We start from the raw sequence: 57671 nt of genomic DNA, 5'->3' as shown, positions 1-57671 counted from the left end.
TTATTTGTTATCTCTTGATTCATTAAGTTCATTCTTGTCACTTTTTTCTTGTTCATTTAAAACAGGTTTTCGTCTTACTTCACATCCCAATGATTTGAAAAAATTTATTGCCAATTGTGTTCCAATCTCTTTTCTTTCTTTTTCATCCATTGCAAATAAATCTCTTTCAACTCCGTTTTCTACAATTACTGCTTTAAGATTTAGCTCTCTTGCCATATCATCGCCCTCCTTTCTTAGAATATGTAAGTGTGCTTGTATTGGTTAATGTTTGATTCTCTAGTTTGATTCAAAAATTATATGATGTATCAGGCTCTTCAATATTCATTTCTTTGAAAAGATATCTTCTCTCCTCGTATTTTATTACTTTCCTTTCTGAGATAAAGCCGCAAAACCCTCATACTATGCAGTTTTCTTGGATGTATTTGCAACTCTGTTTCTTTTGTCCATAATTCTGGACATTTTTAATTTTGAAAGATTTTGTCTGTAATATATGATATGATAAATTATTTATACTCCGATTCAAACAGCTCTGTCATTTTTAGATCTAACGCTTTTGCAATAGCTTCTAGCTGCTGCAAATTTGGTTATGTCTTTCCACAATCTATATTATTAATCGTGCTCTTACTCAGCCCTGTCAGCTCTGCCAATTTCCTTGTACTGATATTTATATCAATATGTGCTTTGTATGTGTTAATCGTTATCATATATCCTCCTGATAAGATGATATATGAATTTAGAAATTTTGTGATAGGTTTTTTATAGAAGTCAGTAGGAATGGGTTGTTAAATGAAGAAGCTCTAAAAAAAGGGATAAACTTTTCACAGGTTTTACAGGAAGCATTAATGGTTAAGTTGAATATTATGTAATATATTTAATAGGAGTGAATAAGAGTGATAATGAAATGCATATTGGTGCCGTTTATATTCGAGTAAGTACTGATAAACAAGAAGAGCTTTCCCCTGATGCACAAAGGAGACTCCTGCTTGATTATGCTAAAAAAAATAGCATCATAATACCAGCAGAGCATATTTATATTGAAAACGGCATTTCCGGACGTAAGGCAGACAAAAGGCCTCAGTTTCAGAAAATGATTTCAATCGCTAAATCCAAAGAACATCCATTTGATATCATACTGGTTTGGAAATACAGCCGTTTTGCCAGAAATCAGGAAGAAAGTATTGTATACAAATCTTTACTTAAGAAAAATAATATTGATGTAATCAGTATATCAGAACCCCTCATAGACGGTCCATTTGGTTCTTTAATCGAACGTATCATAGAATGGATGGATGAATACTACTCCATTCGCTTAAGCGGCGAGGTAATGCGTGGAATGACAGAAAAAGCCTTACGAGGAGGCTATCAGGCTATTGCTCCTTTGGGTTATGATACGATAAAAGGGGATATTCCTGTTGTAAATAAGGAGCAAGCTAAAATCATTCAGTACATCTTTGAACAATATGTTAATTATGGACTTGATAAAACTACAATAGCCAGAAATCTTAATGAGCAGGGATACAAAACATTAAGAGGCAACAATTTTGAAAAAAGAACCATAGATTATATATTAGAAAATCCTTTTTACATTGGGAAAATTCGATGGAATAAGTCAGTACATGGTAGTCGATCGCTCAAGGACGAGAATGAAATTATTACAGCCGAAGGACAGCACGAACCAATTATCCGTATCGAAACTTTTAACAAGGCTGTAGAGCGTTCTAAGGCTGAATATGCCCCAAAGCTGCGAAAAGGTATTGGCTATTCAAAGCATTGGCTTTGTGGTCTATTAAAATGCAACATATGTGGTTCAAACTTAGTCTATTATAAAGACTCTCGTAACAAAAGCGGCACAGGCAATTTTCAATGCTATAAATATGCGCATGGATTACACAAGGAATCTTCCGCAATCTCAGAATTAAAGGCCGTAGATGCCGTTTTAAAAATTATAAAGAAAATGATAGATACCCAGGAGGTTTATTTTGTATACATATCTCCTGCTGTCGCTTCGCAAACAAATAAGCTGGAAAAATATAAATCTGATTTAAGCAAACTGGCTATGAAAGAGCAACGAATAAAGGCTGCTTATGAGGATGGTATTGATACCTTGCAAGAATATAAAGATAATAAACTCAGATTGCAAAAAGAACGATCTGAACTTGAAACTAAAATAGCTCAATACAATACTTCTAAACTTGATAAAGAAATTGATTTGAAACCTATTATTTTAAAAAAATGTGAGTCCGTTTATGATATACTTATTTCTGATCTTGATAATGAAGTAAAAACTGCTTCGATTCGAAGTGTATGCAGTAAGATAATCTTTGATAAGGAGCATTTCGATTTTAAAATGTTCTTTTATATTAAAAATCCCTTGAAATAAGCGCCCTGTAGCATCCCTATCACTTATCGCAATACGGTGGACCGGACGGGGAACTTGGGGCTTCTCAGCGTTATCTGGCACAACGTTATGCTATGCCATATAGTAATGTAAGTGGATTATTAACAGATATAGGAACCGAAGAACTCGGTCATATAAGATAGACATTAATTAAAAAGTTATGGAGTCTAATATCTTCTATTTTTCTTCTATTTTTATTGACAAGTTTTAAAGCGACTATTATAATAAACAAATGTAACCAAACTATTTAATTTAAGGAGGTAATTATGCTTAAGATATTGAAAAAAACAATGGCTCTTTTACTATCAACCACTTTAGCTTTTAGTATGACATCCGTTTCATTTGCTGCTGAAAAAGCTGATATCGATCCTTACACAATTGAAGGTCATTATGTACAAGAGTTAGTCGACCTTAACTCTGAACAATTAGATACAATCTCGCTATCTAATGCACAAGATCTATTTGAAGAAGCATTTAAAGTTTCTGCATCTAACTATACAGAAGATGAAGTTCGGCTTGCCCTTGATGGACTTGCTTTTAGTTTAAAATTCCAAAATCAAATAAATGAAAAAAATGCTAGTACAGGGAATAGATATACATACCCGGCGTTAAGTTCTTCAAAAAATGGTGTTACCTATACTGGTGATATTGGTGTCTCTTGGGTAAGAGATACAACAAGCGGACATTCTCCCCTAACTCTAGGTGAAATTCTATCTGGTACATATACTTTGGAGGTCGATTATCTTACATGGGATACTGCTGTTTCAATATTAGCTGCAAGTGCTAACTATAATGCTTTTCAAGATTTAAAAGAATTATATGCAACTGGAGCTGCAGGCACTGCATTAGGTGCCTTTATTTGTAAAGCATTAAGTATTACAGGATGGCAGGCAACAGTGGCATCCGTCGCAGTCGGTGCGACTGTTGGTTTTGGCTGGAATTGGCTAAAAAGTATTGATCGCTCCAACATGTATTCCTGCTTTAATGGAATGCAGAAAGATAAAAATAAGTATATGAAAGTACAATTTATGTGGTCGAGTAATATGGTAAACAAGTTTTATTCTACTGTATCAAAATCAAAAACAATTTCCAATCCATTTTCTGGTACTTATGGTAATTGGCACAAGGGTAAAATCGGCTATTTATATAGTTATTAATTTATTACTACTGTAACACATTACAAAACTGATAGGATTAGGAAGTAATTTAACCTTGCTGCCTAATATTAGGAGTATTCTTATTATGCTAAAAAAAATATGCAAATTCATAGGTTTAATTTTGATAATAAGTTTTCATTTTCTCGGTATAGAATATCTTTCATATTCTCTTTATGTTGAGAAAAATGTATTCTTTTATCCTTGTTTTATACTGTTTTTAACCTCTTTTATGCTAATTGCTCAGGTACTGAAAAAGATTAACTGGTTTGAAGGGTGGTTAAATTATTGCATTGTTTTTGTGTCTGTTTTATTCAGTTTAGAAGTTCTGCATTTTTTACTATTTTAACATAGTATATGTTAATTTATGCAATTTCAAAATAAAACTAATCTTGATATACTCCCTCTAAATAGATATCGTAAAAATAAAACGTTACTATTTTGGAGGGGTATATTATTTTGCTCCATCGTTTATATCTGAACTATACCATTAATTTATCACTTTTTAATTTGATTGTAATTCTATCTTACACTTTGCTTCATATTGAAATTGAAAGATTTCTATCTTTTATTATCACTTATTTGAACTTTAATTAATTTCCCTAATTTTACTACGACTATGTTAGGCTCTTTAATTTCATTATGATATTTTTATTATTAAGATATGGTGTTAGAATTTAATAGTACAAATCAAAATGAAATAGCACATATATGATAAACATTAATTGTTATAACTGAAATTCTAGTTTAAAAAGGCATTGAAACTATTTTTACAGATAGTAACAATGCTTTTTTATTAGATTTTATAACCAGATAATCAATTTTATTAGCTACATTAACTCATGCGCAGCTCCATTATTACTTATGCTATTTTGCTATATAAACACCAAAAATTCTTAACATATCACCTACCTTTACGCTCGTAGCTACTTGATATCTAAGTAATCCATAATCATCTATACATCCACCTGCCACACTTTGTGGTGATGATATATTAACAATTGATACATCACTACCATGATGTGGCATAAATGAAAGAGTTCCAATCTCATATACTCCATTTCCTAAAGCCTGTGTTATCGTATAAATCCCTTCTACAACGCATACTTTTCCATATTTTGTTACGCGTACACTTGATATTTCTGGATCTAATTTACCTAACTGTGTGGTAAAATTATTATTTAGCTCAACTCCCATAGCTGCTGATAATACTGTAGATGAATCATTAGTCGTTAAATCATTTACTATTTTTACTTTGGCAACTCCATCCTGCATCTCCAACCCTGTTCCAATTTTAATATGTCCCAATGCAGTCTCTGATGCTGCTTTATCTAAATGGCCTTTCTATTTATCATATTCTAATTATTCAAAAAAGTTTTTTACCATTTTATTGTTATTGATTTACTACTTCAAAATCTTCGTCTGCTACTAAATCTTTTTTAAGTTCATCAAAAGATGTTTGCCATTTTTCCTCTTTTACAGAATCATATTCTAAATCCCCACTATCCGCATCAGTGAAGTTTTGGGAACCTTTATTTGAGCTAATAGAATCCTTTGATATATTAGAATCTTTGAAATAATTTTTTTCTAAATCTGCTACATAGTTTTGTTTTGGTAGGTTTTTTTGATAAACTGTAAATTCATAATTCCAGTAATCATCTTCAGAATCAAATTGATTTATAATGGACATAGCATCATCTTTATTACTTGCGCCTTCCAATACTTCTCTTAATTGATCCAAATACTCCCATACCTCTTCATCTGTAACAGTGTAACCATTTTGAATGGCTGCTTGATATAATGCTTCTCTTTCTTTACAATATTCTATCGCTTTAATATTTGCTTCCTCTTCATCAAGACCAGATATCATAAAGAATTTAGTTGTTTTATCTATCTCCGAATTTGTAATAACAGCATTCTTCCCTCTCGCATAAATATCATCTTCTAGTAAGTCATTCACATAAATGATATATTAAATGGGGTACACCCTTTAATGGAGAATTGCTAACCGCTTGGCACTATGTAAAGTACCCTCTTCCTTATTTATGTATACATGTCCTTGATTGTGACCGTCTGTTCATTTTCTTCATATGAATCCATTAACCCACCCACTGTTTTATTGTCCAGATTCAAGAGTACCCTCCTCTCCTACACCAAAACTATAGCTCGTCCTTTCTACCGTTACTACACGGTTTTATCTTTATTTCTGTAATAGTTAAGAATGATGCGTGAACAATTATCAATTATTTCTTGTTTTCTTTCTGGTTTAACGTAATCAGTACGAATTGTTACCTTTGGCTTTTTTTGTTTTTTTACTTCTTCCTCCACTTAATCACCCCTTACCAAAATATGTTCATAGGTTTGTACTTGTTGCTATATTACTTGTCACTTTCTGTACACATACAGGGCCTATTTTATTATTCTGACTTTCAAGGTATTAAAGATGTGACCTAAAAAATTCTTAATATTAATTTTTTAGAATTTAGCATAAATATTTTTTACGACATTATTTATTAAAACTAATAAATTTAACTTAATACAATAAACAATATTTTAAAACTAAATTTTATGCATATTGGTACAATATTTCATACTATAATATATAGCAAATACCACCCTGAAATTCAGCTGGTATTCACAGATGTAACTCGCAAGCCAAATGGTTTCGATATAATCTACGCTAAAAAATATTATATCGTAATCCTTTCGTCATTTCGAGGATTATTTTATCTTCTATAAAAAGGGTGTTAAAATGAGCAAACTTAATTTAAACGGAAATTACTGCATGTATCTTAGAAAAAGCCGAGCTGATACCGAAGCTGAAATGCATGGAGAAGGTGAAACACTCGCAAGGCATAGAACAATTCTTATGAGTACTGCTAAAATGTTACACATCAATATTACAAAGCAGTATGAAGAAGTTGTAAGCGGTGAAACAATAGCTTCACGACCAGTGATGCAACAGTTATTAATAGATATTGAAAATGGTGACTGGAACGGTGTTCTAGTTGTTGAGGTAGAACGTCTTGCCAGAGGTGATACAATTGACCAGGGAATTATGGCACAGGCTTTTAAATTTTCTAATACCAAGATAATAACTCCTTCTAAAACGTATGATCCTAATAACGAATTTGACGAAGAATATTTCGAGTTTGGACTATTTATGTCACGAAGAGAATATAAGACAATTAACAGGCGATTGCAAGCAGGTAGAATGTCTTCTATTAATGAAGGTAAGTGGGTAAGTAATAAAGCTCCCTACGGCTTCGAACGTGTAAAACTAGATAATGAAAAAGGATTCACTCTTTCTCCGATTCAATCGCAGGCTGATATAGTAAAGATGATATTTAACCTATACGCATATGGTGAAGATGGTGAAAACAGAATTGGCGTTAGTTTGATTTGCAGAAAGCTCAATCAACTAAATGTACCTACTGCAACAGGTAATAGGGAATGGCTTCCTTGTGTTATAAATGGTATACTAAGAAATCCTACTTATATCGGTAAGATTAGATGGAATTCAAGAAAAACTGTGAAACAATCAGTGAATGGCGTAGTTACAAAAACCAGACCACGAAACCAAAATAAAGATTGTACAATTGTTGACGGTCTACATCCAGCAATCATTGAAGAAGATTTATTTAATAAAGTGCAAGATCTTCTTTCTTATAATCCGCCCAGACCAGTCAATACACGAAATAAAATTGCAAATCCTTTGGCTGGTCTTGTTGTATGTGGTAATTGCAACCGTAATATGGTAAGACGTCCTTATAATAATCACACTCATGCTGATACTATTATTTGTCCATATCCTGAATGTGCAACGGTAGCGAGTAATTTATCTATGGTTGAAGATGCTATTATTGAACATATGCAACAGTTGGTTAAAGACTATGAGCTAAATGAAAGTGTTAATAATTATGATTCTTCTGAGAATAATATTTCTGTAAAGATTAATTTGCTAAATAAGCATAAAGGTGAATTTCAAAAATTGAACAAACAGAAAAATTCACTATATGATTTGCTCGAACAAGGTATTTATTCGAATGAAGAATTCACAGAGCGTTCTCAACTGATTAAAAATAGAATTAATGAAACGATCAAATTAATTGATAGTCTAGAACAAAAGATAGCTGATGAGCAGTTAAGAGAAAAAAAAGTATCTGTATTTATACCAAAGTGTAAAAATTTACTAGATTCTTATTACGATCTAAATGCAGCTTCTAAAAATTCTTTACTTAAAGAATTAATAACAAAAGTTGTATATACTAAAAATGTAAAGAATAAACGAGGAGAAGGCAATATACCTACATTTGAGCTTACTATCTATACTAACATTATTACTTAAACCATTTATGTCTATCCTATATGGTCTAACGAACTAGGTCATTTAGAAATTATTTGTGCCATTGTATATCAACTTACCAAGGATTTAACTATTGATGAGATAAAGGCAAGTGGTTTTGATAAATATTACGTTGATCATACTCTTGGATTATACCCGCAGTCAGCAGGTGGAATTCCATTTTCTGCTTGTGCGTTCCAGTCTAAAGGCGACCCGATAACCGATTTAGTGGAAGATATGGCAGCCGAACAAAAAGCAAGAACCACCTACGACAATATTTTAAGATTAATACATGACCCTGAAATTTGTGATCCTATTCGTTTCTTGCGGGCAAGAGAAGTTGTTCACTTTCAACGTTTCGGGGAAGGCTTACGTATTGTTCAAGATAACCTGGATTCTAACAACTTTTATGCATTTAATCCTGCTTTTGATACTTGTAAAAAATAGCTTAATTATTAATTTCTTATTGTTCATCCGTCAATCGAGTAATCAGACTGATATGTTACTGGCCAGCGCCTAACTAAAGACGCTGGCTATTGCTTTGTTAAAACCCTGTACCCTTGACTGGCTGCCACCTTTGATAAGAAGTTGTTATTCTCATAACAGCATATTAGAAGTTGAATTTCAACAGGCACTTGACCGCTAACATTTCTTATCAAAATCCCTAATCTGAAAATTAGGTGAAAATTTGATGTAAAATTGATGTAAAGAATTGTTGAAATATGTATTAAATGATAAAATAATAGAAATTGTTTTACATTCCATATAAAAACACGTAATTATTTTACAATGAAAGAATATTTAATAATTACAATTATCTTAAGGAGGTACTAAATGAGAAATAAACCAGACAAGCTAATGACCTTATTGTTAGAGACTGCTCAAAATATGTATGAATGCGGGGCTACTTTCAGTAAATATGAGATTCATTCTGGATCAGATTTAAAGATATTCTCTGAAAAAATAAAAGAATACGAAAAAAAAGGTGATTCAATTGTTCACGAAATAATTGTTGAATTAAATCATGCATTTATAACTCAGATTGAGCATGAAGATATATTATTACTAGCAGAAAAAATGGATGATATTGTTGATGAAATGGAAGAAGTCGTTGTTTATTATTATATGTATGGTTTGACAGAAGTAGATGAATACATGCAAGAATTCAGAAAATACATCGGATGCAGTACCGAAGAATTATTGTCTTCAATAAAGCTGCTGACTTCCAAACAGTTTACCAAAATCAAAGAACATACCGTTAATGTAAAATCGTATGAGGAAATATGTGATATGACAGAACGTAAAGCAATCCGTAAATTGTTTAAGAAATATTCTGACCCAATTAAAATTATCCAGCATAAAGACATATACGAAATGCTGGAAACTTCCATGGATGCTTGCCAAGAAGTAGCAAAAGCTCTGGACACAATTGTAATGAAAAACATATAGGGGGATAATATGATTATAACTATTTTTATTGTTCTTCTTGCATTAAGCTTTGACTTTATAAATGGTTTTCATGATACAGCAAATGCCATTGCAACCGCTGTATCAACACGAGCATTAACGTTAAAAAAAGCAATTGTCATGGCAGCATGTATGAATTTTCTTGGTGCAATTGTTTCTACAGGTGTTGCACAAACAATTGCCAAGGAAGTAGTTGATCTCGAAAATATATCAAATGGCAGCACAGTTATAATAGCAGCATTAATGTCAGCTATTATATGGAATTTATTAACATGGTATCTTGGTATACCAAGCAGTTCTTCTCATGCACTCATTGGTTCGTTAGCAGGAGCTGCAATGGCTGATGCAGGGGTTAGTGCAGTCAAATTAGAAGGTCTTGGAAAAATTGTTGCTTCATTAATTATATCACCAATCATCGCTTTGTCAGTTGGCTATATAATGTTTTCACTTTTTAAACAGCTCTTTAAAAAGGCAAACTTAGGAAAGGCAAACCTTGGCTTCCGAAGATTTCAGATTTTTACAGCAGCATTACAGGCATTTTCCCATGGTACAAATGACGCGCAAAAATCAATGGGTATCATTACAATAGCTTTAGTCAGCTATGGATTTCAAAGTGATATGACTATTCCACATTGGGTTCAGATTCTTTGTGCATTATCAATGGCTTTAGGAACATCAATAGGGGGCTGGCGTATTATAAAAACTGTTGGAACACAGATTATGAAACTAAAACCCGTTAATGCTGTTGCAGCAGACCTTTCTTCTGCTTTGGTAATTCAAGTTGCAACACATTTTGGACTTCCGGTAAGTACCACACATGTTATATCCTCCTCAATTATGGGAGTAGGTGCTTCCTCTCGCATAAAGGGTGTAAAATGGTGTACTGCTCAAAAAATGATCTATGCTTGGTTCACTACCATACCAATTACCATTATTCTATCGGCAGGTCTTTTTGCAATTTGTAATCTATTTATATAATAATACTATTACATACATACTTCAAAAAGATGTCAGCTTGATTGCCCACATCTTTTTGAAAACAAAATATATCATAACTATTTATCTTCTATACTTGAATTAGTTATATCATCAACCTTTTTGTTCACAATCTCTAATCCTTTAATTAAAAATCCAGGAACATTTGCACCCATTTGTACAATATTTTCCAATATACTTCTTAATTCATTAATAACGTAAGTTGCTAAAGTAAAATATCCAAATAAAAAAACGAAGCTCAAATCGATACCAAGCATGCTTCCCATATCATTAAATACTGCCGAAATAAAAAATGCAATGCAAATTACTATCCAATACCAGACTTTTTTAAAAATACCTTTTGCTCCCTCATTCGAACTTTCATTTTTCAAATAATACTTTGCCTTTATATAACCCGTAACATAATCCACCACATTAGCTGCTAAAAATCCTAAAAACAAAAACCAATACTTGCCAAATAGTGTAATACCAATTGTAGCAACTGCTCCATAAATCAAATTGGTGGTATTTTGTAATTCTGTTAATTTTGTCACTCTTCTACCTCCTTTTTAAGGTACGCAGTTACTAATCGCCTCTGCTAACCTTATACTCTCCCACTTCATTTCATAATGTCATTTCAATAGCTAACTTTAAGGAATTCTTGGCTTGTTCTAGCTTGTCCTTCATCACTGAATTGTCTTTTTGTAAATAGCAGATTTGCTGTTGCAATTCCTGATTAGCAGTCATTTCCTGTTCCAGCTTCACAAGTTTCTTGTCTTGCTCCCCAATGTAAATTCGCAGGGCATTTCTTTCATTAATAACCTCGTCTAATCTCGTCTTAGGTACATAGCCATTTAAGGCATTCTTATAAGCATCTGAAATTTTCTTTGACTGATCCTCATTTAAGCCCATTTTCAATAAGTCATTCTTTGTCATTTTCCTACATCCTTTCTATTACGTTTTTTTCGCTGTTTGGTCAGCGGTCTTTAAGATATCTGTAATCTATCTTCCACAGCATTAATATAACATTATGCGATATATCATTGTGTATCCACTTGCAATTATTAGAAATGCTCCAATGCTTTTCTATGAATACGGTGGATTTGTGCCCATTCAAACCCTAATTCAAGACAAATTTTATCCCATTTAAGCCCCTTTAAATAACGAAGTTTAAGTAACTCTTTTTCTGTTTCATCCTCCATAAATTCAATTCTATTAAAGATTTCCGTATATGCCTTAATTCTATCATATCTTGCCTTAAACAACGTGCTGACAAGAATATCAAGAGATGTCATATAAGAGGATAAATCATACGTTTCATTGAAATGATTCATATTGTCAATTTTTATGCACGGATTTATTCTAGCCTGCTGAAACCGTTCAATTTCATGCTCTAATCGTTTAGCGGCTGAAAACTTAGGTAAATAGGATTGAAGATACTCTTTCTTTTGTTCTAATTCTTGTTTTTGTTCTCTTTCCATTATTTTCCTCCCCATTTTATATTGCTTTGAAGTATTCAAAGTTTTAATATAACAAACTACTAAATATGGAATAATTAAGATTAATCTATTTGTTGCATCAAATAACTAATTCGTAATTCCGTATTTATATATCCATTATATTCTATATAACGTATTTTGTCAATAGAATTATACGGTTTTTCGAATTATATTCGATTTATCGTATAATATTTGTTTACAAAATACATTGTATCGTATATACTATAACTATTAGAAAGAGGTGTTAGCATGGAAAAAGCCATGATATTAGAAAAATTGATTAAAGAAAATGGTTATAGTTTAAAGGCTTTTGCACAAAAATGTAACATACCCTATACAACCCTTTATACCATCTTGAAAAATGGGGTTGGCCGAGCCAGTGTGAATACTGTAATGATTATTTGTAAAGAATTAGGAATTACAGTAGAACAACTTGATGAGATGGCACAGGGTTTACCTGTCAAGGCATATGAACCAACCTATGATGACCTTCAAAAATTAATTGCAAGAAATGGTAAGTCTCTTAGTAATGAACAGAAAATGAAACTAATTAAATTATTATCGCAACTAGACTAAAGGAATGATGTATTTTGAATTATGACTTTATAAAATTAAAGGTATTAGACGTTTACAAAACCTGTAATGTTCAATCCTTTCCGATTGATTGCTTTGAAATTTACGAACGCTATGATTTGAAAGCTCACCCTTATTCAACATTAAAAGAACCTCTAAAAAGCTACTGTTACAATATGAGTGATGACTCTTTTATATATGAGCATACTATATGCTTTAATGATGATGACTCCTACCCAATTGGCAGAATACGTTTTTCACTGATGCATGAATTAGGACATCATGTGCTGAAACATAGTACAAATCGAACAGAATCAGAGGAAATAGAAGCAAATATTTTTGCCAGTCACATACTGGCTCCTCGTCTTGTAATTCACTATGCTGATTGTAAAAATTGTAACGATGTGGCAAGCATATTCGACCTATCAATAGAAGCGGCAAGCATAGCCTTTGATGATTATCGGAAATGGAGGAGAAAATTTGCTGCACATAAACTGTCTTGTGCTGATAAACTGACCTATTATTATTTTTATGATTCAAATCAAGACCTATTTATTTGGAAGCAAACAGTATGTCCAGCTTGCGGTAAAACAGCCTACAATACACTTGACAATATTTGCTCCAAATGCAGTCATGTAACAAAGCAAATAAAAGTAATCGAAAAATTGTCCTATATGAGAACATCTAATGAAAATCTCTTGCAAGATGAGAATTTTAAAAAAGCGGAACGAAATTGGCTCTATGGTGACTGTTATTAATTTATTTGTATATATACAAAAGGATTACAGACGTTATTCAGAAGCTGTAATCCTTTTATACGTATCTAACACACGCTCTAAATGAAATTTACCAACAATGTCTGAATGTTATTATTTCCTCCAAAACACAGTCACTAAATACAAATGCACTGAAAATCTCAAAGTGTTATACAAGAATACTATTTATTTAAACCTTTTACATATTTTATTACCTGCGGTGAAGCAGTAATAAACCACGGTGCAAATTCCTGTGGAAATTGCATGATTCCTAACGCCAATAAATCTACGTCTATCCAAAGAAGCTCACTCATTTCATCTTCATTCATCTTAGTCTCCCCTTGATACTTTCCTATGAATACATGATCCAGCTCATATTCTGTAAGTCCATTCTCAAACTCAGCTCGGTAAATGAAAGAAAATATCTCTTCAATATCACAGTCTATACCCGCTTCCTCGAATAGTCTACGCTTAGCAGCTTCTTCCAGTGACTCTTTAACTCTTGGATGAGAACAGCAAGTATTTGCCCATAAACCGCCGCTATGATACTTATTTATTGCTCGTTTTTGTATTAATAGTTTATTATCATGATACAAAAACACTGAAAACGCTCGATGCAGCTGTCCCTTTTTATGTACCTCTAATTTCTCTCCATGACCTACCACTTGATCAAAAATATCCACTAATATAATTTCATTCTCCAATCTTTCACCTTCTCTCCTATGAAACAGATTCATACCCATATAAATTGAATGATCTATTTTTATAATTTTAATTCATTTCGCTATATTCATCAACATAATATTGTGTCTATATTTATAGTTTATAAAAATTTTATTTTTGTGCATGCATATTGTTCGTTTCGTGCATTAAATCAAATTCATTACAAAAATAGAGCATCGATTTAATCCTTCTTCCTAAACTTAGATTTACATCCTATTCTAGGTTTCATTCAATCAATGCTCTTTTTGAATTTCAAGCTATTCACTTATCTATATTTTCTGCGTACTTCACATCTCTAATATCAAATTTCTGCTTCTCCAACGCTTTTAAAACCTTATTAAAGTCCTTAGAATCTATGCGAAAAAATATCTCAACTAAATCCATGACATCCGTATGAAATGCCATCATATTGCGAATATCTCCGCCTGCCTTTGCAATAGTCTCCATAATCCTGGCACCTGCCCCTCTATAATCGTACGTATAGATTACAAACGAATTATGCTTATGCCCAAACATCTTTTGATATTGCTTAAATACGGCCTGCTGCGTTACAATGCCTATTAATTCTCCCAAATGATTCGTAATTGGAATGAAACGAACCTTAGAAGTAATAAATAAAGCTGCTACATCTTCAATGCGCATATCCTCGGACACCGTTTCCATTTTATCTTTCATTAATAAAGATACCGAATTCTTAAGAAATTCCTCCTTATTCTCACTGCTGTTCTTAAAATAATATTCATACGTATATTGCTTTGATAATACTCCAATAAATTGCTTTCCATCCACCACGGGTAATGACAGCAAATTATTTTCATCAATTATTTTCATTGCCCTTTCTAAGGTATCCTTGAGATTAATGCAGGTCAATTCCTTAAATGGTATCATAATCGCCTTTACACGCATAAAGCTCTACCGCCCTTTCCTATTAACTGCAAACGATATTTTGCCTATATGCCCTTATTATATCTCAAATCTCATGTTCAGGCAACTTAGTGCAATGACGCATTACCTTGCTTCTCCCATGAAGAAAAGTGCTATAATACCTGCTCCTGTATGTGCTCCAACAACCGGTCCGATATAATCAATCAGAAAAGTTTCGATACCGAATCTTTGTTTAATTAAATCTGCTACAAACTGCGCGTCCTCCAGCGAATCTCCATGTCCGATAAACACTCCATCACGCTTATTTTCCTCTAAATAGGAGCCTATTTGTTTTTCCATATTATCAACTAGCGTAGTCAAAGACTTCTTTCTTCCTCGCACTTTACTAAGTGCTATCAAATGTCCTGCATTATCCACATGCAAAATTGGCTTCACATTGACCATTGTTCCAATCACTGCTGCTGTTTTTGAAACACGCCCGCCTCTGTAAAGATGAAATAAATCCATTGGCGTAAAATCGTGGCAAACATGAAGCTTATTTTTATCTATCCATTCTGCTATTTCCTCTATTGTCTTCCCTTGTTCTTTAAACTGAACTGCTTTAAGAACAAGTAATCCTTCGCCCATAGAAGCACACAACGAATCAATCACCAGGATATTACAGTCCTTATATTCCTCTGTTAATTCATCCGCCGCCAATCTTGCGCTATTATAGCTACCGCTAAGACCTGACGAAAATGCGATATGCAATATATCAAACCCTTGCTTATAAAGCTCTAAAAAAATCTCCCTTGCCTGTGCCGGATTAACTTGAGATGTGGTCGGCATTGAACCATTTCTCATTTTATTATAAAATTCCGAAAATTCCAGACCATTTTCTTGATTATATGTAATACCTTCCAATACATAAGTCAAAGGTAATACCGTAATATTATGTTTCTTAATATAGTCATTTGGTAAATCTGAAGTTGTATCTGTTGTAATTACAAAATCGCGCATAAATACCTCCTACTCTGAATCAAAACCCTTAGCTTCTTCTAGAACAAAGCGGACAAGTCCGCATCAGCTTCCTAATCCCTCACTCATGAGAGACTTGATCGCTTTGCCGCGTCGAATGCAGTCACGCAGTGACATTTTCCACTTGCATTCGTGCGCATACGGCGGAGCATTTTTATGTAATAGGACGCAATTTCCTATTACAAAAAGCTTATTTTACAGCTTTAACCGACACCCTTTTGAGCTGTCGGTTAGATTAGGATAACTATATCATATTTTTGAAAATTTTACTATAATTGATTTTAATTAAATTATTGCTTTACTCCTTTGTCGTTATGCGGTAATCTGACTCTAACGAACCGCTTAAGAAACTGAGTCGCATTGAAAGGAATTAGAGGATATAGGTAACTTTTTCCTGCTATTGTTTTGTTAAAGACAATCGCTGCAATCGTAATAATCCAGCCCAATACAAAGCCCCAAACATTAAATATAGCAGTTAATATGAGGGTAATCATTCTCATAAATTTAAAGGCATATGCCAGCTCAAAATTTGGCTGTGAATAATTGGCGATTGCAACAAATGCCATATAAAGCATAACCTCTGAATTAAACCAGCCGGAAGAAACACTCAAATCTCCTACTACAAGCGCAGCCATAACACTCAACGGAGTACTTAGCATACTTGGCGTATTGACCGCTGCCAAATGCAGACCATCTATAGCAAGTTCTAATATCAAGAATTGGTAAATAAGCGGAACATTTACGGTTTCCTGTATCATAATAAAATGCAGCCACTGTGGAACCAATACTGAATTTTGCATTAGTAAAAGCCAAACCGGAGTTAATGCCATGCTGACAAAATTGACAATAAATTTTGTCAGTCTCAGATAGCTTCCCGTAACTGGTGGAAAGTAGTAATCATCTGCCTCTTCTATAATGTCAAAAACAGAAGAGGGAGTAATCATGGCTGATGGTGAATTATCTACCATAATAACAACATTTCCTTCCAAAATACAGGCAGCAGCAGTATCGGGTCTTTCCGAAAATTTATACTTTGGAAATGGATTATACCAACTATATTGATACAAGCATTCTGCTAAGCTTTGACTATTCATTGTAAGCGAATCCACCTCTATATCCTGAATTCTTTTTCTTAGCTTATCCAAAAATTCATGATCCACTCTACTATCCAGATAAGACAAAACGACATTGGTCTGAGAGCTCTTACCTACATACAACATTTCCATAATAAGCTCTGGGGATCTGATTCTTCGCCTGATTAATGCGGTATTACATACTAAAGTTTCAACAAAACCATCTCTGGAGCCTCGTAGTACCCTGTCCTTTTCCGGCTCTTCTACACCTCGCATTGGATAATGTCTGCAATCAATCATAAACGCCTGCTCATAACCATCAACTAAAATACAAGCTATTCCTGATAAAATTCCTCTAATAATCTGGTCATAGTCATCCAGTAGCAAAACGGAACCGTAAGGAAGAAAGCGCTTGGAAAATTCATGAGGTGTATTTGGCATATCTTCTGGTTTTATACGTATAAAAACCTCCATAAACCGTTCCATTGTATGGTCATCTAAAAAGCCATCAATATAGTAAAGACAAAGCTCTTTCCCTCCTACATAAAAGGTTCGGTGCTTTAAGTCAAAATTCTTGCCAATAAATAGTGTCTGGTTTAATCTATTTATATTTAGCTGTAATTCACTGCTAATCTTCTCATTCATACCAATACATACCTCTTTCTTGTTAATGTAATTGGTATATATTGTTCCATTTCCTTGATTATTTATGCACTTAAATTATTCTACCTATTTAGTCTCCAACATGCGAGGTGTTTGGCTAAAAAATTCAAGTTTTATAGTGCCTTAATATATATGGCTTCTTTTAATTTAGATTTCTTTATAGTAATTAAGAGGATACAATATCATTACTGATTATTCAATTAATGCTGCTCCCCACGTAAGACCTCCTCCAAAACCTGAAATAACAATTTTATCTCCAGCTTCTATTTGTTTCCTTTGATAAAGCTCATCTAAAAGAATAGGAATGCTGGCTGCAGATGTATTTCCGTATTGATCAAGGTTAACAGGAAATTTATCTTCTGATTGCTTTAACCTTTTTGCAACGGAGCTTATAATTCTTCTATTCGCCTGATGAAGGCAGAAAAATTTCACTTCGTTTCTATCAGTATTTGTTTTCTCAAGCAGCTCTTCAATACATTCAGGCACCTTCTTAACTGCAAACTTGAATACCTCTTGCCCATCCATGTAAATGAATGAATTTTCTTCTTCATTCTTTACTAATAAATTGTTCAGACTTCTTCCCTTATACGTAAGTACATTACCCTTACTTCCGTCAGAGCCTTGTACAAATGTCATTTTACCCATCTTGTCTTCACTTATCACCACTGCACCTGCTCCATCCCCAAACAGTACGCAGGTACCCCTATCCGTCCAATCAACGGTCTTTGATATCGTTTCTGCCCCAATTACTACTGCATTTTTGCACATGCCTGCCTGTATATATGCATAGGCACTGCTTAATGCATACAGAAAGCCCGTACATGCCGCACCAATATCAAAGCAAAAAGCATTCGCTGCTCCAATTTCCTGCTGCACCACACAAGCGGTACTTGGCATATTGCTGTCAGGCGTAAAGGTTGCCACAATAATTAAATCTATTTCAGTTCTATCAATTCCCGCATTCTCCAATGCTCTTTTTGCCGCTAACGAAGCTAATGTACTGGTTGTTTCTTCTTTCGCGATTCTTCTTTCCTTAATTCCGGTTCTGTCTCTTATCCATTCATCACTTGTCTCTACTATCGTTGATAAATATTCATTTGTTACTATATGTTCAGGAAGTGCACTTCCGGTTCCAATAATTCTCGCTGACATAGCTGCTCCTTTCGGTATATTTTGTACCTTTGGTAGAATATCCAATTTATAACTTTTTATCAATTACTTTGATTATCAAACTATTTCATCAAAAGTATATTGCTTTCAGCTACATTTGTCAATAGGATCAGTAAAATATACCCATATAACGGCAACCATTATTTCATTCAATATAGAATTCAAATAGCTTCTCCACTCTTCATCTCTTACAGCAATGTATCAATCGCTATTCCAAACTCGTTTTCACTGATTCCTGTGCTAACCTCGAAAGTATCACAATTAACATCAATACTTGAAGTCTGCTCCGTACTTTGTTCCTGATAAGATAATGTATCTTCTTTATCTTTACCCTTTATATCAATCGCGTTCAAAGCGTCAACAACCTCTCTTCTCATTCGATTCAAACGCTTTTTGTTTAATTCTTCTGTCAGTCTTGCTTCCTGTATTGCATGATCTGCACTTTTTGCAATTTTTCTGTTATTATCCAATTGCTCTTCCTTTGTTAGTGCTTTGCGTTTCATATTTGTCTTTTGCAGTACTTTCTTCATTTGCCTGACCGCTTCTTCGCTTCCACTTTGCTTCTTCAACGACTGCATGGAAGCTCTTACTGTTCTTTCAATCGCACTCACTTGAGATTTTGTCTTAGCATTTGCTAATTGTGCTAAGGTTCTAGAGGCATTAAAACTTCTTTTAAATGTTATAACTTTATTTTGCTGACCAGCCTTATCCCCAGCTTTTTTAACCGTTTTATTACTGCTGCTATAATTTCCTGTAAGTATTGCTTTCATATCAGACATATTCATTCTCATTCTCCCTTGCATCCTTGCAGCTATACCAAATATTTAATCTTTTAGTATAGTCATATAATAAGATATCCTTATTCTTATCTTGTCGATAGCTTAGCCTATTATGTTACAATTCTATCTATAATATTTCGGTATACATTAACTATTTATTAATAGTAAAGTTTTAAAAACAATTGTTATAAGTAACTTGAAGCAATTTCCTATCATACAGCTAAAAAACAGCCACATATGTATGCAGCTGTTCCCTTTATTAATTCTTTCCAGTACTTCCGATTCCGCCTCTGTCCTTATTACCTAACATCTCAACTATCTCAAATTCTATTTCTGGCTGATGCTCCATAATTCTAAATTGGCATATTCTGTCATTTACATCAATAACCGTATCTCTTAAAGCATAAGCAGGGAAATACCACTGATCATTGTCTCCACAATAAGTTTCATCTACAATCCCAGTTGAATTCGTTTGAATTACGCCGAAATTTTTGTAGGTTGAGCTTCGCGGAACAATATGTGCTTCATATCCCTTTGGAAGCTGCATAGCCACTCCAAGCGGTATCAGTTTGAATTCACCAGCTTTTAATGCGACGTTGCTTGCTGCTCTAAGATCAATCCAATCTCCCTTTACTATCTTCTCCACCTTGTCTATTTCATCTGAAAAATACTTTATTTTTATGTTTTCCATGACATCTCCTATTCTGTACTCTATATAGTTATTTGTTTTTTAGGACATTCCATATTTGTCCTATTTTACATTACATAGAATGTAAGACAATTTGCCCACTTTTTAAGGTTTTTTTTACATCAATCACTCTTTGATTTGAGCTTCCTTTCCAATGTAGCTGTTCATCCTTCTTATCCAGCTCAAATTTACCATCTACAACTACGTCTAGATTTTTTACCAGTTCAAAATCTTTCATTTCTTCCCATAAATATCCCGTATATAGCCAAATTGTCTTATTTGGATATTTCACCTTTATTTCCTGTGCCAACTCCTTTACCTGTTCTCTATTGTACATATGTAATGGATCTCCTCCGCTAAAGGTAATCCCAGAAATATAATCCTTATCCAATTCATCAAATATTTCCTTCTTAGCTGCCTCATCAAAAGAAAGTCCACCATTTGGAGCCCAAGTGACAGGATTATGACAGCCCTTACAGCCATGAATACATCCTGCTGTCCAAAGAACTACTCTTAAACCGTCTCCATTTAACATATCATCCTTTGTAATATTATGATAGCGCATCCCTTACCTCCACGTTTATATTTATTAAACTTTCCTTTATTCTCCATATGCAATTGAAACTAAAATCTTTACGAAATAAGAACTCTAACACAATCATGTTAGAGTTCCATGTCTCTAAATTTATTTAATATACTTACTCTACTGAATCAAATCACAACCAAATTTCTTATATCCTAATATTATAAATGCTTCCATAAATATTTTCAACACAGAATTTTGGAAGTAATAATCTCCTACATTGACTTTCTCTGTGCAATCTCCGCCATCTTAGCGTCATTAAGCCTTGTATCACCTTTAACTCTTGAATAGGATAAATATCCGTTCATTCGGTCAATCTTTGTTAAATTCTTACTCCCACATTTTGGGCAAACCTCCATCGAAAGCTCCTGATGTCCACAATCGTCACAATAGGCCAGTGAAAGATTGACCCCTTCATATAAACCCATCGCCATAGCGCGGCGAATTAAGGTCTTAATGGCATCGAAATTATAATTAATCGGATATTTCACATACTGTATCTTACCGCCATTTGACAATTCCCAAAAGCGATACTCCTTGTTCTGCTTCTCAATTGGAGTAATATCCTCAGTAACATGGCAATGAAAACCATTGCTTACATATTCCCGATCCGATACATTCTCAACGATACCGTACTTTTTACGAAATTGCTGTACCTGCAGACCACATAAATTCTCAGCCGGAGTTGCATATATGGCATATAATCTGCCATCTTCATTTTTATATTCATCAATTTTCTTATTGATATGCTCTAAAACCTCCAGTGCAAACTGTCCGTCCTCTACTAGTGATTTCTTATTATGCAACTGTTGCAGCTCATTTAATGCCGTAATACCAAAGGATGCTGTAGCAGTTTTAAGAATCGGCTTAATCTTATCATGGATTCCCAAATGACCGCCATAAAAGCCACCTTCACAATAGGCAAGCGGATTTGTAGATGCTTTCATCTCTCCCAGATAATCATACGTTCTCAAATGAAGGTTTCGAATTAGTTCCAGATAATAATCTAGTATTTGATAAAAGTCTTTGCTCTCCTGCTTTGCTTTTGCATAAATCATTGGTAAATGAAGGCTTACCACACCAATGTTAAAACGTCCAACGAATACCGGACTGTCCGAATCATCCTTAGGATTCATCCCGCCTTCCTTATACCAAGGTGATAAAAAGGCTCTGCAACCCATAGGACTAATAATTTCACCATATTTTTTATACATACTTGCAATATAACCTTCTCCTGTTAAACTTAACCAGTCAGGATACATTGTCTTGGCAGAGCATTCTACACCGGCTTCAAACACATCTGCCAATTCACCACCTTCTCCATGAAGCTTTTCGTCATAGAGAAATACGATTTTAGGAAATAACACAGGCTTCTTACAGTTTTTCTTCCCCTGTCCGTTCTTTCTTACCTTTAGCATAGTGATGCTGGCAAGCTTCGCAAATCTTTTGGTACCTGTACCAATTGAAACGGTAATAAATGGATAATCTCCCCGGCTGGATGCAACTGTATTAAACTTATATTCCCAGCCCTGAAAGCCTTGTTCAAAATCATTTAATACATCTGCCCAAGCTTCTTGCTCTGCTGCTTCCTTAGTTAAGCCTAATTTCATGTATTTTTGTGTAAACATGTCAAAAGACTTTTCCGCATATGGTTCCAGTATTAAGTCAGCGCTTGGCACAGTAAATCCGCCATATTGCTGGCTTGCGGCACTTAATACGATATCTCCGATTACGTCAAATGCAACATTTAACGTCTTTGGCTCATTGTACCAAAGATTTCCCATCTCGAATCCGCCCTCAAGCACTGACTTCACATCAAACAGGCAGCAGTTCATAGTATCACGTCTTGCAGACATATCATGCACATATAAATAGCCATCTCTGCATGCTTGTATTTCCTCTGTCGTCATAAAAAACTTCTGATACAATTCTTTATTTAATTGATTAAATATAAGACTCCTTTTGGTCGATACCAAGGCACTATCGGTATTACTATTTTCCTTGTCACCAATATACATAATAGATTGACTCTTTTTATATACTTCGTCAAGCATATGTACAAAGTCTTGCTTATAATTTCTATAATCCCGGTAGCTTTGTGCAACTGTTCGATTCACTGCCTCCAATGCACTTTCAACAATATTATGCATCTGAGCGATTTGAATCTCATCCACATTCATTTCCTTTACCTTGTCTTCGACAAATTTACAAATATAATCCAATTCCTCTTGTGTAAATTTAATCAAGGCTCGATATGCAGATTTATTCACTGCGACAACTACCTTTTGCACATTAAATTCTTCTTTTGTACCGTCTTTTTTAACTACAACCATTTTTTATCCCTCTATTCTAAAAATGTAATTCAATCTGTAATAAACACTATATTTTGTATTGTTCCGTTTTTAACATACCACATCATGTGTTTAACAAAAATATATTATCACTTCCGTAATGTTTCGTCAAGGAGTCTTTCTTACTAGTAAAGTATAAATAACAAATCATATCTGATAAATCAATCTGCTTTCGCTCTCTAAATTTCTTATAATGACATGAAAAATATTAAGGATTAATAAAGATTTTGGTACCAACAGTGCAAGCCTCCCACAAAACATCCATAACTTCATCATCAACCGCAATACAGCCCTTTGTCCAATCCTTACTGCCTCCATGCCCATGAATCATAATTTCTCCGCCAAGTGCCGTATCCCAGGGTGGACATTGACCATTTTGTATTGCTGTTTCAATTGAATTATACGTCTGCTCATCAATGATACCGTTTTCAAGACCATACTGTGCATCCTCAATGTTTGGATAAGAAACGCCAAGCGCTAAATAAAATTTGCTGTACTGATTCCTTGTACAGACATAATATTCACCTTCTGGTGTCTTTAAGTCTCCCTCCTTTTCCTTTCTTCCCTCTGCGTTTTTACCTAATCCGATTGAATACGCATTCGTAAGTTGACCATTTTCCCATAATTCAATTCGGCGATCTGCCTTATATACTACAATTTTTGTTTCCATACTTTCACTTTCCTGTTTAGCTTCCTGCGTCTGTTCTTCTTCACTGCCACTTATCGCCTCATTATATTGAGTATCTTCATTGGCTGTTTCTGTTTCTTCGCTAACCTCTGTATCTGCTTCATTTGAAGAAATATCTTCTTTCTTTATCTCCTCTTCCTGAAAATCCTGTATGCTTTCATGTTCTGATTCATCTTCCTTTTGTATAACCTGTGTCTGAACTGAATCTGATACAATTTCATTATCACTGTTTTGTTTCGAAGCACAACCCATAAGAAAAAGACAAGCTAACATAATAAAATATTTTTTATAATAACTTTTCATACTTCTTCGTTCTCCTCCGCTTAATTAATTTTACATAATACCAGTTAAATCTTACCTTATCTTCTACTGATTTGCAATGTCATCATCTTTATTTTTATAACTCTTGTCGTTAAACTTATCACTCAAAAAGGGATATTCTCCGCTTATACAGAGCCTATCCCCCCCCAATATTAAACTATTAGCTAGATTATTTTGACACTTGTCCTGTTCTAATATCCATTACAGTTTCTCGAATAATTAGCTGCGTGTCTAAATAGATTCTTTCACATGACGTATCACCATGTTCAATCTTTCCTAATAATACCTCTGTTCCTGTCTGCGCTATTTTGAGCATATTTCTCTCAATCGTTGTAAGCTTCATGTCTGAAAATCTAGATGCATCCAAATTATCAAAACCTATTAATGAAATATCCCCGGGAACAGATAATCCTGCCTCCAAAATTGCTTTCCTTGCACCATGTGCCATTTCATCATTAAAACATAAAATTGCAGTAGGCTTATATACAAGTAACTCCTTTGCAGCCAGATAACCGCTATGAAAACGGTAATTTCCAACTGCAATTGGCATACTTTTAGGATCTAAGCCACAATATTCGACTGCCTGAACCCAACCTCTGTGTCTGGCTCTAGTTGAATCCAACGTCTGCGTCGATTCAATAATAGCTATATTTCTATGACCATTATCCAGCAGATATTCCATCGCTTTTTTCATTCCCTGCGCTTCATCTGTAAGCACATTGGAAACACCATAATATACAGGTCGGTTGATTACAACCAACGGAATGTGCTTTGTAATTGCTTCTTCAATAAATATAGAATCATCCGTTCTCTGACTCAGAATTACCAAACCGTCAAAAATTGCCGGATTTAACGTGTTTGGCTCTTGCATATCAATACCCTTGACAATAACACTGTATTGACTGCCTACGGCTGAATATATTCCTGACACAACATCATGCAGAACATAGGGAGAGGTCGATTTGCTTATCGTTGACAGGAATAAGCCTAAGGTATGAGCCCTTGATAGCTTCAAATTAATCGCTGCCTGATTTGGGACATACCCAACATCCTTAGCGATCTTCATAATCAGTTCCCTTTTATCCGGTTTCACATTCTCTCCTCCATTTAAAGCTCTAGAAACCGTTGAATAGGATACTCCTGCTTTTTTTGCTATATCTTTAATTGTAACTGCCATTTTCATTCTCCTAACCTATTTGTTATATTTAGACAGCTATTTCTTTCCTACATTCGTTCCCATATGTCCTGGATATATTTTCTTGCGGCCACTGCATTTAATGGACAAGTATCCTCCAATGTTGCGTGAATAAATGGCTTATTATTCTTCATAAAATATATGATTTTTTCATAATTCATAATACCTGTTCCTGCCGCAACCGATATCAGGTCATCCTCACCTACAATAAAATCCTTGATATGAACAACTGCTATATCCTTTTCTAAAAGCTCAATTGCTTCTGTAAAAATTGCTTCTCTGTCATTATAATTTTCCATATCTAGCAAGTTAACAGGATCCAATATAATTTGCAAATTCGGGGACTGAATGGTATCAAGTACCTGACGTGCTCTTTTTGCGTCATAAACAATATGTCTGATAACTGGTTCAATAGCAACAATAACTCCCATTTTTTCTGCATATTCAACAACTGGTCTAAGATTCTTGATGAAAGTCTGTAAGGCTTCTTCACTTCTACATTCCAAAACCGGTATATAACCTGTATTGGGTGCACCTGTCTCTGTTCCTACTACTCCGCAGCCAAGTATAGATGCAAACCGAATATTGGCCATATACGTGTCCATATTTTCTTTCAACTGTTTATCATCCGGCGTCGCCAAATTCAGATAACACCCTAATACTGCTATATCAATGCTATATTTTGCAAATAATTTCTTTAAATACATTGCAAAACCAGGTGTTAACGCAGCATTTTCTACTGAATACTCATTTATAACTTTCTTTAACGCCAAATGTCCACATGAAAAGCCTTGCTTATTAACATTTGCAAGCCTCTCTTCCAAGGGCAAATCTATGGTATCATGTAATCGGATTCCTAACTGCATATACTTTCCTCCTAATTTTGTTCTAATTCATTAATATGCTCTAATATAAATTGCTCCCCATTTTGACCTTTCAAACTTACATTCTGAATGATTAACCTGTCTATATTATTTGCATAAACACCCATTCTGCTGCAAGGTTCTATTCCATCCAGCATAGCCGGTACATCCTCTTTGCATTCCTCTGCAAATTCAAATGAAACATTCGACATTTCAATCTGTTCTATTTTCTTTTCCGGAAGTCCATAAAAATACGCTGCCGCTACATGGCAATTTTTACATACTATATTTTTAAATGAAAGTTTCTTTATTTGTGGTGTTCTCTCGTCTACCTTGTGCATCTGCTTTGACCAAACATATTCCATATGGCCGTCCGGATCACAAAAATAAAAACAATTTAATACAAATGGAGTCATGACATGCTCCATTATAATATTCTCAAAGTGAATCTCATCGACAATTGCGTCCTCACCACGACCTCTTCTTGTCTTAATTCTAAGTCCCCGATCTGTATGAAGGAATCTGCAATCTGTGACCTTCAAGTGATTGACTCCTCCTGCCATTTCACTTCCGATTGTCACTGCCCCATGTCCATTCTGCATCAGGCATTGCTTAATACGTATATTACTTGATGGTGTCTTGTATTTCGCACCCATATAAATTTTGCCTGACTTAATTGCGATACAGTCATCCCCCAGCGAGAAATGTACTCCCTCTATTATTACATCATTACAAGACTCTGGATTAAGCCCATCTGTATTAGGTGAATCCTGCGGATTTTCGACCCGCAAATCAATAAATTTGAGTTTACTGCTGAAATAGGGATGAATATTCCATGCCGGACTATTCTGGAATTTTACTCCCTGTACGTTTACCTGATTGCAATGATTTAAAAATAAAAGCCTCGGACGAAATGCACCCTGCATTACTTTCGGATTATTCCACCAATTTTCAATACTTGCATTTCCGTCAATGATTCCCTTCCCATAAATATTAATATTATTTGCATAAATACCTGTCACTATTCCTGCAAACATAGGTAACGGATTCCCCTCCCAAGTACCTAAATTATAATCAGACTGTTCGTCATAGCTTTCAATCAAACCTTCAAATTTTGCAAATCTACTTCGATCGGTTAAAGCGGAAAGAACTGCACCTTCTTCTAATTCTATATTAATATTACTTTTTAGAAAAATACTTGTAATTTTATAATTTCCCTTTGGAATCAATACTCTGCTATTTTCAGGACATGCCATAACAGCCGCCTGTATAAAACTGGTATCATCATTTATTCCATCACCCTTTGCACCTATGTCTTTTACATTAAGAGTGATAAACTCATAGTCTGTCGTAAACTGAAGAGTTTCAGATTTCATTTCACCGTTAGCCACAGAAATTTCGTAATCAGTATCTGGTTTTAAATGATATAAGCTTGTAACCACCTGTTTTGTCTTTAATATCATTTCTCCATTCACATATACATCATATTCATTGTCTGTAAAGACGATACTTCCATCCTCTATTTCAAAAGATACACTTCGTGCTGTTTTCATTAACATATTAATTTTCATATTATTATCCGCCTATTAATTTCTACTTATTATTAATATGATTTCAATGTAGATTATACCATATTAATTATCTATTACTAAATATTTTTTGTTGTAATTTTAATCAATTGCAATCTTTAGCAAAATGGGATATAGCAAAGGCTACATCCCATCTTCTTTTTCAATGCTTGTTTTAGTATTATTAGCAAATTTGTGCTTTTAAAAACCATTAGCCCTTTACTCCACCTGCAGAAATACCTTCCACAAATGTATTTTGTGCCAAGAAGAATACGATCAAGGAAGGTACGATTGAAATTAATGATGTAGCAAGAACTCTATTCCAATCAAAGCCTGTATCTGCATCCATAGAAAGCTTAACAAAAATAGCCGCAGGATATTTTGCTGGTGTGGATACATATAACAAAGGTCCCATAAAGTCATTAGATGACCACATAAACTGGAATAATGCACAGGAAACCATTGCTGGTTTTAACATTGGTACAATAATCTTATATAAGGTTTGCACAATATTACAGCCATCTATTTTCGCTGCTTCTTCTAGTTCCTTTGGTACATTTCTTAAAAATTGAATCAGCATAAATACAAAATATGTATCTGTAGCAAATATTGTTGGTACAATAATAGGTAAGTAAAGACTTGAATCTACCCAACCAAATTTATTGAACAAAATATATTGTGGTACATTTAATACAACCTGTGGCAAAAATAACGTTGACATTAATAGTGCGAATAGAAAATCTCTGCCCTTAAATTTAAATCTACCAAAGCCGTAAGCAGTAATAGTAGCTGAAATCACAGTAAACACAACCTTTGGAATAACATAAGAATATGTGTTAAACATTGATTTGAATATGGTAATGTTACCACCATAACTGTTCATTGCATTTTTGTAGCCATCTAAGGTAGGATTTTTAGGTATAAAACCAATTCCGCTAAAAATTTCATTATTTTCTTTAAAAGTTGCGCCAAACATCCAGACAAGAGGATACATCATAATAATTCCAACTAAAGTTAACACTGTATATCTGATAATTGTACTTAATATTTTTTTCTTCCCTAATGACATTACTTTCTACCTCCCCTCTTCATCTGAGTAATATACCCAATGCTTTTGACTGATGAATGCAATTATAGTAAGAACCATAACAATGATAAACATCAACCAGGCCATTGCACTAGCCAGACCCATTTGGTAGCTTTTGAAAGCATTACTGTATACAAGTAATGAAATTAAGGTTGTTGAGCCTCTAGGTCCACCCTTTGTAATAACGAATGGTCCATTAAATTCCTGAAATGCCTGACATAACTGGGTAACCAGGTTGTAGAAAATAACCGGAGTGATTAATGGAATTGTAATGCTAAAGAATTGTCTCCATTTACCAGCACCATCAATTGCAGCCGCTTCATACAAATCACCTGAAACACCCTTTAACGCCGCCAAAAAAATAACCATTGCCGAACCAAACTGCCATATTCTCAGCAGACAAATAATAAATAATGCCCACTTTGTATCAGATAACCAGTTTGGACCTGCAATCCCAAAATAGCCTAAAAGTGTATTTATAAGTCCTTCATTTCTAAAGATTGCTTTCCAAAGTACCGCAATAGCAATCGAACCACCAAGAATAGATGGAATATAATATGCTGTTCTAAAAAAGTTAACTCCTTTAATTTTAAAATTCAATATGTATGCAATAAATAGTGCTGCTGTTAATTTAAGTGGTACTGTTAAGAATGCATATTTAAATGTAACCTTGAATGCTTTCATAATCTTAGCATCACTAAAGATATCTGTATAATTCATAATTCCAAATTTAGAAATACCATTAAACAAATGATAATCTGAAAAACTATAAACCAATGATGAACCAAATGGATATAACTTAAAAATAATAAATCCTATTAACCAAGGTAGAATAAAAAAGAAACCTATATTATCTTTAAGAAATTTTTTGAACCCTCTGTTTTGCTTAGGTACTACGGTTGTTGTAGTATTAGCATTTTTAGCCATCCTAATTCCTCCTTATTGTCAAAATTCATTTCATTAAGCTTTATTTAGCATTAATAACTGTGCATATGCCATCATAAATGCCCCTGAGCCTTTATGATCATCACATACAATTGGTTCTGAGAAATAATATTCTAAGCTTCCGTCTCGTTCATCCTTTGGACCAAGTCCCGCTACAGAACATATCTGACTAAGTTTTGGAATATTATTTTCTTCAATCAGCATATTATCGATGATTGAATATAATATTTCCTCTCCAACCTTTTGATACTTCTCTCTTGATAGAACTCCAAGCCTGCATCCTTTTATAATTGCATATGCGACCATAGATGAACCTGAAGTTTCTAAGTAATTACCCTCTATATCACCTTTATCAATTAATTGATAAAATAATTTGCTTTCCTTATCCTGATACTGTAACATTCCACTTACAGCTTCTTTAAAAATACCTTCAAGTGCCTTATATTGTTCAAAAATCTCTTTAGACATGACATCCATCGTGTCAATCAGAGCCATTAAATACCATCCCATTGCTCTTAACCAAAAATTAGGAGACTTTCCAGTTACTTTATCTGCCCATTTTTGAAGCTTAGCTTCATCAAAAGCATGATAATATAATCCCTTTTCTTCATCATAAATATATTTTCTAACATTCTTAAACTGATTTACAATATCTTCATAATGTTCTTTATTTTCAAATTTTGTTTCATATTCCATATAAAATGGCTGCGCCATATATAGTCCATCTAACCATATTTGATTCGGATAAATTTCCTTGTGCCAGAAGTTTCCACTCTTTGTTCGCGGATGTTCTCTAAGCTGATCCATTAAGTTTTCAATTGCATTCTTGTATTTTTCTTCTTTTGTCTCATCATACAGAAAGAATAATACCTTTCCTGTATGAATACTATCAATGTTGTACTTTTCTTTTTCAAAATGGTTGATTGTCCCATCATCATTGATAAATTGTTTCATGTACTCAATTATAAAATCTTTATACATGCTGTCCCCTGTTGCCCGATATAATTGAACACATCCCATTAAAACGCAGCCATCTTCGTAATTCCAGTCTGATTTCGCATTTTCAAAATGAGACAAATGATATTCCACATAATGGTCGAACTTCATAAATTTTCTCCTTATCTTTAAACAAGCCGCCGGAAACCGTAGCATCCGGCGACATGTTGAGTTTATAAATCTATCTTATAACATTGTGTAAATTAATTGCCTAATACGCCGTTTACGCCCTCTATCAGTGCTGTTGCAGCTGCCGCCAAATCGTAATCGCCATAGCTTAATCCCTGCATAACATCATAGTAAATGCCATCTGGATTATTCTTTAACTTAGCGTCCTCGAAAGTTGGGTCTAATGAAAACTGAGTCCAAGCTAAAACTTTTGAGTTTGCTTCTGCTACAGTTGCATTTAATAGATTATTGTCTGTACAAACCTGTAAGCCGGTCTTGCTTAATGGAATACCTCTTTCAGATGCCATTAACTTAATTCCTTCTTCTTCATTTAATAAGAAGTTAATTAATTTAGCACATGCTTCTTTATTTTTAGCTGATTCAGAAATTGCAAATCCTAAAGATACTTTAGAAAATCCTCCCTGATAGTCACCCATATCCTTAAAGTAATCACCAACCACAAATTCCTGTCCTTCTGTTAATGCGGACTGCATTTTAGTAGCGGAAGAATCCCATTCAAAGATACCAGCATAAACTCCGCCCATCCACTTAGGGTTCTTATCAATTGAATCAGCTCCGTCTCCTGTAACTGTTTCAACAGAAGGAATTACGTGATCATCTTCAAGTGACTGAATAAATTCCAAGCCTGTTTGTACTTCTTCTGCTGTATACTGTAATTCACCATTTTCTACCCAAGGCTTTCCATATACAGATTCGAGGTAGTATACCATAAGAACCATTCTATCGTATTCACCAACTACTAATGGATAATATTCATCACCCAAAACAGTTTTAAAGGTTTCTCCTGCTTTCTTTAATTCTTCTAAAGAAGTAGGTACTGAAATGCCAGCTTTTTCAAAAGTAGTTTTATTCCAGTAGAAAATTCTGCCTGTCATAGAAACAGGAATTGCCTGCAATTTATCTGCTACTGTACATAAATCGAGCTTAGATTGATCAAACTGAGTTAAGTCAATAATACTTGAATACTGATTTAAGTCTGCAAAAGCACTTCCATCTGAACTAAAGGATGTAATCCAGTTCCAGTTAATTTGAGTTACATCTGAAGCAGTACTTGTAGCAAAGCTGGTTGCCATCTTTTCTTCCCAACCATCCCAAGCACCAAAGCTGGTTTGAACTTCAATATCAGGATTTAATTCCATAAACTTATCTACTGCTGCGATTGTAGCTTCATGTCTGGAATCTCCGCCCCACCATGAGAAAGTGATAACAGTTTTTCCGTCTGCTGAAGTTTCTGCCGCGTCTTTTGTTGCATCTGTTGTTTCTGTTGCTGAATCATTCGCAGTTGCATCTGTTGTTGCTGAATCAGATTTGGATGTGCCACAGGCAGCCATTGAAAATACCATTGTTGATGCCATTAAAAAAGCAACAAATTTTTTAGTCTTTTTCATAATACTATAACCTCTCCTTTTGTTTGTTTAAATTTTGCAAAGGTTTGCAATAATAAGTAAAAAATAGCACAAATGCTAACGAATTATGTATATTTATTATTTCTTTTAGCCATTCATGCAGTGTATCATTTACTTTTTAACTATAACATTCATAAATTATATTGTCAATTGTGCATTTTACCATATGTACAAATACATTTTTGTATATTATTACGAATTAATTTCGTCATTTTTGCAAACGTTATCATTTTAACTGTATTTGTTAAAATAATCTCAAGGTTTTAAACATTTTGCCGAACCAATCTACAAAAGCACACTTGAAAGCCTTATTTATAATGATGTTATACTCTTTATAATATCCCATCTGATGACTTTTTCATACATTAATTTACATAGTAATTAAATAAAATGCTGCCATAATATTCTAATATTTACGAATTTTGTCTCTAATTGTTGCAATCGTTGCCAAACATAAGCAGCCGTTTGCTATTCTAAAGCAACACAACTAAATAATAATAGGAAAAATTAAAAAAAATTACATATTTTATGCCAAATGATAATAATTAATTATCACTTGGCATATCTTTTAATCATTCAATATAAAGCTGCTGCTGTTTTCTGTAGTGCTGTCTGTTCCGATATATACCACAAACTTTCCTGCTTCACTTTCCCATTTGCCTTTCTGTGTCAAAAACCGTAAGTCTTCTTCTGTTATAGTAAAACAAACCTCTTCTGACTGACCAGGATTTAGTGATATCTTTTTAAAATTCTTTAATTCTTTTAACGGTCTTACGACACTGGCCGCTACATCTTTGATATATAGCTGTACTGTTTCAGTTCCAAAAACGGCTCCCTCATTTTTAACCATTACAGAAGCCTCAATCTTTTCCTTAGGCTTCATAGTATCCTTGCTTAGCTTTACCAAAGAAACGGAAAATCTTGTATAGCTTAGCCCATATCCAAACGGATATAATGGATTATTTGGTATATCAAGATACTTAGAACGAAATCTGTCTTTATTCTTTCCTTCTACATACGGGCGTCCTGTAGAATATTCATTATAATAAACCGGTACCTGACCTACGCAGTAAGGAAAGCTCATGGGAAGCTTACCGCTTGGATTATATTCTCCCGATAGCACATCCATGATAGCATTTGCTCCCTCTGTACCCGGCATCCACACCTCAAGTACTGCTTTTGCCTTATGACTGATTTCCCGAATATCTAACGGTCTTCCTGAAAAAAGAATCACCACGACATTTTCGTTTACTTCACATACCTTTTCAAACAACTCCATCTGTACCTTTGGGATTTGAATATTGGCATTACTTGTAGCTTCTCCCGATTGAAGCCGATGCTCACCCAATGCCATAACAACCAGTTCTGACTTAGCTGCTGCCTGAATTGCCTCTTGAAGCATCTTTTGTTCAAGCTCTTTTGAAATCTCCTCCTCGGTTTGTTCCGTAAATCCCTCAAGCTTAATATCATTACCCAGTACGGCACAACCCTGACAATAAACTGTATTATTTGCCTCATGCCATTTTGTAGCAGCCTCCTTTAATGTTGTAACATCCTCTGGTTGTCCAATAAAAGACCATGCACCTAGCAAATTTCGATTATCTACATAAGGTCCGATATAAGCCGTTTTTTGCTCTTTCTTAAGTGGTAAAACACCATCATTTTTTAGTAAAACAAAAGATTTTCTTGCTGCTTCGCGGGCAAGCTCTCGATGCTCTTTACATAAAATTAACTCTTTTTCTTTTTGTTCATCCGCATCCTTATAGGGATTTTCAAAAAGTCCCAGCTTGTTCTTAAGCTCCAGAATCCGATATACCATCTCGTCCACTAGCTTTTCGTCAATAATCTGTTCTCGAACAAGATGAATCAAATGCTCTGAGTAAATTCCCGACATCATGTCAATATCAACACCAGCCTCTGCAGCCTCTATAGCAGCTTCCTTTCTATCTGAGCAATATCCGTGATAAATCATTTCCTCGATTGCAGCCCAGTCTGATATCAATACACCCTCAAAACCCATTTCCTCGCGAAGTATTTTTTTCATCAGCCACTTGTTTCCTGTAGCTGGAATACCATCAATCGTATTGAATGAGGTCATAACCATAGCGGCTCCTGCATCGATTCCAGCCTTATAGGATGGTAAATAGAATTCTCTGATCGTATGTTCGGAAAGCTCAACTGTATTGTAATCTCTGCCCCCGGTAGGTGCTCCATATCCTGCGAAATGCTTCACACAAGCTGCAACACGATACGGCTCTTTAATATCCTCTCCCTGAAAGCCCTTAACCATAGCCTTTGAAAAACAACAATTCAGATATGGATCCTCCCCCGTAGCTTCCATGACTCTGCCCCATCGAGCATCCCTTACTAAATCCACCATGGGTGCAAACGTAACATGTACACCGCTGACAGCAGCTTCCTTTGCAGCTACTTCGGCCAATCGGCAAGATAATTCCGGTTCAAAAGTAGCACCTTGACCAAGCGGTATCGGAAATACGGTACGAAATCCATTTATTACATCCAGCATAAACAACAGTGGAATATGGTGTGGCTGCTGCTTTATAAAGTCCGATTGCATTTTCTTTATTTTTTCTGCTCCTAAAGCTCCAATTGCAGAGCCTGCCATTGCTATATTTTCTTTGGTAAACCCACTTTCTTTCATTGGTCCTGTAATTACTGTTTCCTCTGAGTAAAAGCTACTCACCACCTGAAGCATTTGATTTACCTTTTCTTCTAAGGACATATCCTGAATTAAATCTACAAGTTCTTGTTTTGTCATAATTACTCCTTTGCTCCCGTTTCAATTTTATATTTTCTTCGATACTCAAGAGGAGAATATCCTGTATTTTCACGAAACATTTTAGTAAAATAGGAAAAATTGCTATATCCTACATATATCGAAACACTATTAATTGGCAGTTCACTCTGACTTAACAGTTTTTTAGCCTCTTCAACTCTTTTTGAAAGCAAATAGTTGCTAATGGATACCCCTACTTCCTTTTTAAAGATACGAGACATATAATCCGTGTTCAAATAAACTAATTCTGCCAATTCATCTCTCCTAATCTCCTGCTGATAATTCTTATCTATGTATTGCTTTAACTGTTCTGTTACAGATTCCGTTTTGTTCACATACTTTTTGTACTCAATCGCTCTTGCTATCAAATAACCAGCAAATTGTTCTGCCCCCATCACCCCCTCTAATGAATTTTGATAATATTTCTCACTTTCCTTCGTTGAAAATAAAAGATGAGCCTTTATTTCCTGCTTATCTAACCATGAATAAATCATCTGCAGCACATCAAGTCTGAATTTATTCAAAATGTCTCTCGTTATCATTTCATTTCGTTCTAATTCCTTTAAATAAATCTTCATACTATCTATGAGCTTTTGCTTTTGTTCTCTTCTAAGCATTTCCTCCCAGACTGACTGATATGGATTTTGATAAGCAAATTCAGGAAGCTTATAATCAGTTACATATAAGATTCGATTCCAAACAGACAAACTATTTTCTCTCATACGCTTAATGTAAGTCAACGATTCCTGTACAGTATTAAGATCACCCCAGTCTCCAACACCACACCAGATATCCAACTTCAGTATTTTAGTGATCCACTTGGCTAAAGCGTCAAAAACTCCGTTCGACTTTCTATCTATATTGGAAACGTCTATGAACTTACATATTATCGCATAACTTTGTTTTTTTATCAAAGCCATTGCTTCAAGTTGAATATTATATTCAACAAGCATTTCTCTTAAAACATTGCCAAGAACAAAATAAATTATTTTTTCATCCCATTCTTTCTTAAGATTTCTGTCATATAGCTGCAAATATGCAACCAGAAAGCGCTCATCTCCATTATATTTTAGATGCCTTTTTTGAACCTCATCTAATAAATTTTCTGCCACAAGCTTTCCATTTAACAATTCATTCCAGAAGCTTTCCAATAATAGTGATCTATTTTGCTTCCAATGAAAACTTTCATCTTTATAAGCCTCTAACTGTTTTGCTTGATTGGCTTTATTTACTGCTAATTGTAGTGCTTTGGTTAATTTTAAAAAATCAATCGGCTTTAACAAATAATCCACACTGTCTAAAGATATTGCCCGTTTTGCATAATCAAATTCAGCATAGCTGGTTAAAAAAATAACCTGCACCTCATACTGTTCCTGCCTTACCCAAGTCATAAAATCGAAACCACTACCTTCTTGCATGACAATATCACTGACTATCACATCAATCGGAAGCATTTTCATAATGTCTTGCGCCTGCTGCATGGTCGATGAAGTATAAATCTCTTTGATACCAGTATTGCTCCATTTTACATTTTTTTTAATACTTTCAATAACATATTCTTCATCATCAACTAATAGCAAATTCATTCGCATCCCCCATTGTTTTGATATCTGTAATAAGGTATATGAATATCTACGATTGCGCCTCCAAGCGGACTATTGTCAAAATTAATATTACCTTGTTCCTTATAATAATAATGAAATCTCCTAAGGCAATTTTCTATACCAAGATGCCTTCCCTCTTTAGAAATACCCTTGCCCGACTTAAGTGTTTGCAGAATCTTTTCAGGATATCCCTTACCTGTATCTGATATATATATATTAACATACTTTCCATCTGTGCGATCCTCTGGATATACAGTAACAGAAATAAGTATCTTTTCCTCTAATGTGAGCGCATGTTTTGCCGCATTTTCAACAAAAACTTGAATTAAAAAGGGTAAAATCGACGCCTCTTTTACTTCCTCATGAACTTCAATGTAATATTCAAAGCTCTCTGGATAACGTAGGAGTAAAATATCCAGATAGTCTCTGCAATGATTCGTCTCTGCACAGACCGCAACCGCCTCATTTGCATTTCTAAAAATATACTGTAAATAATCAGAAGTTGCCAAGATCATTTTACTAGCATTGTCATATTGCTTAAAGTCTATCATACTGTAGATAAAATTGAGACAATTTAAATAGAAATGAGGACGAATCTGTAATTTTAAATAATCCAATTCAATCGTATTTTTTTGAAGCTCCTGCTCATACAGCGTTATTTTCAGACGCTTTATTTGATGAATCATATACTTGAACTTATCATCAATCTGTTCAAGCTCCAATAAATTAACTTCCGTCAGATGAAATGCATAATCTCCTTTATCATATTTCTCCAGATTCCTTGTAAACTGCTGCACAGGCTTTAGCAAATTTTTTCTTAGATAAACCAAAATGGCCACTCCTGCAATAATAAATGTGACTGTGAGTCCTAACAGCACCATCATACTTCCCATCATGACATCTAAGATTCGTTCAGATGAGATACGTATTTGTATCTGAAATGGCGCTTGTTTTAATTTTTTTATGATTGAATATCGGTCAGATACATTTTTTTCATTTCCATTTGCTACAATTCCCTCACTTGTCAGCTCATCCACTATTTGATTTTGGCCGTCAACCAATCTGACGTATCCGTTTTTTCCCATAATAATATTGGAAAAAGGCTCTAATATACTTTTAATATTTACGTAACACCCCAAATAAACATCCTTATTCTGCGCAATTTTGCAAATATAATTTTCATTGTCTACAGACATCGTATTCCACTTCTTCTTTACAGAATATGAGGTGTTTTTAATCTGGGTAATTTGATTTAAAATTGCCTTTTTTAATTTTGCTTCCTCTTCATATCCATCTTCATCTGTCATACTTAATTTATAATATTGCTGTTCCTCATCCAGATAAATAAAAAACTGATATTCCGTACCATACTCCCATGCATTTGACAGACTATATTCTCTTAATTTCTTTACAGAATAATCTGAATTGGTCCTATCTTCTTTCATTGCATCAATATAGTTCCAAAACACGGAGTCTGGCTGATCTTTCTCTGCCATTGTTGAAAAAAGATTGCGGCTGATTCGAAAAAATCGATTATCAATTTCATTTGTATACAGTTTTGACATTTCATTCATTTCCTGAATTGCCTGTCCACGGATTTTATCTAACAAGATTACACTCCCCACAACGTAGAAAGCCAGAACAACCAATAAAATTGTTAAAATTCCTTTCATCTGTTGCGCTATATTTCTTTGCTTTCTGTGTTTTGGATGTCGCATAGCTGCCTCCTTATCCTTTGACTGCTCCAAGCGTTATTCCTTCTGAAAAATATTTCTGTAAGAATGGATATATAATAAAAAGAGGGAGCATCGCTATAAATGCAATTGCCATACGAATTGATGTGGTAGGAAGCTTAGCAACCTCTGCGCCTATATTTCCTGCTACTTTACCGCTTGCCAGATATTGTATATCTGTAATCATTTGATTCAAAAGATTTTGTATTCCATATAATTTTTGACCTTGATTCCCTGATAAATAGTATAAACCATTTGTCCAATCATTCCAATATGCCAATCCAGAAAATAGTCCCATGGTAACCAGAATGGGTTTTCCCAGAGGCAGAACAATTGTTGAAAAAATTTTTACATGCCCTGCACCATCAATTTTAGCCGCCTCAAACAGTGCATCCGGTATGCTGGTCATGAAGTAGCTTCGAATCATTAACACATTATTAGCACTCAGCAGCAGATTGGGTACAATCAATGCCCAAATTGTATTTTTAATATGTATGTAATTGACATACATTAAATAGGTCGGTACCAATCCTCCATTAAACAGCATAGTAAAAAAAATAAAAAAAGTTAATGCCCGTCTATGTGGAAGTGTCTTTACGGATAGCGGATATGCCAATAAGGAGGACATGGCCAAGTTCAGTATCGTACCTGCACAAGTAACTAAAATAGTAACTCCATAAGCTCTTACGATTTTTTCTCCCTGTCTTATGATGTACTGGTAAGCATATAAACTGAGTTTTTTTGGAAAGAATGAATAACCGTTCCTGATCAGTACATTTTCATCTGTAATAGAAGAAATGAACACTAATACAAATGGTAATATAATGAAAAGTGTGATAATCATCATAATTAAATTAATAACAAACTGATAACGTTTGCTTTTTCTGGAATTCTCCATTTATTATCCTCCTAAAATAACGCACGATCTTTGTCAAACTTTCTTACAATCCAATTGCTAAACATAACGATTGAAAATCCTACGACCGACTGATATACTCCTGCTGCTGATGACATACTGATATTTCCTCGCTCTATCAATGCCCTGTAAACATAGGTGTCAATTACATTTGTTTTTGAAAATAGTACACCCGAATTCATTGGCACTTGATAAAATAATCCAAAATCCGAATAAAAGATTCTTCCAATGCTAAGCAGCAGTATTGTTACAATAGTAGGTACCAAACATGGTAAAGTGATTTTCGTGATTTCTTGCCACTTCGTTGCCCCATCCAATCTGGCCGCCTCATAAAAAGATGGATCAATACCAACTAGCGAGGCAATATAAATCAAACAACCATAACCAACACCTTTCCAACTATTCGCAATTACTAAAATAAATGGCCAATATTTAGGTTCCTGATACCATTGTATTGACTCAAGATGAAGTGCCTTAAGCACTGCATTGTTGATTAATCCATTTTCAGAACTAAGAAGAGCATATACAATATAGCTCAAAATTACCATAGACATAAGAAATGGAAGCAGTATTGCACTCTGATAAATTTTTTTCATTACCTTACTACGTACTTCACTAATTATAATTGCGATTGCTATTCCCAGTACCATATTGACTAAAATAAAAGTAAGGTTATAAAAAAGCGTATTACGCGTTATAATCCAGGCATCTTTTGATGAAAAAAGGAATTTAAAATGATCCAAACCAACCCACGGACTGTTTAGAATTCCTTTTGCAAAATTAAGCTTCTTAAATGCTATAATAATGCCGGTCATAGGAATATAATTATTAATCAGCAGATACAAAAGACCTGGAAACATCATGAAATAGAGTGTTAAATGCTGTTTATAAGCTCTTCGCTGTACCTTGTTTTTCATGGCAGCTCCTTTCTAACAGTAAAAGGCTGTCACACTAACCACTGCTTCTTGTTCAAACATGCTTAGAGCGACAGCCAATCGTTTTATTTACTTTCAGCCAACCACTGATCAAACTGTTCCTGCTTTGCAGCTATTACATCATTAATACCTGCTGCTTCTAAAGCATCAAGAAATTCGGGCAGATAAATTTCAGGATCAGCAGAGCCACTATCTAATGTACCAGAATACTGTTTCACAATATTGGCAAGCGCTGCAATCTGACTTTCATATTCTGTATCGTCAAAATAAAAGCCGACTGCTTTTGAACTTTTTGCAGATGAATTGAAGTCTTCCATCTTCTCCCATAGCTTTGGATCTGATCCGCTCCACTTATAGCCAATGAACTGATTTGGTAACTCCCATCCAAGATTCAGACTATATCCTACATTATCAGTAGTTATCCCCTCAGGATAATTAATGATACCATTTTCAGCATCTTCCAATACATAATCTACACCTTCTTCACCCCAATTCAGAAGATTCATAATCTCTGAACTTCCATAAATATAGTCAAGTACTTCCATCGTTTTTTCAGGATTCTCAGAATTTTGTGCAATAGAGAATACAATTCCGTTATAGGTTTGACAATTCTTAATTGGATAATCGCGGAAAGATACAATTTCAAAGTCATAGCCTGTTGAGCTCTTGAATTCTACAGGGGTTCCCGGATGATATGCAAAGAATAACGAGAACAGATTTCCAGCCTTGCATACCGTTCTCCAGTTTTCTGTATTTGTCCCTGCATCCTTGCTGATATAACCCTTTTGATACCAGTCATAAAGCATTGAAGTTGTCTGTTTATACCAATCACTGGCAAAGTAATTCGTAATTGTAGTATCGTTTTCCTGATCCATTAAAACCCCTAAACGATTACTATCCGATAAGGTATCTCCTCCAAAGAGCCTAGACGCAGGCGTATCCCCTTCATTAATGGAGTAAAGCATCGTCATATCCGGCTCACCTGCTTTTACAGTTTCAAATATAGCTTCCAGATCTTCTGGATTTTTAATTGCAGAAATATCAATATTATACTTTTCTACAATATCTTTTCTCATAAATATGGATGGAATACTACCTCTCTCAATTTGATTTGGCACTCCATATAAAAAGCCGTTAATGGAATTTCCCTTTAAGATATCCTCCCCATAAATATCTTTCAAGTTAGTACCATATTCGTCAATTAATTCAGACATATCTACAATTTGACCTGAGTGCATATACTGAGTTGCATTCGTTGCACTTGTATAAAAGCAATCAATTTTTTCATCACCAGCTAACATGAGCTGCAACTGCTGCCCTGCACTTGCCCACGGCAATACAACAATATCAAGTCGTGCGTTTAGCTCTTTTTCTAAAACTTCATTTATTTTCTCTTCTATTCTCTCTTCATCAGGCTGTTGTGTTCCTTGCAAAACCATAGTCACTGTATAAGGCTCCGAATCTGAGCTTCCCTCTTGTTTATTGCTGCTTTCACTGTTGCTGCCACAGCCTGCCATTGACACAGCCAGGGCTGTCACTAAAATACTTGTAAGAAACCTTTTTTTCATATTATCCTCCTTAATTGCTTATGATAGATTTATCATAGCAAGTTTATCACTTGCTTTTCTATAACTGTTCTGACTTTAAACTATCACTAATTTGACTCTTGATAATAGATAAAACGATACGATACTCAACTTTATATAAAAGGCATTACAAAGCGCTACTCTCATAGTCACTTTGTAATGCCCCATAATCAATGCACACTACTTTATACAATATTTAAATTCATTTTAATACATAAATCACTTAAGAATCTCATAACAAATACAGTGTAATTTAAATCATTATAAACTATATCAATTTGCTCAGAATCTTTTAACAAGTTTATCCTTGCATAGATAGGATTTAGTTTATATAGTGTTGCTGCTACAGCATCAGTTTCATTTAGTTCATCAATTCCTGCTCTTACTCGATTCAAAAGATTAATGAATACTTTTGAATACATCTCGGGACTTTTTTCAATTAAGCTACTATACGTACTTGACTGTATTTGAAAAATTGTAGTATTATCCTGTAAAGCCTTTGCGGAATATAATCTAATGTTATCCTGAAGGACTGGAATCCCTCCAAAATATTCACCTGACTTAATTACTACTTTGGAATTTCTTTTTCGCTCAACGACCTCTACTTCACCTTGCAATACTATATAAATTAATGTATCTGTACATTGCTCGTCTAAAATGATACTGTCTTTACCATATACTTTGGTTTTTCCTATCTTGTTCATTTCAGACAAATTCATATAATATGCCTCCTTAATATTGAAATACTTACCTTATATTTATTTTAATCTTATTGAAGCTATAATACAATGCTTTACCTGTTAACTTTGTAAATAAATTCATAAGATCAAATTAAGTGATAAATATCAAATATTTTATCTAATATAATCCTATTCTATGATACTGACACGCATCATATTGCTAAGCGCCCCATCTCCACTTGCTATACTTGGAGCCGGTGATCCAGCCGTAAATACAACAATGTCACCTGTTTCTACATAGCCTTTATCCTTTATAATATCAATAGCTCTTGCTATTATATCTTCCGTCGTTTCTTTCTGCTCTGATAAAAGAGGAGTAACTCCCCAGTAAAGCTGCATCTTTCTTACTGCCACTTCATTCGGAGATATTCCAATAATTGGAACTCGTGGCTTAAAACTTGATACCAATCTTGGAGTCGAGCCTGATACTGTAGGAGTTACAATTAATTTTGCATCCAAATTATAAGAAGTTGTAACGGATGAATATCCAACCGCACTGGCAATACTCCTTTTCCTATGCATAGCTTTTTTCTGCATTAAATGCTCATAGTCGAGATGTTGTTCCGTTGATTTTGCTATCTTTACCATCATTTTTAATGCTTCAACCGGATATTTACCTGCTGCCGTCTCTCCCGATAGCATAACAGCATCTGTTCCGTCATAAATTGCATTTGCAACATCGGTTACTTCGGCTCTGGTTGGTCTGGGGTTTCTAATCATAGAATCCAGCATCTGAGTTGCTGTAATGACGGGCTTATACATTTCATTGCATTTTTTAATAATCATCTTTTGTAAATAAGGAAGCTCATCAGCAGCAATTTCAACACCCAAATCACCTCTGGCAACCATGATACCGTCTGAATAGTGTATAATCTCATCGATGTTGTTAATGCCTTCCGCATTTTCTATCTTAGCAATAACCGGTATATGCTCGCCGTTATTCGCTTTCAAAACAGCCTTGATTTCTTTGATACAATCTGCTGAACGGACAAAAGATGCTGCAATAAAATCAATATCTTGGCTAATACCAAATACAATATCTTCTTTATCCTTTTGGGTGAGTGCAGGGAGCCTGATGATAACATTAGGAACATTAACACCCTTTCTCATTCCAAGCTCTCCTCCATTAATTACACGACATTTTATCTCTTTACCGACTATTTCAATTACTTCAAATTCTAAAAGTCCATCATCAACCAGAATCTTATTACCTATAGCTAAATCCTCTGCCAATCCCTCATAAGTAATATGTCCTCTTGTTTCATCTCCTACGATATCCTCACTTGTGAATGTATATATATCATTTTCTTTTAATATGACCTTTTGATTATCTTTTAACAAACCTGTCCTTATTTCTGGTCCCTTTGTATCTAACAAGATAGCAACAGGAATCCTTAATTCTTCTCTAATACTCTTAACCAGATCCATTCTGCCCTTTTGTTCTTCATAATCACCGTGCGAGAAATTAAATCTGGCAATATCCATGCCTTCTTTTACTAATTTTATTAATAGGTTCTTATCATTTGTATTTGGTCCCATTGTACAAATTATTTTTGTTTTCTTCATGCTTTCCTCCTATTATTGTGGTCTTTTGTGCCTCTTATTATTATGCATAATTTCAGCCCCTTATAATCGTAATTTCTGCTTATAAGAGGCTAAATTTAAAAAGCTTAGTTACCTTATAATTATTTTTTCTTGATATGCTGGTGTGTGAATAAATGATCCTGACAATACTCATAATTCCCATCGCACTTAGAACAAAATCTAAATTCCAGTTCATCTCCATCTTCTTCTGTACGACCGCAAATTGCACATTTATGCTTCGTCACGCCCTTAGTCTGAGAAACGGCTTTTTTATAAACTCTTTTTCTATGAATCTCATTCGGAGATATCCGTTTGAAATTTCTAGTTGCAAAAAAGAAAATTAAAAAATTGGCCAAAGACAAAATGATACTAAGACTGGTTGCATAGTCGCCATAAGTCAGTGAATTTACAAACTCAAACAAAAACAATGCACCATTGAGCAACGCTAACCATTTTGCTTTTATTGGAATGATAAAAAACAATAAAAATTCCATATTCGGATAAGTTGCCGCAAAAGCAAAAAATAAAGAAAAGTTCAAATAGAATGTATCCAGTGAATAGGAAACACCTGTAATAAGATAAGCTACAATTGCTGCCAATACATGACCAAGTATTCCTATCAGAAAATACATATTAAACCGAAATGCACCCCATTGATTCTCTAAATTCATTCCAATCATATAATACAAATAAAGTGCTATAATAGCAAAGAATAGGTTACTGCTTGGACCTTTAATAAGAAAAGTAACCATCCTCCATACTTGTCCATGTAATATAGCCGCTGCATTTAATGATAAATAACTGTCATAAAAACTTGATAACCTAAGCAAATCCAGAACTGTTCCCATTCCATACAAAATTATTATATAATACATCAGATTATGTATTGCATATTTACCAAATTTACGTTCTAATTTATTTAAAAAATTCATATTATTATCGCCTTTCTTTCAATAATACTAAAACAAATCTTTCTTAGCAAAGAAAAGTGCTAGCATAATTGTTATTACCAGAGAAAATACGATTACGTAAGCAAAGCCATAGGGACTGGATGCTCCTGGCATTCCTGCCGAATTCACGTTCATTCCATAAAAACTCGCTATCATAGTCGGGATTGACATAACGATAGTTACCGTAGCTAAAAATTTCATTACGATATTCAAATTATTTGAAATAACAGAGGCAAATGCATCCATCGTACCACTTAAAATACCACTGTATATATTTGCCATTTCGATAGCCTGCTTGTTCTCTATGATAACATCCTCCAATAATTCTCTGTCCTCAGGGTACTTTTTGATACTCTCTGCTTTTAACAGCTTCTCTAATACCACCTCATTTGAACGAAGCGATGTTGTAAAATAAACAAGGCTTTTTTCAAGCTCAAGAAGCTCAATTAACTCTTCATTTTTAGTAGACATATGAAGCTTTCTTTCAATCACTTCACTCTTTTTATCAATAATTCTAAGATAATGCAAGAACAGTGTCGCATTTTTATATAATACTTGAAAAATAAATCTAGTTTTTTTGTAAGTATAAAAATTCCTTACTCTTCCATCCATAAATGCACCTAAAACCGGTGAATTCTCTAAACATATCGTAAAAATGATAGCTTCAGTAAGTATAATTGCCAATGGAATCGTAACATACCAATCCTTATTATTTCTTTCCTCAATAATCGGTATATCGACAAGCACCATTGTATATCTATCCTCTACTTCAATTCTGGAACGTTCTTCCTCATCTAGTGATGCTCTTAAGTGCTCTACATCAATATTGTATTGATTTGAGATGTCAAGTATTTCAGTTGCCGTAGGATCAGTCAAAGCTACCCAGCAGCCTTCTGAAATTTCATTAACTTCCCTGATTCCTTCATCATCCGTTCTAAATATTTTGATCATGGAAATTACTCCTTTCATTGTCTTAGGTTTTTCTTGAATAAGACAATGATAGTTTGTGCCTATTGTCTCATTCTAATTATCTGTTTAATTCAAAGTAATTATTCTTCGAACCCGGCACGCCTTCCATGACTTTCACATCCTTTCTTTTTCTGCAATATCAAAAAGCTTTCACCAAGTGAAAGCTTTTTGATACAAACTTTCTTATCGCTATCATTATAATTTCTGCTTACGCATTTGTCAATCTCATCTCATATATTTTACATTGATACTTGAATATTTATTGCTTTCGGTATACATATTTCGTCATTAATCTGTAAATTGTATACATTAACATAAGGATTGGCAAGCATTAGATCTGAAACACTAACTTCATAGGCCTTACTGATTTTGTACAATGTATCGCCTTCTTTGATAATATAGTAGAAGCCTTTGCATCTACAGTTATTAACACAATTTTTAAAGGCCTGCGAATTATTAAAATTATCATCATTATTATAATCCATTTTAGTAACCTCACTACTCTTTTCTTATATAATATTCCTTTTGTTAGATTTTGTTGCACATTCTAAAAAATATGGGTAATTTCTCCATTTATTTATAAAATATAGAACTGTCTTTATGAAATTTTATATTTGTATTTACTTAATTAATGTCGTATAATATTACAGAATATCGATTTTTTTAGCTTAGGAGGTATCAGTATTTTTACTGAAAAATTATATGAAAGCTCAAACATTATATACATTAGGAATTGACATTGGTTCTACCACTGTCAAAATTGCTATTTTAGACGAAAATAATAATTTATTGTTTTCAGATTATAGAAGACATTTTGCTAATATTCAAGGGACGTTGTCCGAACTGCTTAATGAGGCAGGTAAGCAGTTTGGTGAACTTATGCTTTCTCCTGTCATAACAGGTTCGGGAGGATTAACACTATCAAAATATCTTAATATACCATTTGTGCAAGAGGTTATTGCAGTGTCAACTGCATTGCAAGATTATGCTCCACAAACAGATGTAGCAATTGAATTAGGTGGGGAAGACGCCAAAATCATTTATTTTACAGGTGGAAGCATAGAGCAGAGAATGAATGGAATCTGTGCAGGGGGTACCGGTTCATTCATCGATCAAATGGCATCGCTTTTGCAAACTGATGCAACAGGCTTAAATGATTATGCCAAAAATTACGAGGCGATCTACCCGATTGCTGCTCGTTGCGGAGTTTTTGCAAAATCTGATATTCAACCTTTAATCAACGAAGGGGCTACTAAGGAAGACTTATCAGCCTCTATCTTTCAAGCGGTTGTAAACCAGACAATAAGCGGACTTGCCTGCGGTAAGCCAATACGTGGACATATTGCATTTCTTGGAGGTCCACTGCACTTTTTATCCGAACTTCGAGAAGCCTTTATTCGAACTTTAAGCCTAGACGAAGATCATATCATTGCACCCGGACATTCCCATCTTTTTGCTGCAATTGGCTCCGCTCTTAATTCGGAAAAAAATGTTTCTATCTCATTATCTTCCTTAAAGGACAGATTATCTTCCAACATTAAGATGGAATTTGAAGTAGAACGTATGGAGCCATTGTTTTCTACACAAAAAGAGTATGATGAATTTGAAACACGACATAATAGCCACTGTGTTAATACCAAAGAGCTTAGAAGCTACGCAGGAAAATGCTTTCTAGGAATAGATGCTGGTTCAACAACAACAAAGGTAGCTTTGGTTTCTGAAGATGGTTCTTTACTTTATTCTTTTTATAGCAGTAATAACGGAAGCCCTCTTGCCACTACCATAAAAGCAATTAAAGAAATTTATTCTCTTCTTCCAACAAAAGCTGAAATTGTTTACTCTTGTTCAACTGGTTATGGCGAAGCGCTGATTAAGGCGGCTTTGTTGCTTGATGAGGGTGAGGTTGAAACGGTTTCTCACTATTATGCCGCTGCTTTTTTTGCTCCTGATGTTGATTGTATATTGGACATTGGTGGTCAGGATATGAAATGCATCCGTATCAAAAATCAAACGGTAGACAGTGTTCAATTAAATGAAGCCTGCTCTTCTGGTTGTGGATCTTTTATTGAAACTTTTGCTAAATCATTGAATTTTACAGTGGAAAATTTTGCACATTCTGCATTATTTGCTCAAAACCCAATTGATCTAGGAACGCGCTGTACCGTATTTATGAATTCCAAAGTAAAGCAGGCACAAAAGGAAGGTGCCGGCGTTGATGATATTTCAGCCGGTCTTGCATATTCTGTGATTAAAAATGCTTTATTTAAGGTTATTAAAGTATCTGATCCAAAGGATTTAGGAAAACATATAGTAGTGCAGGGTGGTACTTTTTATAATGACGCGGTCTTAAGAAGTTTTGAAAAAATCTCAAAATGTGAAGCAATACGTCCTGACATTGCCGGAATCATGGGTGCATTTGGTGCTGCTCTAATTGCAAGAGAACGCTATCAAATATCGCCTGCCAAAAAGACCACCATGCTTTCCATTGATAAGATCAATGCACTCGCGTTCGACACTAAAATGAGTCGTTGCAGAGGTTGTACCAATAGTTGTCTGCTAACCATTAACCGATTTACCGGCGGACGACAGTACATTACAGGTAATCGTTGTGAACGTGGTATTGGAAAGGAAAAAAATAAAGAAAATATTCCTAACCTCTTTGAATATAAATATCAGCGCATGTTTTCCTATCAGCCTTTATCACCTGAAGACGCGTTACACGGAACTGTCGGAATCCCGCGCGTACTTAACATGTATGAAAACTATCCATTTTGGTTTACCTTTTTTAACGAGCTTAAATTTCAGGTTATATTGTCACCTGACTCTAATCGTAAAATATATGAGCTTGGTATTGAATCCATTCCGAGTGAATCAGAATGTTATCCCGCTAAAATTGCGCATGGTCATGTAACCTGGTTAATCAAACACGGTGTAGATTTTATATTTTACCCTTGTATTCCTTATGAGCGAAAAGAATTTTCAGATGCCAATAATCATTACAATTGTCCTATTGTAACCTCTTATGCTGAAAATATCAAAAATAATATAGATGAAATAGCCCAAGGTGAGGTTGATTTTAAGAATCCTTTTATTTCCTTTGAGAGCAAGGAAACCATCCTGCCTCAGTTACTGAAGTCACTTTCGGAATTTAATCTTTCACCTGAGGAGATAAAGACTGCGCTTGATGCTGCATGGGAGGAGTTAAAGTCTTCAAGAGAAGATATAAAACAAAAGGGAGAGGAAACGCTTGCCTACCTGGAAGAAACAGGAAGAAGGGGAATTGTATTAGCTGGCCGTCCATACCATATTGATCCTGAAATTAATCATGGTATTCCTGAACTAATTACCTCATATGGTATAGCAGTTTTGACTGAGGATTCAATATCTCACTTACAACCTGTAGAACGTCCGCTTCTTGTAATGGATCAATGGATGTATCATTCCAGATTATATGCCGCTGCAAACTATATCAAAATGAAAGAAAATATAGATATGATTCAGCTTAATTCTTTTGGTTGCGGTCTGGATGCGGTTACAACAGATGAAGTTAGTGATATTCTTTCTAAATCAGATAAAATATATACCGTACTGAAAATTGACGAGGTAAATAATTTAGGCGCAGCCAGAATCCGCATTCGCTCGCTTATTTCTGCCTTGCGTGTAAGAGAACAAAAAAACTTCAGTCGAAACGTTCACTCATCTGCCTATAACAGAATTATATTTACAGAGGAAATGCGCAAGAATTATACCATATTATGTCCGCAAATGTCACCGATTCATTTTGAAATGGTTGAGCCTGCATTAGTATCATGTGGGTACAACTTAAAGCTGCTTGGCAATGATAATAAGTCTTCCGTTGATATTGGTCTTAAATACGTAAATAATGATGCCTGCTATCCATCTCTTATGGTAGTGGGACAAATTATGGATGCTGTTCTATCAGGTGAATATGACCTGGACAAAACAGCAGTTATTATCTCACAAACAGGAGGAGGCTGCCGTGCTTCCAACTATATTGGCTTTATCAGACGTGCCCTTGAAAAAGCGGGTTATCCACAAATTCCCGTAATATCCTTAAATCTAAGCGGATTAGAAGGAAATCCTGGTTTTAAGATAACCTATAAAATGGTTAAGAAAGGGGTATTCGCTTTAGTTTTTGGAGACATTTTTATGCGCACACTCTATCGCATGCGTCCTTATGAGCAGATTTCGGGATCTGCTAATGAGTTGCATCGAAAATGGGTTAGCATTTGCACTGAATTTATAACAAGTAAAAATCCATCCTATTTTAAATTCAAACAATTATGCCGCGCAATTATACAGGATTTTGATCATCTGCCGATAACAGATGAAGTAAAGCCAAAAGTAGGTGTAGTAGGCGAAATTTTAGTGAAATTTTTACCCGCCGCAAATAATTATCTTGTGGAATTGCTTGAAAAGGAAGGTGCTGAGGCTGTTGTACCTGATTTGCTAGATTTCTTTCTTTATTGCTTTAAAAATACCGAATTTAAGGCAGATGAACTGGGCTTTAAAAAGTCATCTGCTATTAAAGGAAAACTGGGTATAAAGGCAATAGAATGGATTCGTGGTACTGCTGCTAAAGAACTCAGAAAAAGCCATAATTTTACCACTATGTCCAACATTGATGAACTTGCTGAAATGGCTTCCAAATTCGTTTCTCTTGGTAACCAAACAGGTGAGGGTTGGTTTCTAACAGGAGAAATGTTAGAGCTAATTCACAACGAAACACTTAATATTGTATGCGCACAACCATTCGCCTGCCTTCCTAATCATGTTGTAGGTAAAGGTGTAATTAAGGAAATACGAAATAAATATCAACTTTCTAATATAGTTGCAATCGATTATGACCCCGGTGCAAGTGAAGTAAATCAGTTGAATCGTATTAAATTGATGCTCTCAACAGCGAATAAAAATCTTAATAAGAAAAAATAGGTCTGAAATAATTTACCTGAATTATCAAAAAATATTTTAAACTACATTCGGATGGACATGTTTTACTTTTAACTTTAAAAGTGCTTCAGATAGTAACTACCTGAAGCACTTTATTCTCTCTTGACACTTATAAATATAATTAAATATTTTCAATTTGCCAATCAATCGTATCCAGACCATTCTCTTCTAAATACTGATTTGTTCTACTAAACGGTTTGCTTCCAAAAAATCCTCTATAGGCTGATAAGGGACTTGGATGAGGCGCTTCCAGAATTAAATGTTTTGGATTATTCAGCATTAACTTTTTGCTCTGAGCAGGTTTGCCCCATAATATGTACACAATTGGTCTATCTTGCTCATTTATAATCCTGATTGCGGCATCAGTAAATTCCTCCCAGCCAATTCCTCTGTGTGAATTTGCCTGATGAGCTCTGACAGTAAGAACTGTATTTAGTAACAATACACCTTGCTGTGCCCATTTTACCAAATAACCGTTATTTGGCACATAGCAGCCTAAATCATCCTGCAATTCTTTATATATATTAACTAATGATGGTGGAATCTCCACATCCGGCTTAACAGAGAAACAAACGCCGTGCGCCTGTCCATTATCGTGATACGGATCTTGTCCCAAAATCACCACCTTAACCTGAGCTAACGGTGTTAAGTGAAATGCATTAAATATATCATCTGCCTGCGGAAATATCAGTCTTGAATTGTATTCCTCAATTACTCTTTTATGAAGATTTCCATAGTATTCTTTCTTAAATTCGCCTTTTAAAGGCTCCAGCCAATCATTATTAATAGGCGGCATATTCTTCACCTCTTATTTCTTTCTATAATCTTACAGGAACCCCTTTGTTCCTTAAAAATTTCTTTACCTGATTAATTTCTAATTCATTATAATGAAATAATGATGCGGCTAATGCTGCATCTGCCTTTCCAAGCGTTAAGGCTTCATGAAAATGTTCCAATGTTCCAGCCCCTCCTGAAGCAATAACAGGGATTGAAACATTTTCCGCGATTACCTTTGTTAATTCAATGTCATAGCCTGATTTAGTTCCATCACAATCCATACTGGTCAAAAGTATCTCTCCTGCGCCAAGTTGATCCACTCTCATTGCCCATTCAACAGCATCAATCCCAGCATCAATTCGACCACCATTCTTGTAAATATTCCATCCTAAACCATCTTCTCTTTTTCTTGCATCAATGGCTATTACAACACATTGACTACCAAATTTATCTGCTGCTTCACTTATGAGATTGGGATTATTGATTGCTGAAGAATTGATTGATATTTTATCTGCCCCTTCACGAAGAATGGCCTTAAAATCTTCAACGCTTCGAATTCCTCCCCCTACTGTAAATGGAATGAAAACCTTCTCCGCCACTTTTCTTACCATATCAATTACTGTACTTCGATCATCAGAAGTAGCCGTAATATCCAAAAACACAACTTCATCTGCCCCTGCTTTATCGTAAGCAGCAGCTATTTCAACCGGATCACCTGCATCCTGAAGGTTTACAAAATTAACTCCCTTTACAACCCGTGCATTACAAACATCCAAACAAGGAATTATTCTTTTAGTATGCATTACATTTCCTCCTTATCAAGATTTGCAAAATTTTGCAGAATTTTAAGTCCAACTGAACTGCTCTTCTCTGGATGAAATTGGCATGCGAATACATTATCCTTCTCAACTGAAGCATGTATCAGCGTACTATAATCAGTTGTTGCCCTAACTATATTTTCATTACTCGCTTTTAAATAATAGGAATGCACAAAATAAACATAGGCATCGTGATCGATTTTATTAAATAATTTACCATTATTTACTAATGTTAAAGAATTCCAACCTATATGAGGAATTTTCAGATCTTCTTTTTCAGGAATCCTTAGTATTTCACCCTTTAAAATTCCTAATCCATCAATTCCTGGACTTTCATCACTTCGATCAAATAGCAACTGTAAACCCAGACAAATGCCAAGAAAAGGCTTATTCATAAAAACAATTTCCCAAATAACTTTATCAAGCTCATAATTTTTTAAATTACTCATAGCATTACCAAATGCACCTACGCCTGGCAAAATAACCTTATCTGCTTTTAGCAAAATCTTTCTGTCTCGTGTAACAATAACTTCCTCACCCAAAAATGTAAGTGCTTTTTCTACACTTTTTAAATTACCGGCATCATAATCAATAATTCCTATCATTTCATCCCTCCATAATTCTATGAGTTCTATCAATCGTTACTATTATAAAACACAATTTTCAAATTGCATATAAAAATCTTCATTTTTTCCCAAAAAAGCAAAGCAGAATAATCTGCCTTGCTTTTTACTAATTTGTAATATTATATACTTGTGCTGAATATTCTTCTTGAGTTTCCAATGTATTTATATTCCTTGCCATCTCTATTGAAACATTATATTTATCATTTAACGCTGTTGTAATTTGTGACATCATACTATCATAAGTGGCTGTTACTCCATATTCCTGTGCCTCAGCATAATGATCATCATATTTATCAACGCCTTTTAATAATGCACTCAATGCTTCGGGCTGCATTCCAAGTTTATCATAAATTTCATATGTGCTTAACTGATTATTTAATAGCATAATTATTTGAAGTTTGTTGTAAAAATCTTTATCCTTTTCTTTAATTGTCAGACCTTCCAATTCATTATAAGCTTCAGTATATTGCTCCCTTTCATAGAAGCCTTTGGCGTTAGACATATTTAAACTATATGGTATCAAATTTACACCAAGAATAATAAACAAACCAATTGAAATACATAAAACACAAACTGCTACAACCTGACCTTTATGCAATGGTGCAGAAGGTTCTTCAATAATCTCAGGCTTTTTAATTTTTTCCCTTTTTGGCTTTTTTTCTTTCTTAGGCTTTTTTTCTTTTTTGATTTTCTCTTTTTGGGGCTTCTTCTTTTTGTCCTTTTTTGATAATTCATCTAAAATCTCATCATCATTCACATCTGTATCTTTACTTTTGAATAATCTAGAAAAAATCCCGCCTTTTTTTTCTTTTTTACCAGAGTTATTTGAGGTTTTTACATCTGTTTTTTCTTGATCTATTTTTGCCAACAATTCTTCTTCATCCGAATTACCGAAAATATCTTCATTTGAAAGATCCTCCTCACCCAGAAGCTTCATTAAATCATCATCAAATAAGCTTTTAGGCTCCTCAGTCTCATTCGAGACTTCTTCTCCATCTAGCTTAATTTCCTCATCCTCACCATTTAGTACGCTAAAAATATCTTCCTCTGCACTAACATCTGAAACAATCTCATCTATAGTAGCAGAAGCTTCACTTTTTGTTAGTTCAGAAGCCTCCTCTTCTGTTTCCATTGAAGGTAGTGTACTTTCCTTATTTAACTCTTCCACATCTCTGAAAATATGATCAATACTATTTAAAATAGGCTCCTCTTTGTTGGCAGTTACTACCTCTTTAGCCAAATTATTCTCTAATGATTCTTGCTCATCTGCAAATATATCACCTAATGGCTCTTCCTCTGGCTCTGCAAATACATCACCTAATGGCTCTTCCTCTGGCTCTGCAAATACATCACCTAATGGCTCTTCCTCTGGCTCTGCAAATACATCACCTAATGGCTCTTCCTCTGGCTCTGCAATCACATCACCTAACGCCTCTTCCTCTGGCTCTGCAATCACATCACCTAACGCCTCTTCCTCTGGCTCTGCAATCACATCACCTAACGCCTCTTCCTCTGGCTCTGCAATCACATCACCTAACGCCTCTTCCTCTGGCTCTGCAATCACATCACCTAACGCCTCTTCCTCTGGCTCTGCAATCACATCACCTAACGCCTCTTCCTCTGGCTCTGCAATCACATCATCAATTAGTTCTTTCTCTGACATATCTTCCCCTTTTGTAGATGCCTTTTGTGAATGTTCATCTATTTCCATACTACTATTATCGTGATCTAAAATCTGATTATTAACATCTGAAAGTTCTTCTATCTCACTCTCTATGTAGCTTACATCTATAATATTGTTATTTTTATTTATAGCTTCATCAGAATTAGTTTGTTCAAAATAGGTATCATATTCATTTTCCACTGCTGTTTGCTGTTCAACTATATCATCCTTTGAATCAATGATAGAGTCTAATAAACTATTTAAATAATCCTCTTGCCTCATAAATTTACCTCCACCCAATATAATAAAAATGCATAACCATTCTTATTATAAAATTTAGTACTTGTATCACTATTTTATTAGAAAATTAACTGCGTTTTCTTTTATCGTTATTGCCTTGTTTGTTAACTCCTCACTGACTTGATTCCATTTCTCATTAATTCTAATTAAATGAGCGTTGTTATTGATAAAAGTTATTTTTTCAAAAGGCCATCGAATTACAGTAGGATATTTAAATCCTACCCCAAGCTCAAGAACACATATACTCCTATTTAATGAATGCGCTATCCATTGTGTATAATCGGACCATCTATCTAAATATCCTGACTCACAATAGCCATAAACGCCAACTGTGTTATAAATTGCCGGCCGACCACAATTCTCACATAATGGTCTTTCAATTTCACTAAGTCTTATATTCTTATTAAAAATATTTTGAATAATTTGATACTCAATCTCTGCATTTTCCCAAACTAGATTACTACAATTGTTTGAACATTGATAGAGACTTTTAGTTCCACATGGATAAACAACTCTCTTATCCAAAAAGCCAGCTCTTTTCAATAAAGAATCTAAATTCATATTCACTATATAATAATCTTTTTCTCTGATCAATTCAAAAAGCTTTTGATAAGCACGAAAAATTCTAAATGTATCCAAATTAAGTTCTGAATTAATGTGATAATTTTTTATATGTTCAATTATCCACTCATCTTCGTTCAAGATTCCAACACTTTTCTTGTTCAAATATGCCTGATAAGCGTTGCTATCAGTTAAATCAATCATTTCACACGAAAATTCTTCTCCAATTCCAATCAGAATTTTATCTGATTTCTGAATTAATTCAATTACCTTATTAATCCCATCTGTCATTTATATTATGCCTTTCTCAAAACTCCTATAGAAAAAAGCTCTTATCCTTGCACTACGAATAAGAACTTTTCGTTAGCTCTATTATTTTACTAACTTATCTATTTCTGAAACCAAATTACCAATCTCAGGCTTTGAAAGTTGAGCATTAGCACCCAATTGCTCTCCTTTTCTTCTCATCTCTTCGTTAACAAGTGAGGAAAATATAACTACTGGTATTGAAGCAAGCTTATCATCCGATTTGATTAACTTAGTTAATCTATGACCATCCATCAATGGCATCTCTATGTCAGTAATGACGCACTTCACTTTCTCAGCATATGTCCCCTCTTTTTTCAATTTAATCAAAGTATCCCAAGCTTCTTGCCCATTACTTGTAACAATTAAATTCTTATATCCAGCCTTTTTTAAGGAATCAGTAATTAACTTACAAAGAAGAGGTGAGTCCTCTGATACAAGTATTGGAGCATCATTACGCTGACGATCTCCCATTTCCTCAATTTCTGATACCTTTAATCCTGTTTCAGGACTAATATCGGTTACTATTTTCTCAAAATCCAGAATAATTATCAGCTTATCTTCAATTTTAATAATTCCAGTTGAAACACCACTGCCTGCTGTATTAATAGTCTGATCTGGTTTGATTATATCAGCCCATGAAATTCTATGTATTCCAAGCACAGAGTCTACATGAAATGCAATATTCAATTTATTAAAATTTGTTATAATAAATAATCCCTTATCATCAGAATTGTGATTTAATCCAATCGCTCTCTTTAAATTAATTACTGAAATCATAATATCACGAGGCATAAACACTCCTTCTATACAAGGATGTGCATTAGGAACTGGAGTTACTTTTTGAAAGGTTAAAATTTCCCTAATCTTCGCAACATTAATTCCATAATGATTACCACCTAGAGTAAATTCTAAAACCTCAAGCTCATTTGTTCCATTCTCTAGTAGTATATTTGTATCCATATCTATACCTTCCTCTCTCTATGTAACATGTCTGTCTTATCATATTGTTTTTATTATAGCATAAATATTCCAAAAGATGTATTTATTTTTATTAACAATTTATTAAAAAATATTTGATATTCAGCTAATTACGAAAGATTCCAATAAAAAACATGCTTTAGTCATACACAATTTAACTCATATAATAACAGAGTGTATAACCGGCAGCCGAATGATTTATCATAGAAGAAATTTAGATGAATTTTTATTATCTATTATACTAAAAAAAGACATTCCTTATAAAGAACATCCACATATACTAAAAGCTATTATATTTAACACAAAAACAAAAAATTTAATTCGCTTGTATCTTCAAAACTGCACATTGAACTCGAAAAATATTTGACGCTTCTTAGCTCTTCAAGCTTCGCTTGTCGTTTGCTATTCTCTTTGGGTCATGCCCTCGACCGATTAGTAACAGTCAGCTCCATACATTACTGCACTTCCACCTCTGCCCTATCTACCTTGTACTCTTCA

General features: G+C 34.4%; 49 protein-coding genes, 1 rRNA gene and 2 pseudogenes. 10 read left to right on the top strand and 42 right to left on the bottom strand.

What is annotated here, in order from left to right:
- Positions 1–216 (bottom strand): hypothetical protein, encoded by a 216-nt coding sequence (locus C8E03_RS19815; RefSeq protein ID WP_110291928.1) that lies wholly within the window; start codon positions 214–216, stop codon positions 1–3.
- 685 nt (positions 217–901) lie between these two features.
- Here C8E03_RS19815 and C8E03_RS19805 point away from each other — a divergent pair.
- From C8E03_RS19805 to C8E03_RS19795, 3 genes and pseudogenes are all read left to right on the top strand, one after another.
- Positions 902–2380 (top strand): recombinase family protein, encoded by a 1479-nt coding sequence (locus C8E03_RS19805; protein ID WP_110291927.1) that lies wholly within the window; start codon positions 902–904, stop codon positions 2378–2380.
- Between the two features lie 23 nt (positions 2381–2403).
- Positions 2404–2535 (top strand): annotated as a pseudogene (locus C8E03_RS22890) (manganese catalase family protein); the annotation flags it as partial.
- A 129-nt stretch (positions 2536–2664) separates the two neighbouring features.
- Complete coding sequence (locus tag C8E03_RS19795) at positions 2665–3555, top strand: hypothetical protein (RefSeq protein WP_110291926.1); 891 nt, start codon at positions 2665–2667, stop codon at positions 3553–3555.
- 864 nt (positions 3556–4419) lie between these two features.
- On the opposite strand, the gene C8E03_RS19785 is transcribed toward C8E03_RS19795, so the two are convergent.
- The 3 genes from C8E03_RS19785 to C8E03_RS22125 form a co-directional block, all read right to left on the bottom strand.
- A complete protein-coding gene (locus tag C8E03_RS19785) occupies positions 4420–4860 on the bottom strand; it encodes a hypothetical protein (protein ID WP_110291924.1) in 441 nt (146 codons plus the stop codon).
- Between the two features lie 85 nt (positions 4861–4945).
- Complete coding sequence (locus C8E03_RS19780) at positions 4946–5512, bottom strand: hypothetical protein (RefSeq protein WP_110291923.1); 567 nt, start codon at positions 5510–5512, stop codon at positions 4946–4948.
- Positions 5513–5736: 224 nt separating this feature from the next.
- On the bottom strand, positions 5737–5880 hold the full coding sequence (locus C8E03_RS22125) for a hypothetical protein (RefSeq protein WP_170123078.1): 144 nt from the start codon (positions 5878–5880) through the stop codon (positions 5737–5739).
- 424 nt (positions 5881–6304) lie between these two features.
- On the opposite strand from C8E03_RS22125, the gene C8E03_RS19775 reads away from it, so the two are divergent.
- The 4 genes and pseudogenes from C8E03_RS19775 (at position 6305) to C8E03_RS19760 (ending at position 10342) form a co-directional block, all read left to right on the top strand.
- Entirely contained in the window at positions 6305–7900 is a 1596-nt protein-coding gene (locus C8E03_RS19775) for a recombinase family protein (RefSeq protein WP_110291922.1), read from the top strand.
- 18 nt (positions 7901–7918) lie between these two features.
- A pseudogene (locus tag C8E03_RS19770) lies at positions 7919–8344 on the top strand (manganese catalase family protein); the annotation flags it as partial.
- 387 nt (positions 8345–8731) lie between these two features.
- The gene (locus C8E03_RS19765) at positions 8732–9346 is read left to right on the top strand and encodes a DUF47 domain-containing protein (protein ID WP_094377640.1); all 615 of its coding nucleotides are present in this window, start codon (positions 8732–8734) and stop codon (positions 9344–9346) included.
- Positions 9347–9355: 9 nt separating this feature from the next.
- Positions 9356–10342 carry an inorganic phosphate transporter gene (locus tag C8E03_RS19760; RefSeq protein ID WP_094377641.1) on the top strand — a complete coding sequence of 329 codons (987 nt, stop codon included), beginning with the start codon at positions 9356–9358 and terminating at the stop codon, positions 10340–10342.
- Positions 10343–10419: 77 nt separating this feature from the next.
- On the opposite strand, the gene C8E03_RS19755 is transcribed toward C8E03_RS19760, so the two are convergent.
- The 3 genes from C8E03_RS19755 to C8E03_RS19745 all read right to left on the bottom strand — a co-directional run bounded on the left by C8E03_RS19755 (position 10420) and on the right by C8E03_RS19745 (position 11820).
- On the bottom strand, positions 10420–10893 hold the full coding sequence (locus C8E03_RS19755) for a phage holin family protein (RefSeq protein WP_110291921.1): 474 nt from the start codon (positions 10891–10893) through the stop codon (positions 10420–10422).
- Between the two features lie 70 nt (positions 10894–10963).
- Complete coding sequence (locus C8E03_RS19750) at positions 10964–11275, bottom strand: phage scaffolding protein (protein ID WP_094377643.1); 312 nt, start codon at positions 11273–11275, stop codon at positions 10964–10966.
- A gap of 128 nt (positions 11276–11403) precedes the next feature.
- The gene (locus tag C8E03_RS19745; RefSeq protein WP_110291920.1) at positions 11404–11820 is read right to left on the bottom strand and encodes a hypothetical protein; all 417 of its coding nucleotides are present in this window, start codon (positions 11818–11820) and stop codon (positions 11404–11406) included.
- 267 nt (positions 11821–12087) lie between these two features.
- On the opposite strand from C8E03_RS19745, the gene C8E03_RS19740 reads away from it, so the two are divergent.
- Both C8E03_RS19740 and C8E03_RS19735 read left to right on the top strand, forming a co-directional pair.
- Positions 12088–12414 (top strand): helix-turn-helix domain-containing protein, encoded by a 327-nt coding sequence (locus C8E03_RS19740; RefSeq protein ID WP_094377645.1) that lies wholly within the window; start codon positions 12088–12090, stop codon positions 12412–12414.
- A 14-nt stretch (positions 12415–12428) separates the two neighbouring features.
- On the top strand, positions 12429–13169 hold the full coding sequence (locus tag C8E03_RS19735; protein ID WP_110291919.1) for an ImmA/IrrE family metallo-endopeptidase: 741 nt from the start codon (positions 12429–12431) through the stop codon (positions 13167–13169).
- 179 nt (positions 13170–13348) lie between these two features.
- On the opposite strand, the gene idi is transcribed toward C8E03_RS19735, so the two are convergent.
- The 28 genes from idi to C8E03_RS19595 form a co-directional block, all read right to left on the bottom strand.
- The gene (gene idi, locus C8E03_RS19730; protein WP_094377647.1) at positions 13349–13870 is read right to left on the bottom strand and encodes an isopentenyl-diphosphate Delta-isomerase; all 522 of its coding nucleotides are present in this window, start codon (positions 13868–13870) and stop codon (positions 13349–13351) included.
- A gap of 280 nt (positions 13871–14150) precedes the next feature.
- On the bottom strand, positions 14151–14795 hold the full coding sequence (locus tag C8E03_RS19725) for a CBS domain-containing protein (protein WP_094377648.1): 645 nt from the start codon (positions 14793–14795) through the stop codon (positions 14151–14153).
- 102 nt (positions 14796–14897) lie between these two features.
- A complete protein-coding gene (locus C8E03_RS19720; RefSeq protein ID WP_094377649.1) occupies positions 14898–15773 on the bottom strand; it encodes a DegV family protein in 876 nt (291 codons plus the stop codon).
- A gap of 308 nt (positions 15774–16081) precedes the next feature.
- Positions 16082–17509, bottom strand: a complete 1428-nt coding sequence (locus C8E03_RS19715; protein WP_110291918.1) for a spore germination protein — start codon at positions 17507–17509, stop codon at positions 16082–16084.
- A gap of 210 nt (positions 17510–17719) precedes the next feature.
- Positions 17720–18679: a beta-ketoacyl-ACP synthase III gene (locus C8E03_RS19710; RefSeq protein ID WP_110291917.1), complete on the bottom strand. Its 960-nt coding sequence runs from the start codon at positions 18677–18679 to the stop codon at positions 17720–17722.
- A gap of 206 nt (positions 18680–18885) precedes the next feature.
- Positions 18886–19488 (bottom strand): hypothetical protein, encoded by a 603-nt coding sequence (locus C8E03_RS19705; protein ID WP_146212344.1) that lies wholly within the window; start codon positions 19486–19488, stop codon positions 18886–18888.
- Positions 19489–19735: 247 nt separating this feature from the next.
- Positions 19736–20167, bottom strand: a complete 432-nt coding sequence (locus C8E03_RS19700; RefSeq protein ID WP_110291915.1) for a dUTP diphosphatase — start codon at positions 20165–20167, stop codon at positions 19736–19738.
- A gap of 70 nt (positions 20168–20237) precedes the next feature.
- Positions 20238–20729 (bottom strand): anaerobic ribonucleoside-triphosphate reductase activating protein, encoded by a 492-nt coding sequence (gene nrdG, locus C8E03_RS19695; RefSeq protein WP_110291914.1) that lies wholly within the window; start codon positions 20727–20729, stop codon positions 20238–20240.
- Positions 20730–20962: 233 nt separating this feature from the next.
- Positions 20963–23080 carry an anaerobic ribonucleoside-triphosphate reductase gene (gene nrdD / locus C8E03_RS19690; RefSeq protein WP_110291913.1) on the bottom strand — a complete coding sequence of 706 codons (2118 nt, stop codon included), beginning with the start codon at positions 23078–23080 and terminating at the stop codon, positions 20963–20965.
- A gap of 226 nt (positions 23081–23306) precedes the next feature.
- A complete protein-coding gene (locus C8E03_RS19685; RefSeq protein ID WP_110291912.1) occupies positions 23307–24089 on the bottom strand; it encodes a L,D-transpeptidase family protein in 783 nt (260 codons plus the stop codon).
- Between the two features lie 187 nt (positions 24090–24276).
- Entirely contained in the window at positions 24277–25284 is a 1008-nt protein-coding gene (locus tag C8E03_RS19680) for a LacI family DNA-binding transcriptional regulator (RefSeq protein WP_110291911.1), read from the bottom strand.
- 47 nt (positions 25285–25331) lie between these two features.
- Positions 25332–26168 carry a sugar phosphate isomerase/epimerase family protein gene (locus C8E03_RS19675; RefSeq protein WP_110291910.1) on the bottom strand — a complete coding sequence of 279 codons (837 nt, stop codon included), beginning with the start codon at positions 26166–26168 and terminating at the stop codon, positions 25332–25334.
- Between the two features lie 11 nt (positions 26169–26179).
- A complete protein-coding gene (locus tag C8E03_RS19670; protein ID WP_110291909.1) occupies positions 26180–27736 on the bottom strand; it encodes a glycoside hydrolase family 28 protein in 1557 nt (518 codons plus the stop codon).
- Positions 27737–27944: 208 nt separating this feature from the next.
- Entirely contained in the window at positions 27945–28802 is an 858-nt protein-coding gene (locus C8E03_RS19665; RefSeq protein ID WP_110291908.1) for a carbohydrate ABC transporter permease, read from the bottom strand.
- A gap of 6 nt (positions 28803–28808) precedes the next feature.
- Positions 28809–29747, bottom strand: a complete 939-nt coding sequence (locus C8E03_RS19660; protein WP_110291907.1) for a carbohydrate ABC transporter permease — start codon at positions 29745–29747, stop codon at positions 28809–28811.
- Between the two features lie 33 nt (positions 29748–29780).
- Positions 29781–30872, bottom strand: a complete 1092-nt coding sequence (locus tag C8E03_RS19655; protein WP_201798226.1) for a glycoside hydrolase family 88/105 protein — start codon at positions 30870–30872, stop codon at positions 29781–29783.
- A gap of 92 nt (positions 30873–30964) precedes the next feature.
- Positions 30965–32341 carry an ABC transporter substrate-binding protein gene (locus tag C8E03_RS19650; protein WP_110291905.1) on the bottom strand — a complete coding sequence of 459 codons (1377 nt, stop codon included), beginning with the start codon at positions 32339–32341 and terminating at the stop codon, positions 30965–30967.
- A 583-nt stretch (positions 32342–32924) separates the two neighbouring features.
- Entirely contained in the window at positions 32925–35135 is a 2211-nt protein-coding gene (gene bglX, locus C8E03_RS19645) for a beta-glucosidase BglX (RefSeq protein ID WP_110291904.1), read from the bottom strand.
- A gap of 2 nt (positions 35136–35137) precedes the next feature.
- Complete coding sequence (locus tag C8E03_RS19640) at positions 35138–36739, bottom strand: response regulator transcription factor (protein WP_170123077.1); 1602 nt, start codon at positions 36737–36739, stop codon at positions 35138–35140.
- Complete coding sequence (locus C8E03_RS19635) at positions 36736–38475, bottom strand: sensor histidine kinase (RefSeq protein ID WP_110291935.1); 1740 nt, start codon at positions 38473–38475, stop codon at positions 36736–36738. Before C8E03_RS19635 ends, C8E03_RS19640 begins: the two co-directional genes overlap by 4 nt.
- A 10-nt stretch (positions 38476–38485) precedes the next feature.
- Positions 38486–39388, bottom strand: a complete 903-nt coding sequence (locus tag C8E03_RS19630) for a carbohydrate ABC transporter permease (protein WP_094380032.1) — start codon at positions 39386–39388, stop codon at positions 38486–38488.
- An 11-nt stretch (positions 39389–39399) separates the two neighbouring features.
- On the bottom strand, positions 39400–40323 hold the full coding sequence (locus tag C8E03_RS19625) for an ABC transporter permease (RefSeq protein ID WP_094380033.1): 924 nt from the start codon (positions 40321–40323) through the stop codon (positions 39400–39402).
- An 83-nt stretch (positions 40324–40406) separates the two neighbouring features.
- On the bottom strand, positions 40407–41909 hold the full coding sequence (locus C8E03_RS19620; RefSeq protein WP_094380035.1) for an ABC transporter substrate-binding protein: 1503 nt from the start codon (positions 41907–41909) through the stop codon (positions 40407–40409).
- Between the two features lie 203 nt (positions 41910–42112).
- A complete protein-coding gene (locus tag C8E03_RS19615) occupies positions 42113–42646 on the bottom strand; it encodes a cyclic nucleotide-binding domain-containing protein (protein WP_094380037.1) in 534 nt (177 codons plus the stop codon).
- 150 nt (positions 42647–42796) lie between these two features.
- Positions 42797–44233, bottom strand: a complete 1437-nt coding sequence (gene pyk, locus C8E03_RS19610; protein ID WP_094380039.1) for a pyruvate kinase — start codon at positions 44231–44233, stop codon at positions 42797–42799.
- Positions 44234–44352: 119 nt separating this feature from the next.
- On the bottom strand, positions 44353–45183 hold the full coding sequence (locus C8E03_RS19605) for a hypothetical protein (RefSeq protein WP_094380041.1): 831 nt from the start codon (positions 45181–45183) through the stop codon (positions 44353–44355).
- A 27-nt stretch (positions 45184–45210) separates the two neighbouring features.
- Positions 45211–46152: a magnesium transporter CorA family protein gene (locus C8E03_RS19600; RefSeq protein ID WP_094380043.1), complete on the bottom strand. Its 942-nt coding sequence runs from the start codon at positions 46150–46152 to the stop codon at positions 45211–45213.
- Between the two features lie 257 nt (positions 46153–46409).
- Positions 46410–46655, bottom strand: a complete 246-nt coding sequence (locus C8E03_RS19595; RefSeq protein WP_094380045.1) for a LysM peptidoglycan-binding domain-containing protein — start codon at positions 46653–46655, stop codon at positions 46410–46412.
- A 217-nt stretch (positions 46656–46872) separates the two neighbouring features.
- Here C8E03_RS19595 and C8E03_RS19590 point away from each other — a divergent pair, with 217 nt between their 5' ends.
- The gene (locus C8E03_RS19590) at positions 46873–51123 is read left to right on the top strand and encodes a 2-hydroxyacyl-CoA dehydratase (RefSeq protein WP_110291902.1); all 4251 of its coding nucleotides are present in this window, start codon (positions 46873–46875) and stop codon (positions 51121–51123) included.
- A gap of 139 nt (positions 51124–51262) precedes the next feature.
- On the opposite strand, the gene C8E03_RS19585 is transcribed toward C8E03_RS19590, so the two are convergent.
- The 7 genes from C8E03_RS19585 to C8E03_RS19555 all read right to left on the bottom strand — a co-directional run.
- Positions 51263–51937, bottom strand: a complete 675-nt coding sequence (locus C8E03_RS19585; protein WP_094380049.1) for a uracil-DNA glycosylase — start codon at positions 51935–51937, stop codon at positions 51263–51265.
- Between the two features lie 22 nt (positions 51938–51959).
- On the bottom strand, positions 51960–52721 hold the full coding sequence (gene hisF / locus C8E03_RS19580; RefSeq protein WP_094380051.1) for an imidazole glycerol phosphate synthase subunit HisF: 762 nt from the start codon (positions 52719–52721) through the stop codon (positions 51960–51962).
- Positions 52721–53341, bottom strand: coding sequence for an imidazole glycerol phosphate synthase subunit HisH (gene hisH / locus C8E03_RS19575; protein ID WP_094380053.1), 621 nt, complete (start codon positions 53339–53341; stop codon positions 52721–52723). The genes hisF and hisH overlap by 1 nt, the downstream gene beginning before the upstream one ends.
- A gap of 127 nt (positions 53342–53468) precedes the next feature.
- Positions 53469–55307: a putative sodium/potassium/calcium exchanger gene (locus tag C8E03_RS19570; protein WP_110291901.1), complete on the bottom strand. Its 1839-nt coding sequence runs from the start codon at positions 55305–55307 to the stop codon at positions 53469–53471.
- 69 nt (positions 55308–55376) lie between these two features.
- A complete protein-coding gene (locus tag C8E03_RS19565; protein ID WP_094380107.1) occupies positions 55377–56177 on the bottom strand; it encodes an SIR2 family NAD-dependent protein deacylase in 801 nt (266 codons plus the stop codon).
- Positions 56178–56258: 81 nt separating this feature from the next.
- Positions 56259–57155, bottom strand: coding sequence for a chemotaxis protein (locus C8E03_RS19560; RefSeq protein WP_094380105.1), 897 nt, complete (start codon positions 57153–57155; stop codon positions 56259–56261).
- Positions 57156–57585: 430 nt separating this feature from the next.
- Positions 57586–57671: ribosomal RNA gene (locus C8E03_RS19555) — 23S ribosomal RNA — on the bottom strand; the annotation flags it as partial.

This window comes from Lachnotalea glycerini (genome assembly GCF_003201285.1).
In the GTDB taxonomy this organism is placed as follows: Bacteria; Bacillota; Clostridia; order Lachnospirales; family Lachnospiraceae; genus Lachnotalea; species Lachnotalea glycerini.
Note: the sequence above shows the minus strand (reverse complement) of the source record. Positions and strands in the feature narration are given on the sequence as shown.

Excerpts from the sequence above, each read along its gene's own strand:
- C8E03_RS19815 (WP_110291928.1), bottom strand. The coding sequence starts at position 216 with ATGGCAAGAGAGCTAAATCTTAAAGCAGTAATTGTAGAAAACGGAGTT.
- C8E03_RS19805 (WP_110291927.1), top strand. The coding sequence starts at position 902 with ATGCATATTGGTGCCGTTTATATTCGAGTAAGTACTGATAAACAAGAA.
- C8E03_RS19795 (WP_110291926.1), top strand. The coding sequence starts at position 2,665 with ATGCTTAAGATATTGAAAAAAACAATGGCTCTTTTACTATCAACCACT.
- C8E03_RS19775 (WP_110291922.1), top strand. The coding sequence starts at position 6,305 with ATGAGCAAACTTAATTTAAACGGAAATTACTGCATGTATCTTAGAAAA.
- C8E03_RS19765 (WP_094377640.1), top strand. The coding sequence starts at position 8,732 with ATGAGAAATAAACCAGACAAGCTAATGACCTTATTGTTAGAGACTGCT.
- C8E03_RS19760 (WP_094377641.1), top strand. The coding sequence starts at position 9,356 with ATGATTATAACTATTTTTATTGTTCTTCTTGCATTAAGCTTTGACTTT.
- C8E03_RS19750 (WP_094377643.1), bottom strand. The coding sequence starts at position 11,275 with ATGACAAAGAATGACTTATTGAAAATGGGCTTAAATGAGGATCAGTCA.
- C8E03_RS19745 (WP_110291920.1), bottom strand. The coding sequence starts at position 11,820 with ATGGAAAGAGAACAAAAACAAGAATTAGAACAAAAGAAAGAGTATCTT.
- C8E03_RS19740 (WP_094377645.1), top strand. The coding sequence starts at position 12,088 with ATGGAAAAAGCCATGATATTAGAAAAATTGATTAAAGAAAATGGTTAT.
- C8E03_RS19725 (WP_094377648.1), bottom strand. The coding sequence starts at position 14,795 with ATGCGTGTAAAGGCGATTATGATACCATTTAAGGAATTGACCTGCATT.
- C8E03_RS19720 (WP_094377649.1), bottom strand. The coding sequence starts at position 15,773 with ATGCGCGATTTTGTAATTACAACAGATACAACTTCAGATTTACCAAAT.
- C8E03_RS19715 (WP_110291918.1), bottom strand. The coding sequence starts at position 17,509 with ATGAATGAGAAGATTAGCAGTGAATTACAGCTAAATATAAATAGATTA.
- C8E03_RS19710 (WP_110291917.1), bottom strand. The coding sequence starts at position 18,679 with ATGTCAGCGAGAATTATTGGAACCGGAAGTGCACTTCCTGAACATATA.
- C8E03_RS19705 (WP_146212344.1), bottom strand. The coding sequence starts at position 19,488 with ATGAGAATGAATATGTCTGATATGAAAGCAATACTTACAGGAAATTAT.
- C8E03_RS19700 (WP_110291915.1), bottom strand. The coding sequence starts at position 20,167 with ATGGAAAACATAAAAATAAAGTATTTTTCAGATGAAATAGACAAGGTG.
- nrdG (WP_110291914.1), bottom strand. The coding sequence starts at position 20,729 with ATGCGCTATCATAATATTACAAAGGATGATATGTTAAATGGAGACGGT.
- nrdD (WP_110291913.1), bottom strand. The coding sequence starts at position 23,080 with ATGGTTGTAGTTAAAAAAGACGGTACAAAAGAAGAATTTAATGTGCAA.
- C8E03_RS19685 (WP_110291912.1), bottom strand. The coding sequence starts at position 24,089 with ATGAAAAGTTATTATAAAAAATATTTTATTATGTTAGCTTGTCTTTTT.
- C8E03_RS19680 (WP_110291911.1), bottom strand. The coding sequence starts at position 25,284 with ATGGCAGTTACAATTAAAGATATAGCAAAAAAAGCAGGAGTATCCTAT.
- C8E03_RS19675 (WP_110291910.1), bottom strand. The coding sequence starts at position 26,168 with ATGCAGTTAGGAATCCGATTACATGATACCATAGATTTGCCCTTGGAA.
- C8E03_RS19670 (WP_110291909.1), bottom strand. The coding sequence starts at position 27,736 with ATGAAAATTAATATGTTAATGAAAACAGCACGAAGTGTATCTTTTGAA.
- C8E03_RS19665 (WP_110291908.1), bottom strand. The coding sequence starts at position 28,802 with ATGTCATTAGGGAAGAAAAAAATATTAAGTACAATTATCAGATATACA.
- C8E03_RS19660 (WP_110291907.1), bottom strand. The coding sequence starts at position 29,747 with ATGGCTAAAAATGCTAATACTACAACAACCGTAGTACCTAAGCAAAAC.
- C8E03_RS19655 (WP_201798226.1), bottom strand. The coding sequence starts at position 30,872 with ATGAAGTTCGACCATTATGTGGAATATCATTTGTCTCATTTTGAAAAT.
- bglX (WP_110291904.1), bottom strand. The coding sequence starts at position 35,135 with ATGACAAAACAAGAACTTGTAGATTTAATTCAGGATATGTCCTTAGAA.
- C8E03_RS19640 (WP_170123077.1), bottom strand. The coding sequence starts at position 36,739 with ATGAATTTGCTATTAGTTGATGATGAAGAATATGTTATTGAAAGTATT.
- C8E03_RS19635 (WP_110291935.1), bottom strand. The coding sequence starts at position 38,475 with ATGCGACATCCAAAACACAGAAAGCAAAGAAATATAGCGCAACAGATG.
- C8E03_RS19630 (WP_094380032.1), bottom strand. The coding sequence starts at position 39,388 with ATGGAGAATTCCAGAAAAAGCAAACGTTATCAGTTTGTTATTAATTTA.
- C8E03_RS19625 (WP_094380033.1), bottom strand. The coding sequence starts at position 40,323 with ATGAAAAACAAGGTACAGCGAAGAGCTTATAAACAGCATTTAACACTC.
- C8E03_RS19620 (WP_094380035.1), bottom strand. The coding sequence starts at position 41,909 with ATGAAAAAAAGGTTTCTTACAAGTATTTTAGTGACAGCCCTGGCTGTG.
- C8E03_RS19615 (WP_094380037.1), bottom strand. The coding sequence starts at position 42,646 with ATGAATTTGTCTGAAATGAACAAGATAGGAAAAACCAAAGTATATGGT.
- pyk (WP_094380039.1), bottom strand. The coding sequence starts at position 44,233 with ATGAAGAAAACAAAAATAATTTGTACAATGGGACCAAATACAAATGAT.
- C8E03_RS19605 (WP_094380041.1), bottom strand. The coding sequence starts at position 45,183 with ATGAATTTTTTAAATAAATTAGAACGTAAATTTGGTAAATATGCAATA.
- C8E03_RS19600 (WP_094380043.1), bottom strand. The coding sequence starts at position 46,152 with ATGATCAAAATATTTAGAACGGATGATGAAGGAATCAGGGAAGTTAAT.
- C8E03_RS19595 (WP_094380045.1), bottom strand. The coding sequence starts at position 46,655 with ATGGATTATAATAATGATGATAATTTTAATAATTCGCAGGCCTTTAAA.
- C8E03_RS19590 (WP_110291902.1), top strand. The coding sequence starts at position 46,873 with ATGAAAGCTCAAACATTATATACATTAGGAATTGACATTGGTTCTACC.
- C8E03_RS19585 (WP_094380049.1), bottom strand. The coding sequence starts at position 51,937 with ATGCCGCCTATTAATAATGATTGGCTGGAGCCTTTAAAAGGCGAATTT.
- hisF (WP_094380051.1), bottom strand. The coding sequence starts at position 52,721 with ATGCATACTAAAAGAATAATTCCTTGTTTGGATGTTTGTAATGCACGG.
- hisH (WP_094380053.1), bottom strand. The coding sequence starts at position 53,341 with ATGATAGGAATTATTGATTATGATGCCGGTAATTTAAAAAGTGTAGAA.
- C8E03_RS19570 (WP_110291901.1), bottom strand. The coding sequence starts at position 55,307 with ATGAGGCAAGAGGATTATTTAAATAGTTTATTAGACTCTATCATTGAT.
- C8E03_RS19565 (WP_094380107.1), bottom strand. The coding sequence starts at position 56,177 with ATGACAGATGGGATTAATAAGGTAATTGAATTAATTCAGAAATCAGAT.
- C8E03_RS19560 (WP_094380105.1), bottom strand. The coding sequence starts at position 57,155 with ATGGATACAAATATACTACTAGAGAATGGAACAAATGAGCTTGAGGTT.